At 72.4% G+C, this 57,671-nt stretch carries 48 protein-coding genes (1 of these 48 running past the window's edge); 23 read left to right on the forward strand and 25 right to left on the reverse strand.

What is annotated here, in order from left to right:
• Positions 1–184 precede the first annotated feature (184 nt).
• Both BUE41_RS15000 and BUE41_RS31910 read left to right on the forward strand, forming a co-directional pair.
• Positions 185–1,717, forward strand: coding sequence for a protein FdrA (locus BUE41_RS15000; protein WP_073457886.1), 1,533 nt, complete (start codon positions 185–187; stop codon positions 1,715–1,717).
• A gap of 474 nt (positions 1,718–2,191) precedes the next feature.
• Positions 2,192–3,100, forward strand: a complete 909-nt coding sequence (locus tag BUE41_RS31910) for a serine hydrolase domain-containing protein (RefSeq protein WP_327194769.1) — start codon at positions 2,192–2,194, stop codon at positions 3,098–3,100.
• Here the strand turns inward: BUE41_RS31910 and BUE41_RS15010 are convergent.
• Together BUE41_RS15010 and BUE41_RS15015 are read right to left on the reverse strand one after the other, a co-directional pair.
• Positions 3,090–4,898: a bifunctional homocysteine S-methyltransferase/methylenetetrahydrofolate reductase gene (locus tag BUE41_RS15010; protein WP_073457738.1), complete on the reverse strand. Its 1,809-nt coding sequence runs from the start codon at positions 4,896–4,898 to the stop codon at positions 3,090–3,092. The genes BUE41_RS31910 and BUE41_RS15010 overlap by 11 nt on opposite strands.
• 10 nt (positions 4,899–4,908) lie before the next feature.
• Complete coding sequence (locus tag BUE41_RS15015; RefSeq protein WP_143172171.1) at positions 4,909–6,228, reverse strand: PucR family transcriptional regulator; 1,320 nt, start codon at positions 6,226–6,228, stop codon at positions 4,909–4,911.
• Positions 6,229–6,639: 411 nt separating this feature from the next.
• Between BUE41_RS15015 and BUE41_RS15020 the strand changes: the two genes are divergently transcribed.
• The 10 genes from BUE41_RS15020 to BUE41_RS15060 all read left to right on the forward strand — a co-directional run bounded on the left by BUE41_RS15020 (position 6,640) and on the right by BUE41_RS15060 (position 18,673).
• Positions 6,640–8,094 carry a hypothetical protein gene (locus BUE41_RS15020; protein WP_143172172.1) on the forward strand — a complete coding sequence of 485 codons (1,455 nt, stop codon included), beginning with the start codon at positions 6,640–6,642 and terminating at the stop codon, positions 8,092–8,094.
• A 10-nt stretch (positions 8,095–8,104) separates the two neighbouring features.
• On the forward strand, positions 8,105–9,211 hold the full coding sequence (locus BUE41_RS15025) for a uroporphyrinogen decarboxylase/cobalamine-independent methonine synthase family protein (RefSeq protein WP_073457741.1): 1,107 nt from the start codon (positions 8,105–8,107) through the stop codon (positions 9,209–9,211).
• Entirely contained in the window at positions 9,208–10,419 is a 1,212-nt protein-coding gene (gene metK, locus BUE41_RS15030) for a methionine adenosyltransferase (RefSeq protein ID WP_073457742.1), read from the forward strand. The genes BUE41_RS15025 and metK overlap by 4 nt, the downstream gene beginning before the upstream one ends.
• 11 nt (positions 10,420–10,430) lie before the next feature.
• Positions 10,431–11,351 carry a formyltetrahydrofolate deformylase gene (gene purU / locus BUE41_RS15035; RefSeq protein ID WP_084755079.1) on the forward strand — a complete coding sequence of 307 codons (921 nt, stop codon included), beginning with the start codon at positions 10,431–10,433 and terminating at the stop codon, positions 11,349–11,351.
• Between the two features lie 23 nt (positions 11,352–11,374).
• A complete protein-coding gene (locus BUE41_RS15040) occupies positions 11,375–12,370 on the forward strand; it encodes a carbohydrate kinase family protein (RefSeq protein ID WP_073457743.1) in 996 nt (331 codons plus the stop codon).
• Entirely contained in the window at positions 12,367–13,224 is an 858-nt protein-coding gene (locus tag BUE41_RS15045; RefSeq protein ID WP_073457744.1) for a methylenetetrahydrofolate reductase, read from the forward strand. The genes BUE41_RS15040 and BUE41_RS15045 overlap by 4 nt, the downstream gene beginning before the upstream one ends.
• 131 nt (positions 13,225–13,355) lie before the next feature.
• A complete protein-coding gene (locus BUE41_RS30270; protein ID WP_143172173.1) occupies positions 13,356–13,544 on the forward strand; it encodes a hypothetical protein in 189 nt (62 codons plus the stop codon).
• A gap of 79 nt (positions 13,545–13,623) precedes the next feature.
• Positions 13,624–15,051, forward strand: a complete 1,428-nt coding sequence (locus BUE41_RS15050) for an MBL fold metallo-hydrolase (protein WP_234997281.1) — start codon at positions 13,624–13,626, stop codon at positions 15,049–15,051.
• A gap of 490 nt (positions 15,052–15,541) precedes the next feature.
• On the forward strand, positions 15,542–16,360 hold the full coding sequence (locus tag BUE41_RS15055) for a sulfite exporter TauE/SafE family protein (protein ID WP_073457745.1): 819 nt from the start codon (positions 15,542–15,544) through the stop codon (positions 16,358–16,360).
• A 684-nt stretch (positions 16,361–17,044) separates the two neighbouring features.
• On the forward strand, positions 17,045–18,673 hold the full coding sequence (locus BUE41_RS15060; RefSeq protein ID WP_073457746.1) for an FAD-dependent oxidoreductase: 1,629 nt from the start codon (positions 17,045–17,047) through the stop codon (positions 18,671–18,673).
• A gap of 47 nt (positions 18,674–18,720) precedes the next feature.
• On the opposite strand, the gene BUE41_RS15065 is transcribed toward BUE41_RS15060, so the two are convergent.
• The 14 genes from BUE41_RS15065 to BUE41_RS15130 all read right to left on the reverse strand — a co-directional run bounded on the left by BUE41_RS15065 (position 18,721) and on the right by BUE41_RS15130 (position 35,642).
• Entirely contained in the window at positions 18,721–18,930 is a 210-nt protein-coding gene (locus BUE41_RS15065) for a hypothetical protein (protein WP_073457747.1), read from the reverse strand.
• A 135-nt stretch (positions 18,931–19,065) separates the two neighbouring features.
• Positions 19,066–20,589: a hydrogenase large subunit gene (locus BUE41_RS15070; RefSeq protein ID WP_073457748.1), complete on the reverse strand. Its 1,524-nt coding sequence runs from the start codon at positions 20,587–20,589 to the stop codon at positions 19,066–19,068.
• Positions 20,586–22,112 (reverse strand): proton-conducting transporter transmembrane domain-containing protein, encoded by a 1,527-nt coding sequence (locus BUE41_RS15075; protein WP_073457749.1) that lies wholly within the window; start codon positions 22,110–22,112, stop codon positions 20,586–20,588. Before BUE41_RS15075 ends, BUE41_RS15070 begins: the two co-directional genes overlap by 4 nt.
• Entirely contained in the window at positions 22,112–22,783 is a 672-nt protein-coding gene (locus tag BUE41_RS15080; RefSeq protein WP_073457750.1) for a hypothetical protein, read from the reverse strand. The genes BUE41_RS15075 and BUE41_RS15080 overlap by 1 nt, the downstream gene beginning before the upstream one ends.
• Positions 22,784–22,794: 11 nt before the next feature.
• Complete coding sequence (locus BUE41_RS15085; protein WP_073457751.1) at positions 22,795–23,751, reverse strand: respiratory chain complex I subunit 1 family protein; 957 nt, start codon at positions 23,749–23,751, stop codon at positions 22,795–22,797.
• A complete protein-coding gene (locus BUE41_RS15090; protein ID WP_073457752.1) occupies positions 23,748–25,784 on the reverse strand; it encodes a proton-conducting transporter transmembrane domain-containing protein in 2,037 nt (678 codons plus the stop codon). The genes BUE41_RS15085 and BUE41_RS15090 overlap by 4 nt, the downstream gene beginning before the upstream one ends.
• Positions 25,781–26,266 carry an NADH-quinone oxidoreductase subunit B family protein gene (locus BUE41_RS15095; RefSeq protein ID WP_200803919.1) on the reverse strand — a complete coding sequence of 162 codons (486 nt, stop codon included), beginning with the start codon at positions 26,264–26,266 and terminating at the stop codon, positions 25,781–25,783. The genes BUE41_RS15090 and BUE41_RS15095 overlap by 4 nt, the downstream gene beginning before the upstream one ends.
• Before the next feature lie 184 nt (positions 26,267–26,450).
• Entirely contained in the window at positions 26,451–26,726 is a 276-nt protein-coding gene (locus tag BUE41_RS15100; protein ID WP_073457753.1) for a YggT family protein, read from the reverse strand.
• A gap of 522 nt (positions 26,727–27,248) precedes the next feature.
• On the reverse strand, positions 27,249–28,016 hold the full coding sequence (locus tag BUE41_RS15105) for an SDR family NAD(P)-dependent oxidoreductase (RefSeq protein WP_073457890.1): 768 nt from the start codon (positions 28,014–28,016) through the stop codon (positions 27,249–27,251).
• Positions 28,017–28,060: 44 nt separating this feature from the next.
• Positions 28,061–29,674 carry an AMP-binding protein gene (locus BUE41_RS15110; RefSeq protein ID WP_073457754.1) on the reverse strand — a complete coding sequence of 538 codons (1,614 nt, stop codon included), beginning with the start codon at positions 29,672–29,674 and terminating at the stop codon, positions 28,061–28,063.
• A 78-nt stretch (positions 29,675–29,752) separates the two neighbouring features.
• Complete coding sequence (locus BUE41_RS15115) at positions 29,753–31,921, reverse strand: hydantoinase/oxoprolinase family protein (protein ID WP_073457755.1); 2,169 nt, start codon at positions 31,919–31,921, stop codon at positions 29,753–29,755.
• A gap of 44 nt (positions 31,922–31,965) precedes the next feature.
• Positions 31,966–32,535 (reverse strand): acetone carboxylase subunit gamma, encoded by a 570-nt coding sequence (locus BUE41_RS15120; protein ID WP_073457756.1) that lies wholly within the window; start codon positions 32,533–32,535, stop codon positions 31,966–31,968.
• Positions 32,532–34,751 (reverse strand): hydantoinase B/oxoprolinase family protein, encoded by a 2,220-nt coding sequence (locus tag BUE41_RS15125; protein WP_159444911.1) that lies wholly within the window; start codon positions 34,749–34,751, stop codon positions 32,532–32,534. The genes BUE41_RS15120 and BUE41_RS15125 overlap by 4 nt, the downstream gene beginning before the upstream one ends.
• Positions 34,752–34,826: 75 nt before the next feature.
• Entirely contained in the window at positions 34,827–35,642 is an 816-nt protein-coding gene (locus BUE41_RS15130) for an enoyl-CoA hydratase/isomerase family protein (RefSeq protein ID WP_073457758.1), read from the reverse strand.
• A 123-nt stretch (positions 35,643–35,765) separates the two neighbouring features.
• Here BUE41_RS15130 and BUE41_RS15135 point away from each other — a divergent pair, with 123 nt between their 5' ends.
• The 7 genes from BUE41_RS15135 (at position 35,766) to aat (ending at position 43,402) form a co-directional block, all read left to right on the forward strand.
• Positions 35,766–36,467: a GntR family transcriptional regulator gene (locus BUE41_RS15135; protein ID WP_073457759.1), complete on the forward strand. Its 702-nt coding sequence runs from the start codon at positions 35,766–35,768 to the stop codon at positions 36,465–36,467.
• 103 nt (positions 36,468–36,570) lie between these two features.
• Positions 36,571–37,713, forward strand: coding sequence for an acyl-CoA dehydrogenase family protein (locus tag BUE41_RS15140; RefSeq protein WP_073457760.1), 1,143 nt, complete (start codon positions 36,571–36,573; stop codon positions 37,711–37,713).
• Positions 37,714–37,742: 29 nt separating this feature from the next.
• On the forward strand, positions 37,743–38,954 hold the full coding sequence (locus tag BUE41_RS15145) for an acyl-CoA dehydrogenase family protein (protein WP_073457761.1): 1,212 nt from the start codon (positions 37,743–37,745) through the stop codon (positions 38,952–38,954).
• Positions 38,951–39,748, forward strand: coding sequence for an enoyl-CoA hydratase-related protein (locus tag BUE41_RS15150; protein ID WP_200803921.1), 798 nt, complete (start codon positions 38,951–38,953; stop codon positions 39,746–39,748). The genes BUE41_RS15145 and BUE41_RS15150 overlap by 4 nt, the downstream gene beginning before the upstream one ends.
• Positions 39,749–40,048: 300 nt before the next feature.
• Positions 40,049–42,160, forward strand: a complete 2,112-nt coding sequence (gene glgX / locus BUE41_RS15155) for a glycogen debranching protein GlgX (protein ID WP_073457762.1) — start codon at positions 40,049–40,051, stop codon at positions 42,158–42,160.
• A gap of 69 nt (positions 42,161–42,229) precedes the next feature.
• Positions 42,230–42,676, forward strand: a complete 447-nt coding sequence (locus tag BUE41_RS15160; protein WP_200803923.1) for a hypothetical protein — start codon at positions 42,230–42,232, stop codon at positions 42,674–42,676.
• Between the two features lie 42 nt (positions 42,677–42,718).
• A complete protein-coding gene (gene aat / locus BUE41_RS15165) occupies positions 42,719–43,402 on the forward strand; it encodes a leucyl/phenylalanyl-tRNA--protein transferase (protein WP_073457764.1) in 684 nt (227 codons plus the stop codon).
• A 36-nt stretch (positions 43,403–43,438) separates the two neighbouring features.
• Here the strand turns inward: aat and BUE41_RS15170 are convergent, their stop codons facing one another.
• The 5 genes from BUE41_RS15170 to BUE41_RS15185 form a co-directional block, all read right to left on the reverse strand.
• Entirely contained in the window at positions 43,439–43,948 is a 510-nt protein-coding gene (locus BUE41_RS15170) for a winged helix-turn-helix transcriptional regulator (RefSeq protein WP_073457765.1), read from the reverse strand.
• Positions 43,949–44,017: 69 nt separating this feature from the next.
• Positions 44,018–44,815 (reverse strand): enoyl-CoA hydratase/isomerase family protein, encoded by a 798-nt coding sequence (locus BUE41_RS15175; protein ID WP_073457766.1) that lies wholly within the window; start codon positions 44,813–44,815, stop codon positions 44,018–44,020.
• Between the two features lie 28 nt (positions 44,816–44,843).
• Entirely contained in the window at positions 44,844–46,904 is a 2,061-nt protein-coding gene (locus BUE41_RS15180; protein WP_073457767.1) for an NADPH-dependent 2,4-dienoyl-CoA reductase, read from the reverse strand.
• Positions 46,901–47,050 (reverse strand): hypothetical protein, encoded by a 150-nt coding sequence (locus BUE41_RS30790; protein WP_159444912.1) that lies wholly within the window; start codon positions 47,048–47,050, stop codon positions 46,901–46,903. The genes BUE41_RS15180 and BUE41_RS30790 overlap by 4 nt, the downstream gene beginning before the upstream one ends.
• Positions 47,047–49,365, reverse strand: coding sequence for a molybdopterin-dependent oxidoreductase (locus BUE41_RS15185; RefSeq protein WP_073457768.1), 2,319 nt, complete (start codon positions 49,363–49,365; stop codon positions 47,047–47,049). Before BUE41_RS15185 ends, BUE41_RS30790 begins: the two co-directional genes overlap by 4 nt.
• Positions 49,366–49,974: 609 nt before the next feature.
• On the opposite strand from BUE41_RS15185, the gene BUE41_RS15190 reads away from it, so the two are divergent.
• Positions 49,975–50,679 carry a YoaK family protein gene (locus BUE41_RS15190; protein ID WP_084755087.1) on the forward strand — a complete coding sequence of 235 codons (705 nt, stop codon included), beginning with the start codon at positions 49,975–49,977 and terminating at the stop codon, positions 50,677–50,679.
• 6 nt (positions 50,680–50,685) lie between these two features.
• Here the strand turns inward: BUE41_RS15190 and BUE41_RS15195 are convergent, their stop codons facing one another.
• A complete protein-coding gene (locus tag BUE41_RS15195) occupies positions 50,686–52,491 on the reverse strand; it encodes an acyl-CoA dehydrogenase (protein WP_084755089.1) in 1,806 nt (601 codons plus the stop codon).
• 45 nt (positions 52,492–52,536) lie between these two features.
• Positions 52,537–53,274, reverse strand: coding sequence for a glucose 1-dehydrogenase (locus BUE41_RS15200; RefSeq protein WP_073457770.1), 738 nt, complete (start codon positions 53,272–53,274; stop codon positions 52,537–52,539).
• Between the two features lie 377 nt (positions 53,275–53,651).
• On the opposite strand from BUE41_RS15200, the gene BUE41_RS15205 reads away from it, so the two are divergent.
• Positions 53,652–54,758, forward strand: coding sequence for a zinc-binding dehydrogenase (locus BUE41_RS15205; RefSeq protein WP_143172174.1), 1,107 nt, complete (start codon positions 53,652–53,654; stop codon positions 54,756–54,758).
• A 72-nt stretch (positions 54,759–54,830) separates the two neighbouring features.
• On the opposite strand, the gene BUE41_RS15210 is transcribed toward BUE41_RS15205, so the two are convergent.
• The gene (locus tag BUE41_RS15210) at positions 54,831–55,346 is read right to left on the reverse strand and encodes a helix-turn-helix transcriptional regulator (protein WP_073457772.1); all 516 of its coding nucleotides are present in this window, start codon (positions 55,344–55,346) and stop codon (positions 54,831–54,833) included.
• Between the two features lie 99 nt (positions 55,347–55,445).
• On the opposite strand from BUE41_RS15210, the gene BUE41_RS15215 reads away from it, so the two are divergent.
• Both BUE41_RS15215 and BUE41_RS15220 read left to right on the forward strand, forming a co-directional pair.
• Complete coding sequence (locus BUE41_RS15215; protein ID WP_073457773.1) at positions 55,446–56,078, forward strand: TetR/AcrR family transcriptional regulator; 633 nt, start codon at positions 55,446–55,448, stop codon at positions 56,076–56,078.
• 233 nt (positions 56,079–56,311) lie between these two features.
• A complete protein-coding gene (locus BUE41_RS15220) occupies positions 56,312–57,568 on the forward strand; it encodes a cytochrome P450 (RefSeq protein WP_143172175.1) in 1,257 nt (418 codons plus the stop codon).
• Positions 57,569–57,660: 92 nt separating this feature from the next.
• On the opposite strand, the gene BUE41_RS15225 is transcribed toward BUE41_RS15220, so the two are convergent.
• Positions 57,661–57,671: the 3' portion of an amidohydrolase family protein gene (locus BUE41_RS15225; protein ID WP_073457774.1), read on the reverse strand. 802 nt of this gene lie beyond the right edge of the window; 11 of the gene's 813 nt are visible here — the last part of the coding sequence; its start codon lies beyond the right edge, outside the window; its stop codon occupies positions 57,661–57,663.

Genomic DNA, 57,671 nt, shown 5'->3' on the forward strand with positions numbered 1-57,671 from the left:
ATCGAGGGCGTCAAGCCCATCCACCCGCTCGACGTGCTCGACGCCACCCTCACCGCCCGCCGTGAGGGTGCGCTGGTGATGCAGACCTGGACCGTGTGAGCAGGGCGAACCGGGCCGGGGCCGCTACGGCGGGTCCGGCCTGAGCACGTTCCTCGTCGGTACTCCGGGCCTGGAGGTGGCCTCGTTGATCCACGCGCTGTTCGTCCACCGCGAGACCTACGTCGACTCCGTCGTGCAGCTGTCCGGCACGCGCGCGATGCTCGGCGTCGAGGGCGTGGACTGGGCCAGTGCCGCCATGGCGACCCCGCACAACGTCGCCACCCTGCAGAGCGAGGGGTTCGCCGTCGACGAGCTGGCCGGTGCCGGGGCGAACGACCTGTTCCTCGCCGTGCGGGCCGCGACGCAAGCGATCGTCGACGCGGCCCGGGAGGCGGGGGAGGCCGCGCTCTTCGGGACCGAGCGCGAGCGGGGCCCGGTCGAGGAGACGCCGGCGCGGACGCTCGAGGAGGCGCTGCGCCGGCAGCCGGACACGAACGTCGCGGTGATCTCGGTGCCCGGCGACTACGCCGCCCTGGAAGCCCACAAGGCGCTCACCGCGGGTCTGCACGTGCTGCTGTTCAGCGACAACGTGAGCGTCGACGACGAGATCGCGCTGAAGGACCGCGCGAGCGAGCTCGGCCTGCTCGTGATGGGCCCCGGCGCCGGCACCGCGATGCTCGGCGGTGCCTGCCTCGGGTTCGCCAACGTCGTGCACCCCGGCCGGGTCGCCGTCGTCGCCGCCGCGGGCACCGGCGCGCAGGAGGCCGCCACGCTGCTCGACCGCTGGGGCGTCGGCGTCTCGCAGGTCGTCGGGCTCGGCGGGCGCGACCTGTCCGCCCGCGTCGGCGGCCGCATGGCCCTCGCTGCGATCCGCGGCCTCGCCGCCGACCGGGACACCGACGCCGTCCTGCTCGTCTCCAAGCCCCCCGACGTCGGCGTGGCCCGTGAGGTGCTGGCCGCTGCTGGCGACACCCCGCTCGTCGCGGCGCTCATCGGCGTGCCGCCGGGCTTCGCCGCGCCCGCCGGCGCCACGGTCACCCGCACCCTGGAGGCCGGTGCGCTCGCCACCGTCCGCGCGGTCGGCGGCGCCTGGCCGGACGTCGCCACCGGTCTGACCGAGCAGGTGCAGGAACGGATCGCCGACCTGGCCGACCGGCGCACCCTCGTGCGCGGGCTCTACTCGGGCGGCACGCTCTGCTACGAGTCGCTCGTCCTGCTCTCCGAGGTGCTCGGCGACGTCCACTCCAACACCCCGCTGCGCCCCGAGCTCGGCCTCCCCGGGCCGCGGAACGCGCACATCTGCCTGGACCTGGGTGAGGAGGAGTACACGAGGGGCCGTCCCCACCCCATGATCGATCCGCAGGCGCGGATCGAGCTGCTGCGCGAGGTCGGCGCGGACCCGGAGGTCGCGGCGATCGTCCTCGACGTGGTGCTCGGCCACGGCGCGCACCCCGACCCGGCCGCCGAGCTCGCGCCGGAGTGCGCACGGATCACCGCGGGAGGGGGACCGGTGATCGTCGTGTACGTGCTCGGCACGGACGCCGACCCGCAGAACCGGGAACGTCAGCGCGCCGCCTTCACCGACGCCGGCTGCCTGGTCACCCCGACCGCGGCCAGGGCAGCCCTCGCCGCCGCGGCCGTCGCCCGGCGGGAGCCGGCGCTGGCGGAACGGGAGTGAACAGATCCCGGTCGAGGACGACGTCGCCGTGATCGAAAAGCCTGCTTGATCACGCCGGGCGCGCTGGCGCTGCGGGTCCGGGACGGGTGCGTACGCCGCGGAGGTCACCGCCCGCGCGCTCTACACCGTCGGTCAGCCCGACCGCGGCGTCGGCTACATCTCTCCGCTGCTGGCCCCCGATCTGCGCGGGCTGCCGACCGCCGTCATCTCCGCCGGGGCGGTTCGATCCGCTGCGCGACGACGCCCGCCGCTACGCCGAGCGGCTCAGCGACGCCGGGGGGCCGGTCGTGCTGCGCCTCTACCCGATGACGCACACCGTCGGGCTGCCGCACACCCTGCGGCAGTGGCAGCGCGACCTCGACGGCACGCTCGTCGTCGACCTGTGGGCCGGGCGCGCGGGGGATCGGCCGTGGCAGCCGGACACCCGGGCCGTGCTCATGTCGGTGACCAAGGGGGTCGCGGCAGCTGGGGCTGCTGGACGTCGAGGCTCCGGTCGCGGCGTACTGGCCGGAATTCGCCGCCGCGGGCAAGGCCGGCATCACGGTCGCGCACGTGCTGAGCCACACCGCGGGACTGCCGGCCCTGCCCGGGCACGGCCGGCTGCTCGCCCCGGACGGGCCGGGCTGGACGGACCCCGCGCGGGTCCGGCGGCTGCTGGAGCGGGCGGCCCCGGAGTGGCCGCCGGGCACCCGCGTCGGTTACCACGGCCTGACCTGGGGCCGGCTCGTCGCCGAGATCGTCGAGCGAGCGACGGGCACGACGATCGGGCGGATCGTGCGCGATGACGTCGCCGGTCCGCTCGGTGCCGACCTGGACCTCGGCACTCCGCCGTCGACGCACGCCCTCGTCGCGACCCCGATCCCCGGATCCCGCGGCCCGCTCCCAGTCCACGTGGGTCCCGCGCGGGTGGCGCAGGTGCTGCTCGCCGTCGACGGGGCGGGCCTCCTGTCCCGGGCCGACGCGTTCTCCACCGGCCCACGGCTGACCGCCGAGCTGCCCGCGGTCAACGGCACAGGCACGGCCCGCGCGGTCGCGACGCTCTACGGTGCGCTCGCCGCCGGCACCCATCCCCGGCTGCGGCCGGACACGGTCGCGCGGATGCGCACCGAGCGCGCCCACGGCACCGACCAGGTGGGCGGCGGCCCGGTGCGGTGGGGACTGGGTGTGCAGCTCAACCCGCAGCGGCCGGGCGCGGGCGGGTTGCAGTGGGGCCCGAACCTGGACGCGTTCGGCACCACCGGGGCCGGCGGCCAGATCGGGTTCGCCGACCCGCAGCGCCGGCTCGGGGTGGCGTTCGTGCGCAGCCACCTGTGCGAGACGTCGGCGCTGGGGCAGCGGCTGGTGGCGGCCGTGTACGGCTGCCTGGCGGTGCTCAGCTCGTGACCAGCCGCTCCACCGCCCGCACCGCGTCCCGCGTCGGCGTGATCACCAGCCCCTTGGCCAGCGGCGTCACGGCGGCGACGAGCTCCGCCGCGAGCTCCAGGCCCACCTCCGCCGCCGCGGGGCCCGCCTTCTCCAGCGCGGTCAGCACCCGCTCGGGGATGTGCGTGTCGGGGACCTCGTGGGCCAGGTACTCGGCCTCGGCGAAGTCGGTCAGCGGGCGCACGGCGACCAGCAGCGGGGGCAGGTCGCCGCCGATGGCCTCCAGCAGCCGTTCCAGGTCCGCGGCGTCGTAGACCGGCCGCGTGATGAGGAACTGCGCCCCGGCGGCGATCTTGTCGCGGGCTCGGGCGGCAGCGCGGGCGAGGTCGCGGCTGCCCGGGTTGATCCGGGCCCCGATCTCGAACGCGGTGCGGGACGGCAGCGGGAAACCGTGGATGTCGGTGCCCTCGTTGAGCCGGGCCACCAGCTCGACCAGCCCGATCGAGTCGACGTCCCACACCCCGTCGACGTGCGGGTAGTCGCCGAGCAGCGGCGGGCTGCCGGTCTCGCAGACGATGCGGCGCAGGCCCAGCGCGTGCGCGCCGAGCAGATCCGCCTGCAGAGCCATGATCGTGCGGTCCCACGTGGTGACCGTCGCCGTGACCTCCACGCCGAGCCGCTGGTGCAGGTTCAGTGCCAGGTCCGCCGGGCTGATCCGGGCGCGCAGCCCGTCGCCGGCCCCGATGCAGATCATCGCCGCGCCCGCCCGGGTCAGCTCGGCCGCGAGCCGCGCGGCCTGCTCGACGTCGGCGGCGGTGTCGGTGGTCAGCTCGACGGCGACGAGCCGATCCGGCCCGGCGAAGGCGGGGGCGGTGTCGGCGGCCGCGGGTTCCGGCTCGGTCCGCGGCGCCGCTGCGACGGCGGTGCGTGCCCGGTGCTCGGCCGCCATCTCGACGACCGCGGCGAGCTGGGTCGGGGTGGTGCCGCAGCAGCCACCGACGAGGCTCGTGCCCGCGTCGAGGAGCTGGCGGACGTAGCGGACGAAGTACTCGGAGTCGATGTCGTACTCGAACCGGGCCCGGCCGGTCCGCCGCGGCAGGCCCGCGTTGGGCTGCGCGGTGAGCGGGAGATCGGTGTGCTCGCGCAGCTCCCGCACCACGGCGAGCACCCGCTGCGGGCCGATCGTGCAGTTGGTGCCGATCGCGGCCACGGGCATCCCGGTGAGCGCCTCGGCGACCTCGCGCGGGGTGTGCCCGCTGAGCGTGTGGGCGTCGTGGCTGAACGTGGCCTGCGCGATCACCGGCACGTCGACCGCGGCGACGGCTACCTCGACGGCCTCCAGGAGCTCGTCGAGGTAGCCGAACGTCTCCAGGAAGATCAGGTCGACGCCGGCGTCGGCGAGCACGGACAGCTGCTCGGTGAGCGCGTCGATGCGGGCCTGCGGAGGGGTCCGCCGCCGCTGGTGCACGCTCACCGCGGGGGCCACCGACCCGGCGACGAGGATGCCGTGGCGGGCCTGCGCGGCATCGCGGGCGATCCGCACGGCGGCCCGGTTGATCTGCTCGACCTGGTCGCCGAGGCCGTACTCGGACAGCCGCAGCCGGCTGGCGCCGAACGTGTTGGTCTGGATGACGTCCACCCCGGCGTCCACGTAGCTGTCGTGCACGGCGCGGACCAGCTGCGGATCGGTCAGCGAGAGCGCGGGCAGCGACTGGTCGAGCGAGTTCCCCGCGGCGTGGAGCATCGTGCCGGTGGCCCCGTCGCAGATCAGGGGGCGTTCGGCGAAGCGGGCCCGCAGAGCGGCGGCGCTGGTGCTCATCGGCTGGTGCTCATCGGGCGCTCGTCCCCTCCAGGATCTCCACGGCCATCTCCATCATGAGCCGGTCGCGCTGCAGGTCCAGCCGCAGCCCGGTGATCTCCTCGATGCGGCGCAGCCGGTAGACGACCGTGTTCGGGTGGACGTGCAGCTCCTTCGCCGCGCGGGTGGGGCTGCACAGGCCCTTGAAGTACACCGACAGGGTGGTCAGGTACTCGGTGCCGGCGGTCTCGTCCTCGCGCACCAGCCGGCCGAGCACGTCGTCGGCGAACGCGCGCAGCTCGGTGGGATCGGGGAACCGCAGCAGCAGCCGGTGGATGCCCAGCTCGGCGAACAGTGTGATCCGGCCGGGACCCATCCGCTTCGCGGCGGCGACGGCGCGGCGGGCCTCCGAGTAGGACACCGAGATCTCGGACGCGGCCTTGTAGGCGTTGCCGATGCCCACGGCGGTGACCGACAGGCCGTGTTCGTCCAGCTCCCGCACGCAGCTGGTCGCGATCCGCCGCGCCCGCTCGACGGCGTCCCCGGTCGCGGTGGGCGCGGGCACGATCGCCACCACCTCGTCGCTGCGGGCGGACAGGATCGCGTCGCCGGCGAGCCGGGTGAGCAGCCCCTCCACGGCCGGCTGCGAGGCCGCCCGGTCCCCGGTGCTCAGTGCGACCGCCAGCACGGCGTGCGGGCGGTTCTCGTCGTAGCCGAGGTGCTTGGCCCACTGCGCCGCCTCGCCGTCGTCCTGCCCGCGGTGGCGCAGCAACCCCTCGATGAGCTCGCGGCGGGCCCGTCCGGCGGCCGCGGCGACCACGATCTCCCGACCGAGCATCACCCCGCAGACCAGCGCCGTGTGCTCGGCCGCCAACAGGATCAGGTCCGGGTCGATGCCGGCGGGATCGTCGTCGGGGCGCGCGACGGACACCAGGTAGCCCGCGATCTCGTCGCCGACCGAGACGGGCGCGATGACGACCGACCCGTCGCGTTCGTGCCCGGGTAGCCGCAGCGCCCGCCGGTTGCGCGCCACGGCCGCCAGCACGCCCTTCAGCCCGGTCGTGCCGGCCTGGGCGCGGGTGCGGGCGACGATCTCCTCCGCGCCGGTCTCGCCGGCCGCGGCGAGCACCTCCAGCCCGCGGTCCAGGACGGCCGCCGACGAGCGGGTGTTCGCGGCGAAGAACCGCAGAATCGGTTCCAGCTCGGTCTGCTGCGCGGCCGTGGCGGAAAGGTGGCTGCACATCGCCACGAATCGTCGGAGGCCGACCAGTTCGCGGGTCTCGTGTGCGCGCATACCGTGCTGGATGTACGCCGCGGCGGACCCGTCGACGGGCACTCCGGACGTCGTCATGCGAGCAACCTACGGCCGCCGTCCGGGCCGGGCAACGCCGCCCGCGGTGCTCCTGTGGAACACCACAACGCAGCCGCGCCCGGTGTTGCGGTGAGCGCACAACGATCTCGGGTCGGGGCAGGACGGCGGCGATCACCCAGGTCCCGGGGATCGCGTGCCGCCGTTGTGGGAACCCACAGCCGGGACCCGTCCACCTCTGATGCGCCGACCGAAGACCCGCGGGCCCCGCGGATGCCACCCTGGATCGGGACCGGCGGCACGGACCGCGCCGAGCAGCACCCGGGAAATGGCGCGGAAACCGGCCGAGCCGCGGCGGAAAGACGATTTCCCGCCGCCCACGCACAATGCGAAGGACGTTCACCGATGCTCGTTGACTTCCGGCCGCACACCCGCCTTCGCGGGGACGGGCGCGTGGACCTGGCGACGTCGCTCCTGCCGGTCGTCGAGGCGCTCGCCGAGGCGGACGTGGACCTCGCGAAGGTGCGCGTGGTGTCGGACTGGGTGCAGTACCGGGAGAACTTCCGCGAGGTCGTCGACCTGCGGCCCATCCTGCACTCGGTCCCGGCGGCCGCGGGCGTCCCGGTGAGCCTCGGGGTGCGCGAGGACGACCTCGAGGTGGCCGTCGACGTGCGGCGCAGCCAGGACGCCCCGCTCAAGGAGCTGACCGCTGCGCTGCTGCGGGGCGCGCCGGAACGGATCGTGCTGGAGGACTGGGGCCGCGGCAGCCGGAGCTGCATCTGGGACTTCAACGCCCTGTACTGGTCGGCGCTGGAGCTGTGGGAGAAGGCGACCGGCCGCGGCTACGAACAGGCGCTGCCCGGCGGGGAGAGCGATGCCCGCAACATCGACGCCGCCCGCGAACTGATCCTCGGCCTGTTCTCGGTGTGGGACCGGCTGGCCGAGTCGAACGCGCTGCCCGACGAGCTGTACGTCGTCGAGCTCGGGGTGGGCAACGGGGGACAGGCGAAGGTGTTCCTCGACGTGTTCCGCGAGCTCGACCTCGCCCACGGCCGCGGCTACTACCGGCGGCTGCGCTACCTGATGTGCGACTACTCCCAGCACGTTCTCGACCTGGCGCGCGAGACCGTCGCCGATCACCTCGCGCACGTCAGCTCGTTCGCGCTGGACGCCACCCGCCCGGCCACCGCGCTGGGGTTCCTGCAGTACAAGGTCTTCCTCGTCTACGTCTCGAACGTCTACGACAACCTGCCCACCGACGAGGTCGCACAGCTCGGCGGGCGCACCTACTGCGTCGAGACCCGCGCGTACCTGCCGGCCGCGGCGGCCGAAGGCATCGCCGCCGCGGCCGGAGCCACCCCCGCAGAGCTGCCCGGCCTGGTGCACAAGCTGCTGCGGCTGGGCCCGGCCCTGCTGCCCGAGGCCGCGCCCGCGCACTTCCCGGACGTCGACTCGGCTGTGGACTTCTGGCGGCGGACCTGGTCGGCGCTGCGGCTGGAGGAGCGCTACGTGCCGCTGCCCGGCCTGGACGCCTACACGATCGTGCCCGCGACCGGCCGCGACGGGCTGACCACGCTGAGCGGGGAGCTGCTGCGGCCGCTGCTGGAGTCCGGCGCCGACCTGCGGATGCACGTCAACAACGGCGCGCTGGCCAGCTTCGTCGACAGCCTGATGCTGCTGCACCCGTTCGGCACGCTCGTCTGCCACGACCTGTTCGTCACCGACGTGAACGGGTACCGGACCCACTTCCGCGGCCCGGGCAAGTACGACGGCTCGGTCGTGAACTGGGTGAACGGTCCGCTGCTCGCGCACGTGGGCCGCCGGCACGGGTTCGACGTCACCTACGAGCCGTTCCGGCACCGATCCGGCGGGAACATCGTCACGATGACCGCCCAGACGCGGGACTGAGGGCACGCGCATGGACGACCGAGCCGATCTGGCCGACCTGCCCCTCCTGCCGACCACCGTCGTCGGGTCCTACCCGGTGCCCGAGTGGATGGAGCGGCTCAAGACCGAGTACTTCCGCGGGCGGATGAGCGCGGTCCAGCTGCAGGACGTGCACGAGATGGCGATCAAGGCCGCGCTGCGCGACCAGGAGCTGGCCGGGATCGACATCGTCTCGGACGGGGAACTGCGCCGCGACAACGACCTCGACTACTTCCTGGCCCGCATCCCGGGCATCGAGATCCCGCACACCGCCAAGGACTTCTACTTCGACTACTACGACACCCGTGTGCGCGCCCCGCTCCCGGAACCGGGGGACGCCGCACCGCTGGGCCTGGCCGACGATTTCGCGTTCACCGCCACCCAGACCGACCGGCCGATCAAGTTCTCGTTCACCGGCCCGTTCTCGCTGGCCCGCCGCGTGCGCAACGAGGCCTACCCGGACCGCCGCGACCTGGTGCTCGCGATCGCGCGGATCCTCAACGCCGAGGCGCGGGCGCTGGCTGCGCGCGGGGCGCGGATGCTGCAGATCGACGAGCCGTTCCTCGCCGGCTACCCGCAGGAGGTGGAGACGGCGGTCGAGGCGATCAACATCGTCACCGCCGGCGTCGACGTCACGTGGGGGCTGCACGTCTGCTACGGCAACCGCTACGCCCGTCCCTCCTGGGAGGGCCACTACGACTTCCTCTTCCCCGCCGTGCTCGAAACGACCGTCGACCAGCTGGTGCTGGAGTTCGCCCGCACCGGGTACGGGGACCTGGAGGTGGTGGCGAAGCACGGCTGGGACCGCCGGCTCGGCGTCGGCGTCGTCGACGTCAAGAGCGGGCGGGTCGAGACGCCCGAGGAGGTGGCGGCGCGCATCCGCGGCGCGCTCGACCTGCTCGCCCCCGATCAGCTGGTGATCAACCCCGACTGCGGCCTGCGCAACCTGACCGGTGAGGTGGCGCGGGCGAAGCTCGCCGCGATGGTCGCGGGCACCGCGCAGGTGCGCCGCGAGCTCACCGGACGCCCCATGGACGATCCCGGGCCCGACGATCTGGCCCGGCTCACCCCCGGCCTGCCCGAAGGAGCAGCACGATGACCCAGTCCGAGCCGGACGAGTACCTGTTCACCTCCGAGTCGGTGACCGAGGGGCACCCCGACAAGATCGCCGACGCGATCTCCGACGCGGTGCTGGACGCGGCGCTCGCGAACGACCCGCACTCGCGCGTGGCCTGCGAGACCCTGGTCACCACCGGCATGGTGGTGCTCGCGGGGGAGATCACCACACCGCAGCAGCTGGACTACACCCGCATCGTCCGCGACACCGTCACCCGCATCGGCTACGACGACGGCCGCTACGGCTTCGACGGGCACACCTGCGCCGTCCTCGTCGCGCTCGACAAGCAGTCCCCGGACATCGCGCAGGGCGTCGACGAGGCCGCCGAGCACCGCGGCAAGCTCTCCGACGACGAGCTGGACCGCGCGGGCGCCGGGGACCAGGGCATGATGTTCGGCTACGCCACCGACGAGACACCCGAGCTCATGCCGATGCCGATCGCGCTGGCGCACCGGCTGTCGCGGCGACTGGCGGAGGTGCGCAAGGACGGCACGCTCGACTACCTGCGCCCCGACGGCAAGACCCAGGTCACCGTCCGCTACGTCGACGGCGCGCCGGTCAGGGTCGAGCGCGTGCTGATCTCCACCCAGCACGCCGAGGAGGCGACGAACGAGCAGATCCGCGAGGACCTGTGGAACCAGGTCGTCACCGCGGTGCTGCCGCCCGAGCTGTACGACGCCGCCGCGCTGAAGGCCGAGCTGCTGGTCAACCCGACCGGCCGGTTCGTGATCGGCGGCCCGGTCGGCGACGCCGGGCTCACCGGCCGAAAGATCATCGTCGACACCTACGGCGGGTTCGCCCGCCACGGCGGCGGCGCGTTCTCCGGCAAGGACCCGTCGAAGGTCGACCGCTCCGCGGCCTACGCCGCCCGCCACGTCGCGAAGAACGTCGTCGCGGCGGGGCTGGCCCGCCGGGCCGAGGTGCAGGTGGCGTACGCGATCGGGGTGGCGCGGCCGGTCTCGATGATGATCGACACGTTCGGCACCGAGCGGGTGGACCGGCGACTGATCGAGAAGCTCGTGCACGAGCACTTCGACCTGCGCCCCGCCGCGTTCTGCAGCTACCTCGACCTGCACCGGCCCATCTACTCACCCACCTCGGCGTACGGGCACTTCGGCCGCACCGACGTCGACCTGCCCTGGGAGCGCACCGACCGGGCCGCGGCGCTGCGCGCGGCCGCCGGCCTCTGACCGGGGGGATCATGTCGACCACCGTCGATCGGGCGCTGCCGCGCAGCGCCGGGCTCCGCACCGCAGAACCGTCCGCCCCGCGCGATCTCGGCCGGCTCGTCGTCTCCTGCACGGACGGGCCCGGCATCGTGGCGCGGATCAGCTCGTTCCTGCACCGGCAGGGCGCCAACATCGTGCAGTCCGACCAGTACTCGACCGGCCCGGCGGGCGGGGACTTCTTCCTGCGCACCGAGTTCCACCTGCCCGACCGGGCCGCGGCGCTGCCCGAGCTGCAGCAGGCGTTCGCCCGCGAGGTCGTGCCGCGCATCGGCGGCACGTTCCGCTTCCGCGACGCCGCCGTCCCCACCCGGGTCGCGCTGTTCGTCTCGCGGGAGGACCACTGCTTGCTCGACCTGCTGTGGCGGGCCCGCCGCGGGGAGCTGCCGATCACGGTCGAGCAGGTGGTGTCCAACCACCCCGACTGCGCCGAGGACGTCGCGGGCTTCGGGGTGCCGTTCGCGCACATCCCGGTCACCCGGGAGACCAAGCCGCAGGCCGAGCAGCAGCAGCTGGACCTGCTGGCCGGGCGCGTCGACCTGATCGTGCTGGCCCGGTACATGCAGATCCTCTCGGGTGACTTCCTCGACCGGGTCGGTGTCCCGGTGATCAACATCCACCACTCGTTCCTGCCCGCCTTCCCCGGCGCAGGCCCGTACGAGCGGGCGAAGGAACGCGGCGTGAAGCTCATCGGTGCCACCGCCCACTACGCCACCGAGGACCTCGACGAGGGCCCGATCATCGAGCAGGACGTCGTGCGCGTCTCGCACCGCGCCACGGTCGCCGACCTCACCCGGGCCGGCGCCGACATCGAACGCGTCGTGCTCGCGCGGGCCGTCCGCTGGCACTGCGAGGACCGGGTGCTCGTCGACGGGCGCACCACCGTCGTGTTCTGACCCACCCCGACCGGGAGATCCCCATGCCTGCCCCCATCGCCGTCGCCGGCTCGATCGCGACGGACCACCTCATGCACTACCCGGGCCTGTTCGCCGACCAGCTCGTCGACAGCCACCTCGACCGGCTGTCGCTGAGCTTCCTCGTCGACGACCTCGTCGTCCGCCGCGGCGGCGTCGGCGCCAACATCGCGTTCGCGCTCGGGGTGCTGGGCGACCGCCCGGTGCTGGTCGGCGCCGTGGGGCCCGACTTCGCCGAGTACCGCAGGTGGCTGGAGGGACACGGCGTCGACTGCGCGGGCGTGCACACGTCGGCCACCCAGCAGACCGCGCGCTTCACCTGCACCACCGACGACGCCCAGTGCCAGCTCGCGTCGTTCTACCCGGGCGCGATGAGCGAGGCCCGCACGATCCGGCTCGCGCCGCTGGTGGAGAGCCACGGCATCGGGCTGGTGCTGATCGGCGCCGACGATCCCGAGGCGATGCTCGCGCACACCCAGGAGGCGCGCGACCTGGGGCTGCCGTTCGCCGCTGACCCGTCGCAGCAGCTGCCGCGGCTGGACACCGACCGCTGCCGCATGCTCGTCGGCGGCGCCCGCTACCTGTTCAGCAACGAGTACGAGTGGGAGCTCCTGCAGCGGCGCACCCACTGGACCGAACGCGAGATCGCCGCCCGCGTCGACCTGCGCGTCACCACGCTGGGCAGCAAGGGCTGCCTGATCGTCGACTCGAGCGGCGCCGAGCTCCTCGTCGAGGCGGTGCCGGCCCGCCAGATCGTCGACCCGACCGGCGTCGGGGACGCGTTCCGGGCCGGGTTCCTCTCCGGCGTCACCGGCGGGCTCGGGCTGGAGCGCGCCGCGCAGCTCGGCGCGCTGATCGCGACGCTGGTGCTGGAGACGTCGGGGCCGCAGGAATGGCAGCTCGACCTGCCCGACGCCGCGGCCCGGATCACCGCGGCCTACGGGCCGCGCGCCGGCGCCGAGATCGAGGAGTTCCTCGCCGCCCGGGTGGTGGCCCGATGACGGCGGGCGAGCACCTGCACCGCGACCGCCCCGTTCCCGTCCTCGACGACTTCTCGCTGGAGATCACCGGTCGCGACGCCGACGGGCTCGCCGGCGCCGCGCCGCTGATCCCCGCCGGCACCCGGGTCAACATCACCTACCTCGGCGGGGAGACCGCGCAGCAGCGGCTCGCGGCCGTGCGCGCGGTGCAGGAGCTCGGGTTCGTCCCGGTCGTCCACATCGCCGCCCGCCGGTTGCGGTCGGCGACCGAGCTGGGGGAGTACGTCACCGCGCTCGCCGACACCGGTGCCCAGACCGAGGTCTTCCTCATCGCAGGCGACCCGGCCACGCCCGCCGGTCCGTTCCCGGACAGCCTCTCCGTCCTGGAGAGCGGCGTGCTGCAGGCGGCGGGCGTGCAGCGGGTGGGGATCGCCGGCTACCCGGAGGGCCATCCGGACATCCCGAGTCCGGTGCTGGCCGGCGCGCTGCGCCGCAAGGTCGCGCTGCTCGCCGAGCAGGGCCTGGACACCGTCGTGACGACCCAGTTCTCCTTCGACGTGCAGCCGGTCCTCGACTGGATCGCCGGGCTGCGTCGGGACGGGGTGGACGCCCCGGTGCGGGTGGGCGTTCCGGGTCCGGTCGGGATCAAGCGGTTGCTGGCCTACGCGCGGCGGTTCGGGGTCAAGACGTCGGCGGGGATCACCCGCAAGTACGGGTTCTCGCTGACCAACCTCGTGGGCACCGCGGGTCCCGGCGCGTTCGTCGCGGCGCTGTCGGACGGCCTCGATCCGGCGGTGCACGGCAAGGTGCGCACGCACTTCTACACGTTCGGCGACGTGCGGGCGACCGCGGCGTGGGTGCGTGCCGCCGCATGACGGAGCAAGATCATCACGCTGTCGTCCCCACCAACGCGGACCAGGTCGATCCTGGTGCTCCGTACATGTTCCCGGAAGGGCCCCGCTTTCTACGATCGGTCGAGGGTTCGTGCGGGGGAGAGGTGGTTGCCGTGGCCCTGGATGCAGTGGTCTCGCCGGACGGGACCCGCGATCTCGATCCGCGGGCGGAGCTGGAGGAGCTGCGCAAGGAGGTCGCGCTGCTGCGGGTCGCGCTCGTCCACGCGCGCACATCGGACGAGCCGCTGCCGCCCGCGCTGCGGCCGGCGCTCGCGAGGGCACTGCTGGCGCTGCGCGGCTGACCGCGCTACGCCGGATGCCGGATTCCTTCGGCCTTCTTACCTGCGAGACTCGGCTTCCCCGGAGCGAGGGGAGGCGGACATGACCCAGGCGCAGGCCCCGGATCGGCCGGTGGTGCACGAGACCCGGTCGATGGTCTTCCGGCAGTACTACCTCGGGTGCCTCTCGCAGGCGTCCTACCTGATCGGTGACCGCACCAGCGGGCGAGCGGTCGTCGTCGATCCGCAGCGGGACATCGGCCATTACCTCGCCGACGCCGAGGAGGCCGGGCTGCGGATCGAGCGCGTCGTGGAGACTCACGTCCACGCCGACTTCCTCTCCGGGCACCTGGAGCTGGCCGCGGCGACCGGCGCCGTCATCTCCTACGGTTCCGCGGCCCGGGTCGAGTACCCGGTCGAGCTGCTGGCGCACGGGCAGGTGCTCTCCCTCGGCACGGTCACCCTGGAGGTCCGGCACACCCCGGGGCACACCCCGGAGTCGATCTGCCTGCTGGTCCGGCCCCAGCCCGGCGGCCCGCCGTGGGCGGTGCTGACCGGGGACACGCTGTTCATCGGCGACGTCGGCCGCCCCGACCTGCTCGGCTCTGCGGGCTGGTCGGCCGAGGACCTCGCTCGGGCGCTCTACCGCTCCACCCGCGACGAGCTGCTGACCCTGCCCGACGCCGCCCTCGTCTTCCCCGCGCACGGCGCGGGTTCGGCGTGCGGGAAGAACCTGTCCACCGAGACGTCCAGCACGATCGGGGAGCAGCGGCGCACCAACTACGCGCTCGCGCCCATGTCGGAGGACGCGTTCGTCGCCGCGGTCACCGAGGGCCTGACCGCGCCGCCGCGGTACTTCGAGTACGCCGCCCACCGCAACCGGGAGCTGCGGCCCGTCCTCCACGAGGACGCGCCGCTGCCGCTGCTCACCCTGGCCGAGGTCGACGCGGCCCTCGCCGCCGGCGCGGTGCTCCTCGACACCCGTGACCCGCAGGACTTCGCCGCGGGCCACCTCGTCGGTTCGATCAACGTCGGGCTCGGCGGCCGCTTCGCCGAGCAGGTCGGCCAGCTCGTCGGCCCCGACGTCGACCTGGTCCTCGTCGGTGAGGAGGACACCGCCGTCGAGGCCCGCAACCGGCTCGCCCGCATCGGCTACGACCGCGTGCTCGGCGCGCTCGCCGGTGGCCTCGGCGCCGTCGGCAGCGACCGCCTCACCGCCGCCGGCCGCGTCTCCGCCGCCGAGCTGGCGGACCTCCTCGGCCAGGTCACCGTGGTCGATGTCCGCGGCCCCGGGGAGATCGCCGCGTCCGGCACCGTGCCGGGCGCTCTCCGCATCCCGCTCCCGACGCTCATCACCCGCCTGGACGAGCTCGACCCGGCCGTCCCCACGGTCGTGCTCTGCGCGAGCGGCTTCCGCTCGTCCATCGCGGCGTCGGTGCTGCGCGCCCGCGGCTTCACCCACGTCGACGACCTCCTCGGCGGCTTCACCGCCTGGAACGACGGCCGCCGCCCGGTCGAGCACCCCAGCTGACGCAGCGCGGCGGTTGCGCCGCGGCCCGTCGAAGTGGTCCACTGGACGACGTGCTTGCCCGGTCCTCGCTCTTGCGGCGCACGTTCTGCGTGTGCCTGCTCGCGATGGACCAGCTCTCGGTCGACGACCGCTGCTGTCGCGCCTGCCGGTAGCGGCCCTGTCCTGCGGGACGGGTCCGCGCAGCGCGCCCTGCCGTCCCCACCGAGAGGCCAGCCATGCCGTCCCGCACCGCGTCGACGTCCACGACCACCGCTGCGAAGCCCCAGATCCAGCCGAAGCCCCCGCAGGCCACCGGCTCGCGGCTGCGTCGCCTGCTCCAGCGCACCGGTTCCGCCGTGCGCGCCGCCCACACGAGCGTGGTTCCCTTCTGAGCTCCCCTTCTGAGCTCCCTGAGCATCGCCGCACCCGCCCGTTCGGCCGCGAGACCGATTGCCGCGTGCCGCGAATGACCGTACGTTCCCGGGGTGCGTTCGCGATGTGAGAGACGCTGATGGTCGCCTCGGCGCTCCTCGCCGCCGCACTCGGTGTCGCGATCGGCGCGGTCATCGGCGGCCTCGGCGGCGGCGGTGGCGTGCTCGCCGTCCCCGCGCTCGTCTACCTCCTCCACCAGGACGCCCAGGACGCCACCACCAGCAGCGTCGTGATCGTCGGCATCACCGCCCTCGTCGGGGTGCTCTCCCGCATCCGCGCCCGCCTCGTCGACTGGCGCACGGGCGCCGTCTTCGCGGTCATCGGCATCCCGGTGACCTTCCTCGGCACCGCGCTGAACCACGCCGTCAGCCAGCCCGTGCTGCTCCTGTCCTTCGCCGCCGTCACCCTCCTCGCCGCGATCGCGATGATCGTCGACGTCCGCGCCCCCACCGACCCGGACCCGCCCGCCGGCGCCGAGGGCACCCGCCCGCTCGCCACGGTCCACCCGCCCACCCAGCGCCTCGCCGGCGTCGCCGTGAAGACCGTCCTCGGCGCCGCGGCGGTCGGCTTCCTCACCGGCTTCCTCGGGGTCGGCGGCGGCTTCCTCGTCGTCCCGGTCCTCGTCGTCGGCCTGCGCATGCCGATGAAGCTCGCCGTCGGCACCTCCCTCCTCGTCATCACCCTCAACGCGATCGCCTCCTTCGCCGCCCGCGTCCCGCAGATGGACCTCGACTGGACCGTCGTCGCCCCCTTCACCGCGGCCGCCGTGATCGGCAGCCTCGTCGGCCGCATGGTCGCCGGCCGCCTCTCCGGCACGACGCTCACCCGCGCCTTCGCGGTGCTGCTCGTCGTGGTCGGCGTGGTGGTGGGGATCGAGAGCGTGCTCGACCTGCTCTGAGCGTGCCGCCGGGCCGCCCCGCCCGGTGCGCTCGGGATGTGGGTGTAGGCCCGGCTGGACCCGTGCTCAATCTCCACGAACGGCACTGTCGTGAGCACCACTGCTTGCGGAAGTGCCGTTCGTGGGGTTTCGGGCTGGGCAGGGTCCGGCCAGCACCTCCGCAAGGCCCGCGGCGAGGTGCTGATCTTCTCCGGCTCGATGGCCGAGCACGCGGAGCAGCTGCGCGACCAGGTCCCGACCGTCCGGGAGCTGATCTGCCTCGACGCACCGCACGAGCTGGCGAAGACGACGCTCGGCGACCTCCAGCTCTGCGACGCCCGCCCGCTCCCGAACCGGACGACGATCCGGACTCCCGCGCGATCGTGCTGGCCACCGGCGGGACGACCGGGGCCTCGAAGGCCGCCGAGTGGCCGAACTGTCTCTACTCGGCCGCCGTCCGCACGCTGCAGGCTGCCTGCCGTCGATGGAGGCGCCGGTGCACCTGGCGGTCCAGCGGGGCACCGCGCACGCGTGGAGCAACCGGTCCGACGAACCGGCCACGACCATGGCGACCTTGTGCACCGCGAGCCGGTGGCGGACCTCCGGCGGTGGCGGTGCCGAGGCCTCCCCCTGCTCGGGCGGATCGCCGCAGCCCCGGATCCCGGTTACGATCCAGGAACATAGTTATCAGGATCGGGAGGTCTCATGACTGACGCCGACGTGGTCGTCGTCGGGGCCGGCATGGGCGGCATGGCCGCCGCCGTCACCGCCGCTGAACGTGGGCTGCGCGTGGTGCTGCTGGAGAAGGGCGCCAAGGTGGGCGGCGCGGCCGCGTACTCCGGCGGGCAGGTGTGGGTGGGCAACAACCACGTCGCGGCGCGGGACGGCATCGCCGACTCGGCCGCCGACACGCTCGCCTACGTGACCGCCGCAGCCTCGCGGGACGCGTCGTCGCTGGACCGCCGACTCGCCGAGCAGTGGATCGCCGCAGCGGCCACGGCCGCTCGCTGGTTCGAGGACATCGGCGTGATCACGTGGGAGGTGATCCCCGGGTACCCGGACTACTACTACCCGGACCTGCCGGGTTCCCGGGCCGCCGGGCGCTACCTCACGGGTGCGCCCTTCGACGGCCGCCGGCTGGGCGCCGACCGCGAGCGGCTGCTGGTGAGCCCGCACTTCCCGGTCGGGATCCAGTACGGCGAGATGTTCGCGTGGGGCGGCATGTCGTCGCGCACGGAGTGGGACTGGGACCTCGTCGCGCAGCGGCGCGCCGACGACGTCCTCACCTTCGGGACGGGGGTCGCGGCCGCGTTCTTCCGCGGCGTGCTCGACCGCGGCGTGGACGTGCGGACCGGACACGAGGTGATCGGCCTGGTCGTGCGCGACGGTGCGGTGACGGGAGTGCGCGTGCGCGGCCCCGAAGGGGAGACGACGATCTCCGGCCAGGTCGTCCTGTGCACCGGCGCGCACGACTGGTCGGCCGAGCTCTCGGCGAAGTTCACCGGCATCCCGGACGACGACGGCGGGAGCGTCGCCCCGAACACCGTGACCGGCGACGCGATCGCGCTGGTCGAGCCCGTGGGCGCAACCCCGGCTGCGCTGCCCGCGTGGGCCGCGCCCGTCCTGCCCGGTTACCGGCTGGCCGAGCCGGCGTTCGACGGCGACACCGGCTACCGGGCCTGCTTCGAGCACTGCCTGCCGCACACGTTCCTCGTCAACGCCCGCGGCGAGCGGTTCTGCGACGACGCGTTCCACCCCCGGATCGTCGCCGCGGCGCTGGGCGACGAGCAGGGCGGCAACCTGCCGTTCTTCATGATCTGGGACAGCCGCCACCACCGGAAGTACGGGCTGGGCGCGACGCCGCCGGGTGGGGAGTACCCGGCCGGGCTCGTCGCGTCGGCGCCGACGCTGCGGGAACTGGCCGTGCAGCTCGGCATCCCCGGCGACGCGCTGGAGACGACCGCGGCGCGGTTCAACGAGCACGCCGTCGCGGGGGAGGACCCGCAGTTCGGCCGCGGCACGAACCTGTCGGTGCGGCTGTTCCGCGGTGACGGTCGGCACGCGGCGAACCCGAACGTGGGACCGGTCGACGAGCCGCCGTTCTTCGGCATGCGGATGCGTCTGCTCAACACCGGCATCGCGGCGGCAGGGGTGCGCACCGGAGAGCACGGCCGGGTCCTGGACGGGGCGGGTGCGCCGATCCCGGGGCTGTTCGCGGCGGGGGAGTGCGCAACGCGGGCCGCGGCCGGCGTCGGCTACAACAGCGGCTACTCGCTGAGTCGCGCGATGGCCTTCGGGTTCCTCGCGGCATCGGCGATCGCGGACGCGCGCTGACCGGATCGGGGTCGGCACGCCCAGCCGCGCGTGCCGACCCCGCGGTCTCAGGAGAACAACTCCTCGGACAGCTCGCCGTAGAGCACCTCGGACGGGTCGAGCTCGCGGACCGCGGTCGGGGCCGGGTCGAACCAGACCAGCTCCCTCTGCAGCTCCGGGTTCTCCCCCTCGGTGAACGGGAAGAACCACGCCAGCCTGACCGATGGGTCGTCGACCTCGACGACGGGGACCTTCTCGCCGGGGTAGGACTGGGCCATGTGCCGTGCGCGGTGACGCCCCGGTCGGCGACGAGGTGGTCGACGTCCAGCTGCCGCACGTTCGTGCCGTCGTCCACCATGCCCTGGTAGAAGCCGCGGATGTCACGTCGAGGATCGCCTTGTGGCGGGGGTTGATCAGAGGTCGTTGCCCGCGTACGAGAGGTTGAAGCTCTTGTTGACCAGCGGGAAGTCGGGGACGATCGTGTCCGCCAGCGCGACCGGCAGCGCCGGCCAGTTGAAGAAGCTCGGATCGACGATCTTCACCCGGGTCGGCCTGCCGTCCGCGCCGAGCTCGACGCGGTGCACGATCGTTCCGCGCCAGCCCTCGACGATCCCGACGCCGGACCGCGGCCCGGCCGCGGCCGGCACCTCGGCCTCGCCGGCCGCGGCCGACTTCCCACCGGTGACCAGCGCCGCGATCGTGTCGACGGAGTGGCGGAACTCGGCGGCGCGGACGGTGAACCGGGCCAGCACGTCCCCGCCGGTGGTGTGGGGGACCGGCCGCGGAAGCGGCGCCGGCAGCCATGGGTGGTCGTAGCGGGCGTCGACGGTGAGGCCGCTGGCGCGCGCGATGTAGCCGAGCACGCCGATGTCGCTCGCCTGCGCCGCGGTGAGCACGGCGGTGCCGGTGAACCGGTCGCGGACCACGCTGTGGCCGAGCGCGAGGTCGACGATCTCGGCCACCTCGTCGGCGAGGGCGGCCAGCGCGGTCGGATCGGGCAGGACCCGCAGGCTCGTCGCGCCCGGGCGGATCACGCCGCGCAGCAGCCGGCTGCCGGTGATCTCGTCGTTGATCCGCAGCAGCTGCTCGCGCACCGTGCCGGCGTGGCTGTTGAGGATGCCGTGCGCGACGTCGTTGCAGAGCATGCCGATGTCGGCGACGTGGTTGTACAACCGCTCCAGCTCCAGCAGGACCGCGCGGTTGCGCAGCACGTCGTCGCCGACGGTGATCCCGAGGGCGTCCTCGACGGCGGCGCAGAAGGCGAGCGTGTGCCCGACGGACGTGTCGCCGCTGATCCGCTCGGCGAGCTCGACGCACCGGTCGAGCGGGCTGCCCTGGAACAGCTTCTCGATGCCGCGGTGGACGAACCACAGCCGCGCCTTGAGGTTCAGGATCGTCTCGCCGACCACCGAGAACCGGAAGTGGCCCGGCCCGATCATGCCTGCGTGCACGGGTCCTACCGGGATCTCGTACACGCCGGGGCCCTCCACGGCGCGGAACGGGTACGGTCCGTCGACGTCGCCGAACTCGGGCGGGGCGCCCGCGTCGGACAGCATCGGGTACCAGCCCTTCGGCCAGTGGAAGTGCCGGACCAGGCGGCGGGGCAGCGGGTGGTCGGCCGGGATGATGCCGAACAGGTCGTGCAGTTCCCGCTCGAAGCGTCCGGTCGGGAACGACACCGCCGCCAGACTGGGCAGCCGCGGGTGCTCGGGATCGAGCGGCACGTGCAGCTCGACCCGCCGCTGCGGCTCGGCCGCGGAGGCGGCGCGGGTGAACAGGTACACCGCGCGCAGCCCGCCACCGGCCGGGCGGTCGTCGTGCCCGGCGACGAGGGCGACGCGGTAGCCGCCGGCCAGCAGTCCGGTGGCGTGGGCGGGCAGCTCGTCGGGTCCGATCGTCGTCGCGCCCGGGGTGGGCGGGGCGGGTGTGGCGGTCATGGCGTTCCCCCGGTGAGCGTGCGGGTGGCCGCGTCGAGCAGGCCGGCCAGCGGGCCCGCGGTGATGCCCAGCGCCGCCGCGAGGACCAGTCCGCCGATCAGCGCGGTCCCGGTCGAGGCGGCCAGCTGGGACGCGGTGCGGGTCAGGGTGGTCCCGCCGGACGGCTCGGGCCGGGGTCCGGGCTCGCCGAGCAGCATCCGACTGGTGTGGTTCACCATGGCCGCGGCGATCACGAGCACGAGGACGAGCGCGATCGCCGTGGCCCACGCGAGCGGCGCGGATCCGGCGGCGAACCCGGCCCGGGCGATGCCCAGCTCGCTGGCGAAGATGCTGAACGGCGGCATGCCGATCAGCGCGAGCACCCCGGCGCCGAGGCAGCCGGCGAGCACGGGCTGGTCGGCCGCCAGCCCGCGGACCTCGGCGATGCGGCTCGTGCCGCGGATCTGCAGCAGCCGCCCGGCGCCGACGAACAGCACGCTCTTGACCAGGCCGTGGCCCAGCACGTGCAGCAGCACGGCCGCGATCGCCGCGGGCCCGCCGATCGCCGCGCCGAGCGCGAGCAGCCCCATGTGCTCGATGCTGGAGTAGGCGAGCATCCGCTTATAGTCGCGCTGGGCGATCAGGAGCGACGCCGCCACCGCCAGCGACGCGAGCGCGGACGCGAGGAGCAGGGCCTGCGCGAACTCCGGCCCGACCGCGAGATCGGCGATCACCTTGGTGCGCAGGACCGCGTAGAACGCGACCGAGAGCAGCACCCCCGACATCAGCGCGGAGACCGGAGCGGGGGCCTGGCTGTGCGCGTCGGGCAGCCAGGCGTGCAGCGGCGCGAGCCCGGCCTTGGTGCCGAAGCCGATGATCAGCAGGACGACGGCGAGCCGAGTGACGCCGGGGTCCAGCGTCGGGGCGGTGAGGACCAGCGCCGCCCAGTCGAGCCCGGCGCCGGTGCCGGCGCGGTGCGCGGCGTAGTGCAGGAGCACGAGCCCCAGCAGGGCCAGCGCGATCCCGGCCGAGCAGATCACCACGTACTTCCACGCGGCCTCGACCGCGGCCCTGCTGCGGTGCACACCGACGAGGAACGCGGTGACGATCGTGGTGCCCTCGACCGCCACCCAGAGCACGCCGAGATCGGCGGCGAGCACGGCGGCCGCCATCGACGCGACGAACAGCTGCACCAGCGCGCAGTAGCGGGCCGCGGTGCGCGTCCCCGCCCGTCCGGCAGCCCGCTCGGCCGCCAGGTGAGCGGGCGTGGCGAGCCCGCTGAGCAGGGCGACCGCGGCGATCACGACCAGCATGAACACCGAGAGCGCGTCGGCCCGCAGCAGCCCGCCGGCGGCGACCACGGGCCCGTCGGTGAGGACGAGCGCAGCGAGGACGATCGCGTCGCCCAGCAGCACGGCGGCCGAGCCGACGAGCAGCCACGGCAGCGCCGCCTTCGCGGGCCCGCGCCGGTGACCGGCTGCGAAGTGGGCCACCGCGCAGAGCGCCGGGACGAGGACGGGCAGGAGCGCGAGCAGGGTCGTCATCAGTCGTGCAGCTCCCGCAGCTCGTCGAGATCGGTGTTGCCGAACGCCTCGCGCATCCGCCCGGTCAGCACCTGCAGCACCAGGAGGGCCAGCAGCACGTCGAGCGCCACCCCGACCTCGACGATCAGCCCGATCCCGGCGGTGGTGAGGAACCCGACCGCGGTGATCCCGTTGTCCATCAGCAGGAACCCGACCAGGTGCGACACCGCGCGGCGGCGCGTGACCAGCACGAAGAACCCGATCAGCACGACCGCCATCCCGATCGGGACGGCTTGGGTCGCGGGGGAGGGGGCCAGCTCGACGATCGGCCGGGACACGGCGAACGCGAGCAGAGTGAGCAGGGCGGCGGCCAGCAGCGACGCCGCGACGTTGACGACGGGGCGGACCTCGCGGACCGGTTCGGTGCCCTCCCGGGCGGTCCCGAGCGCACGGCGCAGCACAGCGGGCAGGACCCCGGCCCGCAGCACCGCCACCCCGGCGGCCAGCACGGCCAGCTCCGGCGAGCCCTCGTGCCAGGCCAGAACCGCGATCAGCGCGGCGAGCGCGACGCCCTGCGCCGCGAACAGCCGGATGATCACCGCCAGCTCGCGGCGCCACAGCACCAGGACCGCGCACAGCAGGACGGCGCCGGCGGTGAGGTTGAGCAGCTGCACGTACGCGGTGTCCGACACGACGGCTCCTCTCACGCCAGCACGTAGGAGGCGGTGACGGCGAGCAGGGCGAGCAGGAACGAGCCGGCGAGCAGCTCCGGCACCCGGAACAGGCGCACCTTGGCCAGGAACACCTCGGCGGCGGCGAGCGCGGCGCCCAGGACGCCGACCTTCACCACGAACGCGACGACCCCGACGAGCAGGGCGAGCACGCCGGCCTCGGTGGCGATGCCCCACGGCACGAACAGGTTGGCCAACAGGCCCAGGTAGACGGCCGAGCGCATCGCGGAGCCGAGCTCGATCAACGCGAGGTCCGGCCCGGCGTACTCCAGGACCATCGCCTCGTGGACCATCGTCAGCTCGAGGTGGGTGGCGGGGTTGTCCACCGGCAGCCGCCCGGTCTCGGCGACGATCACCAGCACGAGCGCGGCCGCGGCCAGCAGCGCGGCGGGGGAGAGCACCGCGGACGGCTCGGCCAGGGTGGAGTCGACGATCGCCGACAGGTTCGTCGAGCCCGCGCGCACCGACAGCGCGAAGATCGCGACGAGCGCGGTGGGCTCGACCAGCGCGAGGATCGTCGTCTCCCGGCTCGCGCCCATGCCGCCGAACGCGGTGCCGGTGTCGATCCCGGCGAGTGCGATCGCGACCGTGCCGGTCGCGAGCAGCGCCACCACCACGAACAGGTCGGCCACTCCCGGCAGCGGCGACGCCGCGGTGACGAACGGCGCGATCGCCGCGACCACGAGCGTGATCGCCACCATGGCCACCGGCGCGGCGCGGAAGACCTCGCTCGTGCCCCGCGGGGTGATCGGCTCCTTGCGGAACTGTTTGCGCAGGTCGCGCCACGGTTGCCTGATGCCGGCGCCGACCCGGCCCTCCATGCGGGCGCGCACCTGGCGCATGAGGCCCACCAGCAGCGGGGCCCCGGCGACGATCACCACCGCCTGCAGGAGGCCACCCACCAGCCCGAGCGTCGTCGAGTCGGTCATGCCAGCACCAGCAGCAGCATCAGGGCGCACAGAGTGCACAGTCCGTAGCCGAGGTAGCGGTGCACGCTCCCCGTGGCCAGGGCGCGGCCGGCGCGACCCCAGCGGGTGACGAAGGAGAGCACCGGTTCGTAGAGGTGCCGCTCGATCCGGTCCGGCACGCGGCGGCGGTACTCGACGGCCGCGATGAGGTAGCGCGACTCCTGGTGGTGGGTGACGTCGACGTCCTGCACCGGCTGCAGGACCGTGTCGAACACCCGCTGGAGCGGCTCGGCGAACGACGTGGCTGTGTACTCCGTGCGCGGGGAGAGCGGACCGCCGCCGCAGTCCCACAACCGGGCTTCACGGCGGGCGCGGCGACCCGCGAGCACCCGCGGGATCGCGACGACCAGCACCGCCGCCACGACGAGCGCGACGACGACCAGCACCGGCGACAACAGCCCCGTGACGCCGACCAGCTCGACCGACACCGCGTCGGCGATCGGTGCGGGCGAGCCGACCAGCCCGGCCGCGACGCGGCCCAGCGTCGGCAGCACCAGCGTGGGGGCGACGGCCAGCACGGTGGCGGCGACCGCGGCGAGGCCCATCCCGGCGAGCATCGTCGCGGGGCTCTCGATGGCGTGCGCGGCGGCGTCGCTGCGCGGGCGGGCGAGGAAACCGACCCCGAACGCCTTCACGAACGTCACGACCGCGAGCCCGGCGGTCAGCGCGACGACGGCGACGGCGAGGGGCAGCACGACCACCGTGACGGTGGGCGCGGCGGCCGGGGCGGCGTCGGGCGCGGGCAGGCCGTGGATCAGCGACTGCAGCAGCACCCACTCGCTGACGAACGCGGTGCCCGGCGGCAGCGCGGAGGCCGCGAGCGCGCCGAGGCCGAACGCGGCCGTCGTCAGCGGCATGCCGGTGCGCAGGCCGCCGAGGGAGTCCAGGTCGCGGGTGCCGGTCGCGTGCAGGACGGAACCGGCGGCGAGGAAGAGCAGCGTCTTGAACGCGGCGTGGCCGACGACGTGCATCAGGGCTGCGGTGAGCGCCAGCGCGGCCAGCACCGGGCTGCCGATCGAGGCGAACAACCCGCTCGCGCCGACCCCGACGAGCACCAGCCCCATGTTCTCGGTGGTGGAGTGGGCGAGCAGGCGCTTGAGATCGGTCGAGACGACCGCCTGCAGGATCCCGTACCCCGCCGAGATCGCGCCGAGGACGAGCACGAGCAGCCACCACCAGCGCTCGGCGTCGACGGCGAGCAGGTCGAACCCGACGCGCACGATCCCGTAGACGCCGAGGTTGACCATCGCCGCGGACATCAGCGCGGAGACGTGGCTGGGGGCCTCCGGGTGGGCACGGGGCAGCCAGGCGTGCAGCGGCACGATGCCGGACTTGGACCCGAACCCGGCCAGGCACAGCACGAACGCGGTGCCCGCGACGGCGGGGGACAGGTCCGCGGCGGCGGCGCGGACCGCGGCGAACGCGTCGCCGTCGGCCGGGGCGGACAGGATGAGCAGCCCGATCAGCACGGCGACGAACCCGAGGTGGGTCATGACGGCGTACCAGCGGGCCGCGGACGCGACCTCGGCCCGGCGCCGGTGCTCCGACACGACCAGCACCAGCGAGGTGAGCGCCATCAGCTCCCAGCAGACCAGGAACGTCGTGATGCTGCCGGCTGCGGGCACGAGCAGCAGCGACAGGACGAACAGGGGGAACGTGGCCTGCACCCCGCGGCTGTCGAGGCCGTGGTGGGAGTAGCCGATCCCGTAGATCGCCGCGGCGACGGCGACCGCGCCGCTCACGGCGAGGAACGCGGCGCCGAGCCCGTCGACGGTGAGCGCGATGCCGGACAGCGGGACGATCCAGGGCAGCTCGACCGCGAACCGCTCGCCCAGCAGCGCGGCGGCTCCGGCGACGACGCCCGCCGCCCCGGTGATCGCGGTCAAGGTGCCGACGACGGCTGGGCGTGCGCGCCGGCGCACGACGAGCGCAGCCAGGACGGCCAGGAGCGCGCTGCCGGCCGCGCACCCGAGCGCAACCTCGACCGTGTTCATCGACCGGTCAGCGTCCGCAGGGCGGCCACGATCGCCTCGGGGCGGGGCGGGCAGCCGGGTACCTCGAGATCCACCGGGACGACGGCGGAGACCGGGCCGGTCACCCCGTAGGCGCTGGCGAACACACCGCAGTTGCGCGCGCAGTCACCGACCGCGACGACCATCCGGGGCCGGGGGACGGCCTCGTAGGTGCGGCGCAGCGGCTCGGTCATGTTGCGGGTGACCGCGCCGGTGACGATCAGCGCGTCGGCGTGCCGGGGCGAGGCGACCAAGCGCGCGCCGTAGCGCTCGCCGTCGTGGACGGGGCCGAAGGCCGCGCCGATCTCGATCTCGCACCCGTTGCACGAGCCCGCGTCGACGTGGCGGATCTGGACGGATCCGCCCAGCTGCTCCGCGGCGTCGGGGCGGTCCGTCGAGGGTGGCTCGGGGGCCGGTTCGGCGATTCGTCCCAGCCGCCGGATCCTGCGCCACAGACCCAGCACGACACCGTCCTTCCCCGCACGCCGCCCCGACTCGGACCGTCCGCACCGCACCTGCGGCCGAACATCTTTGGCCGAACATCTTTAGCTGTTCGGCCAGTCCGCAGTTGCTAAGTTTAGAAAGTCCTAGAGCCGTCGCGCGTTCGGGTGGGCGAGCGCACGGCGGGTGCTGGTCAGCCGCCGATGATCAGAGGCTGAACAGGATCGAGCGCACGATGATCGCGACCACGAACACGAGCGTGAACGCCAGGTCGATACCGATCCCGCCGGCCCGCACCGGCGGCAGGACCCGCCGCACCGGAGCGATCACCGGCTCGGTGGCGCGGTGCGTCAGCTCGCGGGTGCGCGTGGCCCAGTCGGGACTCCGCCCGGCCAGCGCCACCCAGTCCAGCACCAGCCGGACCAGCATCACCAGGATGAACAGCGTCACCACGTAACCGAGCAGCGTCCCGATCAGCCCCATGCCGGTCCAACGCACGAGCGCCGCCGGAAGTGTCCGGTTGGCCCGGAGGTGCGTCCCTCGCCCGGCGGCGAGTCGTGGATCCCGTGGCGCCGAGTCGCCCCGAGCGGCAGCGCGAGTTGCCCCGTCCGGGAGGGCGAGTTGCCCGGAGCGGCAGCGCGCGTTGCCCCGCACCGTACGGCGAGTTGCCCGGACGAGGACCGGTGCAGGACGTGGGGCCGGGCCGTGCGTGTCCAACTCCGGTCCCGTCGTACTCGAACCCCGAACTCGACGAGCCCGAAATGCGGACTCGCGTGGTGTCACGGCTCCGGGCCAGGTCGGCGCGTGGCCTGGGGTCGAAACCGCAGGACTCGACGGTGCCGTACGCGAGCCTCGCCTCGCGGATCGCGGGACTCGGTGAGCGAAACGCGTGACTCGCCGGGCAGAGCGCGCGACTCGCGAGGCCGGTCGCTGGGAGCTGCCGGGCGGCCGGGTGGAGGCCCGGGGAGGAGGGAGAGTCCGAGCCAGCGCTCGCCCGCGCGTCGGTCAGCACATGGTCAGGCCGCCGCTGACGCTGATCGCCTGCCCCGTCACGTACGACGCCTGCTCGCTCGCCAGGAACACCGCCATCGCCGCCACCTCGGCCGGCCTGCCCGGCCGCCGCTTCGGTACGGCCCGAACCATGGCCTTCATCAGCTTCCCGGACATGCCTCCATCGGCCAGCATCTCCTGCAGCAGGCCGGTGTCGGTCGGCCCGGGGCAGACGACGTTGACGCAGATGTCGGTATCGGCCACCTCGCGGGCCAGCGCCTTCGAGAACGAGATCACGCCGCCGCGCGCCGCCGCTGAGGCCGCCTCGGCCTTCGATCCGACCTTCCCGCTGTCCGAACCCACCGTGACGATCCGGCCGTAACCCGCCGCGCGCATGTGCGGCAGGACCGCCTTGGCCAGGTGGATGACGCCGTAGAGCTCGATGTCGATCGTGCGGCGTACGACCTCCATGTCGACGTCCTCGAACAGCGTCAGGTGGTTCAGGTGCCCGACTGTGTTGACGAGGGCGTCGATGCGACCCATCGCCGCGTGCGCCGCCTCGACGGTGGCCCGCACTGCGCCGAGGTCGCTCACGTCCAGAGCGCCGTACCCGGCCACGGACCCCGCCGGCAGCTCGTCGGCGAGGCTCTTGGCCGCCTCCTCCCGGCTGTTGTAGGTGAACCAGACCCGGCCGCCGCGTTCGGCGACCTGCCGGCACACGTCGGCGCCGATCCCACCGCTGCCGCCGGTCACCAGCACCGCCCTGCCGTCGAAGTCGCCCACCGTCTTCCCCTCCTGAGCGTTCCGTGCGTCGTTCTCGCTGTCGATCACCGGGTTCGCGCCGTCTCCGCGTCCCACTGCCCGTTCGGGGACCGGTCGAGCCGGTACTTCGCGATCTTCCCGGTAGCGGTCCGCGGGATCTCCGGGATCGAGTCGACGAAGCGGGGGAGCTTGTACTCGGCCAGCCGCTCGCGCAGCCAGGCGATCAGCCCCTCGACGTCCGGTTCGGCGTCGGGCTTCCACTCGACGTACAGCTTGACCTCCTCCTCGGTGAGCGGCGACGGGACTGCCACCACCGCGGACTTCGCGACACTCGGGTGGCGGTCACAGGTGTCCTCGATCTCGATCGCCGAGATGTTCTCACCGCGCCGGCGCACCCAGTCCAGGCCGCGGCCCCGGAACGCCAGCCAGCCGCCCTCGTCGAGCACCCCGAAGTCGTCGAGCCGCAGCCAGCCGTCGCGCGTCGCCTTCGCCGTCGCCTCGGGCTTGCCGTGGTACTCCAGCATCCAGATGTGGTCGCGCTTGGGCCGCATGATGATCCGCCCGACCTCGCCCGTCGGGACGTCGTTGTCCTCCTCGTCGACGACGCGCACCTCGGCGTACGGGAGTGCACGGCCCGCATAGCCCCAGCGACGCTCGCTCGGCGTGCTGAAGACGAACCCGCAGCCGGTCTCCGTGGCGCCGTAGCCCTCCAGGAGGGTGACACCGAACCGCTGCTCGAACTCCCGGCCCAGGTCCGGCGGGACGGGGATGCCGAACGCGCGGGTCGCTGGATTGTCCGCGTCGTCGGCCCGGACGGGCTGCTTGTACAGCGCGACCAGCATCATCCCGATGAAGTTGAAGACCGTGGCGCCGTAGTGCCGGAGCTGGTCGAGGAACCGCGACGCCGAGAAGTTCTCCACCATCGCCACCGACGCCCCTTGCATGAGCGCGGTGGCGGTGGTGAAGATCTGCGCGTTGCAGTGGTGCAGCGGAAGGCACGTGAAGAACACGTCGTCCGGCCCCGCTCCCAGCACGTGCTGGCCGTACCAGCGGGCGGTGTTCGGGTAGGCGCCGTGGGGGAGCACCACACCCTTCGGTGGGCCCGTCGTCCCGCTCGTGTAGATGATGCTCGCGGGCGTGCCCGGGCCGATCCCCGGATCCGGCGGCAGCTGCGCGGATCCGCTCAGCAGCTCGTCGTAAGGTCGCAACCCGTTGGCCGCCGCCAGCTCATGGGCGGTGGTGTCCCCGCGGGCGCCCGTGACGAACTCCGGCGGCGGGTCGCTGAGCTGGGCCCGGATCGTGGCGAACGCGTCGGCCACTTCCGGGCCGAGGACGATCGCCTTGGCCTGCGAGTCCTCGAGCAGGTAGCGGCCGTCCACGGCCCGCGCGGCGGGGTTCAGCGTGACCGCGACCAGGCCCGCCTTCGCGGCCGCGAACAGGCACGCCAAGTACTCGGGTCGGTTGCGCATCCAGATCGCCAACCGGTCGCCCGGCCGTAGCCCTCTCTCCAGCAGGGCGTTCGCGATGCGGTTGCTGGTGCTCGCGAGCTCCGCGTAGGTGTAGGCGCGGTCCTCGAACCGCAGGAACGTCGCGTCACGGTAGGTCGTCTCGCGGTCGACGAGGAGCTTGCGCAGTGTGGTGATGTCGGCGTGGTCGGGCTCGGGCAAGGGCTCGGGCATCTTCGCTCCTCCAACCCCGGTGGAGGGCCGGCGGTCTTGCCGGATCGCCGGCCCTCCACCGCAGCGCGGTAACCGGGATCAGCCCGCGGCGGCGCGGTACTCGATGAACCGGTGCTCGTCGAACCGCGCCTCGGCGCCCGGCGGCACGACGAGCGTCGTCATCGGGTGCTCGATGATCGCGGGCCCGCGCACCACGTTGCCCGCGACGAGCCCGTCCATGTCGTAGACCTGGGTGGTCTGCCACGTGCCGGCGAAGTACGCCTGCCGCTCGCCCTTGCGGGCCGATTCGGCGGGCCGCGGGTCGGCGAGTTCGTAGCGCACGAACCTCGGCTTCGGCTTGTCCGCCACGACGTGCACGAACAGCTCGTTGACGAAGAACCCGGACTCCGGCAGCGCCGCGCCCTTGCCGTAGATCTTCGCGTAGTTCTCCTCGAACTCGGCGATCGCGCGGTCGAGGTCCTCCGGGGTCATGACGGCGCCGAAGGTGAAGGTCACGTCCAGCACCTCCAGCACGCCGACGTAGCGCATCGACGCCCCGTAGAGGACCTCCTTCGTCGCCAGCTGTCCCTCGCTGTTCAGCTCGCGGACGCCCTGGTCGCGCAGCGCGCTGTAGGCGTCGCCCATCGCCTTCGCGATCGACGCCTTCACGTCGCGGTCCGCGCCCGGCGGGATGATGTAGGACGCACCCTGGTGGAACCGCTTCGCGTACTCCGCGCAGGCCACACCGAACGCGGAGAACGCCGCCGCGAACGGGAAGGTGTACACCTTCTGGAACGGCACGTCGATGCCGTACAGGTGCAGAGGACCCGCCCCGCCGAACATGAACATCGTCCACTCGGTCGGGTTCGCCCCGCGTGCCTTGAGCATCGTCAGCAGGTGGTGGTTGAGGTTCGCGTTGAGCACCTCCAGCACACCCTGCGCAGCCTCTTCGACGCCCAGGCCGAGCGGCTCGGCGATGTCCTCGCGCACCGCCCGGATCGCTGCTTCGCGGTCGAGCGTGACGTCGCCGCCCAGGAAGTTGTCCGGGTCGAGGAAGCCGAGCACGACGTTGCAGTCCGACACCGTCACCCGAGGGTGGCGCAGGCACTTGCCCACGTCCGAGCCGGCGGACTCGGGGCCGAGGGTGATGTGCTTGAACTTCGGGTCGACGCGCACCTCGCTGCCGGCACCGGCACCGATCGAGTCCAGCGCCACCATCTGCAGGGCTAGCCGGTGCCCGGCGAAGTCGGGCTCCTTGCGCAGCGAGATGTGGTGGTCCTGGATCATCCCGACGTCGAAGCTGGTGCCACCGATGTCGGCCGTGAGGATGTTGCGCTCGCCGAGGATCTCGCCGATCGTCTTCGCGCCGATCAAACCACCGGTCGGGCCGGACAGGATGGTCTCGTACATGCGCGGGTGACGGATGTTGACGATGCTGCCGTAGCTGGCCATCGTGGCGAGCTCGCCGCGGTAGGCGCGCTCGTTCGCCGCCTGCTCCACCTTGCGGAGCATCTCGCGGACGATCGGCCCACCTGCAGCTTCCATGAGCACGCTCTTCATCCGCTGGACTTCCTTCATCACCGGCGCGATCTCGCTGGAGAGGATCACCGGCACGGTGACGCCCCGCTCCCGCATCACGTCCTGGGCGATCTCGCGGACGCGGCGCTCGTGGGCGGGGTTGAGGTAGGAGAACAGCAGCACGACGGCGATCGCGGCGACGCCCTCGTCGAGGAGCGCGTTGACCGCATCGCGGGTCTCGGCCTCGTTGAGCGGCGCCTTGACCTGGCCGGGCTCGGTGAGCATGAAGTAGCCACCGCTGGCGACCCGCTCGGCGACACCGCGGACGAGTGCGGCGCGCAGCCGGAACATGTCGCCGCCGGTGTGGTGGTGCAGCTTGTGGTGCAGCACCTCCTCCCACTCCAGGCCCAGCCACGAGTGGCCGCGCTCGTGGATGTACATGCTCTCCTGGCCCTTGGTCGTGATGAGCCCGACCGAGAGGCCCTTCCGCTCGAGCAGCGTGTTGAGGAAGAGCGTGCCCGTGTAGATGTTCGCGATCGACTTCGCGTGCAGCTCCTCCAGGGACATGCCCCAGTTGGCTGCCGCGTTCTCGTAGCCGTTCGCGTAGCTGATCGCCTCGTTGACCTTGTTGGTCAGCGCCTTGCCGATGCTGAACGAACCGTCCTGGGACACCGCGAACGCGTCGGTCATCGTCCCGCCGGCGTCGGTCGCCAGGATGATCTGCGAGTGCTCGGACTGTGCGGTCGTCATCGTCTACGCTCCCTGCCGGCCGTCTCGGGATCGGTCGTGGTTGCTCATGCGGTGCCCCACTTCTGCACCGCTTGCAGCGTTCGGTCCTCGAACACCCACTTCCCGTCCTCATCGGCCGGAGCGGACTGGCCGAGGATGTCCTCGTAGACCGACGCCAGATCGGGCAGGAACTCGAAGACCGGCGGGTAGCCGATCGGCACGCACTCGACGCTCAGCAGCGTGAAGCATCCGGGGCAGAGGTACTCCCGGACCTCGGCGATCCCGGGCTCCGGGCAGACCTCCTCGTAGTGGTAGATCTCCATGAACTCCTCGAGCGTGCGGCGGATCCGCACCCGGGCGGAGAGCTTCCAGTTCACCCGGGGGTCGCCGAACGCGTGGCTGCACTCGCCGCAGCGCACCGTGTGCGTCCCGTCCGCCTCGCGCACGACGTAGAGGTACTCGCCGAGCCGCAGGAGCACGTCGTCGCCGAAGGGCGTCGCCTCGGCCAGCGCGGCGTGGTACTCGGCGAACCGGTCAGGGGTCTTCTCCTGCCGCAGGATCTCGCGGACCTCGCCCCAGCTCATGCGGGATGTCTCGAGATCGCGCAGCACATCGCGGGAAGCCCGCTCGCTCATGACTGTGCCTCCTCCTCGGCGTCCAGCTGCCAGAACCGCGCGAACTCCTCGCGGAAGCTCGGGGAGAAGCCGTTGAGCTCCGCGTAGGCATCGGTGAGGAACTGTGGGAGCTCGCCGCTCCTGACCACTTCGCGCTCGGTGCGCCAGAACTCCTCGAACGACACGGAGGATGCCTCGCGGTCGCGGCGGATCTCCGCGCGACGGGCCTCTGCGGCGGCCTCCAGCGACTCGGTCGCCGATCCGGTCTCGTCGACCGGGACCCCGTAGACACGGTCGGCGACGGAGGCGGGGATGAAGCCCTCCTTGACGTCCAGGGCGACGGCGTCGACCGCGCGGTGCAGCGGGTCGCCCCAGCCGCCGGTGGCGTTGCCCGCGACGATGTAGATGTCCCCGGGCTTGACGAAGAGCGCCCCGACCTCCTCCTTGTGCAGCTCGCGGTCGGTGTAGGTGAGCTTGCCGGACTCGATCCACTCCGCGAGCTCGGCCATGCCGCCGGGGTACTCGCCCTGCCGCAGCAGCTCGAGGATGTTCGTCTGGCGGTACACGATGAGGGTCGACGTCGGCGCGGGGTAGCCGCCGCCTGGGATCGAGGCCTGCCCGGTGAAGTAGTTGCCGGTGCTCGCGCCGATCTTGCCGATGATCGCTTCCTGGACCTCGTCGGAGACCGCGAACGCCAGCTGCATGCCCAGCCCACCGCGGAACCGGCCATGCCCGCAGTAGCTGGGCAGGACGTTCTTGGACAGGTAGTAGATGCCGGGCAGGACGTACTCCCACTCCTCGACGGAACCGGTGTCGGAGGAGGGGTTCCACCACGCCGTGCCGAGCGGCTCACCGTCCATGTAGGGCCGCGCCGGAGTCGCCGACGCACCCAGCAGGTCCATCTGGCAGAACCCGAAGCTGAACCCGTTCTTGAGCGTGATCTCACCCTGGATGCCGGTCCAGCACAGATCGGAGTTCCAGGCCTCCTCAACGAACCCCCGGGCGCGCTTGGAAACCTCCAGCCCGCCGCCGAAGCAGTTGAACAGCGCAACGCTCGACGCCCACGGGTTGCCGGCGGAGTGCCGGTCGTTCGGCGGGTTGAACAGGCCGCCCTCGGGCATGTCGTAGGTGACGGCGAGGTTCATCCCCGAGTTCGGCTTGAGCCCGAGGCCGATCGTGTCCATCACGTTCAGCCACAGGTTCGACTCGATGATGCCCTTGTAGCCGCCCTGTGCGTGCCAGTTCGCCGGGGAGATCTTGTCCCAGTTGACGTGCACCTGGCCCTCGCGGGTGTCGATCTGCACCTCGGAGTGGAGGTGCAGCAACCAGTTCTTGGCTGACTGCGGCCACACGCCGTCGACGACGCCCGCATAGGGGACGGTGCGGAAGGCGACGAACCGGCTGCGGCCTGGGACGGTCAGCAGCTTGACGTTGTCAGAGCAGATCCGCCGGGTCTCCTCGATGATCTCCCGGGTGGCATCCTTGAAGTAGTCGAGGCCGAACTTGTCGATCGCCTCGGTGACCGAGTCCACGACCATCCGGCAGCCGGCCACCCGCATCTTCTGGTCGAGGATGTTGAACATCGGCGCTCGGGTGCGGCGCTCGAAGTGCTTGTAGAGCCAGGTGTAGTCCTCGTAGTCCTCGCCCACTTTCGTCGGCGGCAGCAGATATCCGTCGGTGAAGGTGTTGGGCGACCACGGCGGCCACGCGCCGGGCACGGCACCGCCTGCCTCCATGGTGTGGTTCATCCCGGCCGCCCAACCGATGAACTCGTCCTTGTAGAACAGCGGGACGAACGTGTAGACGTCGCCGGGGTGTGGCGTGCCCGTGGTCGCCGGGTCGCACGCGGTGAAGATGTCGCCAGGGCGGATCTGCGGGTTGCGGTCGTAGCCGTTCTCGGCCATGTACCGGATCGCGATGCGGAACGCGCCCTGGTGACCGACCAGACCCGACGACACCGCGACCGCGTGACCCTCCGGAGTCAGCAGCGCGAACAACAGCTCGCCCAGCTCACGTGCTCCGGGAGAGGCGGCGACGTTCTTCGACGTCTCGCGGGCGCCCATGACGGCGCTGTGGACCGCGTCGTAGAAGCGTTCGTAGGTGATCGGATCCTGCTCCTTGCGGGGCAGCGAGCGGAGTCCGTAGTAGTAGCCCGACGAGGTCAGCTCGTCCGTGTACTCGATCTGCTCGAGCAACGTGCGTTGCCCGAGGAGCTTGTCGCCTGCCAATCCTGTCACCTTCCTCGGCGTACGGATGGGCGCCCGGACGTGGGCGCGACGGAGGGACACCGGGGCCGGCACCCCGGGGAACAGTCACGGGACTTCGGTGGTGAAGCGCGGCTCGCGCTTCTCCCGCACGGCTGTGAGTCCTTCGGCGACGTCCGGTCCGGCGAAGCCGAGGAACTCGTAGGCGAGCGAGGCGTCGAAGGTCGGCCCGGCCTGCCGCAGCCAGTTGTTGATCGTCCACTTCGTGTAGGCGATCGCCGATGGGGAACCGGCAGCGAGCTTCGCAGCGACCGCCCGGGCCTTCGTCAGCAGCTCGGTCTCGGGCACGCACAGCGACACCAGCCCGAGCCGCTCAGCCTCCGCACCGCTGAGCGGCTCGCAGGTCATCAGGTAGTACTTGGCTTTGGCCGGACCGATCAGGAGCGGCCAGACGATCGCGGCGTGGTCGCCGGCGGCTACCCCGAGCCGTGTGTGCCCGTCGATGATCCGCAGATCCGGCGTCGCGATCGACACGTCGGCGAGCAGGCCCACCGCGAGTCCAGCGCCCACTGCGACGCCGTGCATCGCGGACACGACGGGTTTCGAGCAGTTGATCAGGTTGTAGACGATGTCGCGGGCCTCGCGCAGCGCCCGGGCGCGCACCGTGTGGTCGGACGCCACGTCGGCGACGAAGTCGAGGTCGCCGCCTGCGGAGAAGGCCCGTCCTTCGCCGCGCACGATCACCACCCGCGTATGCGGGTCGCGATCGACGACCGGCCAGATGTCGGCCAGGTCCCGGTGCCCGTCGTGGCCCACGGAGTTGAGTCGCTCCGGGTTCGACAGCACGATCTCCAGGACGCCGTCGGCAGTGCGCTCGACGCGAACGCTGCCGAACGGCGAATAGCGCTCCAGGTCACCCGACACTGGGCCACCTCCTTAGCGGATATTTGATAAAGTAGCACCACGGTGCGAGGGTGCCAAGAACAGGAGTCGCGGTACCGTGCCGCGCCGAGACGGGCGTAGGAGTAGCCCGACGAAGGGGGCAGCATGGTCCGATCGACTCGGCAGCGGCTCCGCCGGGGCCGTCCGCGGGGGAACCTCAAGGAGGAGGCCGCCCAGTACCTTCGGGACTGCATCTACGCCGGGGAGCTGCGCCCCGGTGACCGCATCGACCAGGACGCCATCGCCGAGCAGCTGGGGATGAGCCGGCTCCCGGTCCGCGAGGCGATCATCAGCCTCGAGGCCGACGGGCTGATCGACAACATCCCGCGGCGGGGCGCCTTCGTCGCGTCCCTGACGCCGCAGGACGTGCTCGACACCTACGAGGTGTACGGCACCCTGGCGGGCCTCGCGGCGAGCCGGGCGGCCACGGCGCTGACCGCGGCCGATCTCAACACGCTGGACGAACTCATCGAGGCGATGGAGTCCAGCACCGACAACGCCGAGCAAGAGGCGCTCAACTACGAGTTCCACCGGGTGATCAACACCGCCGGGGCTTCGCGCAGGCTGCGGTTGGCGCTGCGGGCGCTCGCGGCCGGGATGCCGAGCCGGTTCTTCGAGTTCACTGACGACTGGAACCGGCAGGCGATCATCGAGCACCGTGCGATCGTGGCGGCGTTGCGCAGCCGGGATCCCGAGGCCGCGCGGAAGGCGGCGTCGGACCACCTCCGCTCGGGAGCGGAGCAGGCGGTAGCGATGCTGCGGGCGTCGGGGTTCTGGGCGGAGCGGGACACCACCCCGTCCGGTTAGTCGGTCGGATCGATCACATCCGCCGGTCGGGCGCCCCGCGCCGCGGTGGATCCAGCGACTTGATTCTTTATATCTGATCTCGCGACCTGCGGAGGGAGACACCATGGACCCCGACGACGTCTCACTGATCGTCGGCCAGGTCGGGCGATTCGTGCGCGACGAGGTGCTGCCGCTCGAGGAAACGATCGAGGCCACCGGACGGGTGCCCGACGACCTCCGGCGCAAGGCCGCCGAGATGGGGCTGTTCGGCTTCTCCATACCGGAGCAGTACGGCGGGCTGGGCATGGCCATGTCCGAGGAGGTCCGCCTGGCGTTCGAACTCGGATACGCCAGCCCGGCGTTCCGTTCCATGCTCGGCACCAACAACGGCATCGCGGGCCAGGTCATCCTCCAGTTCGGCAGCGAGGAACAGCGGCAGCGCTACCTGCCCCGCATCGCCTCCGGGGAGTCGGTGGTCTCCTTCGCGCTCACCGAGGCCGAGGCCGGCTCCGATCCGGCGTCGTTGCGCACCACCGCCCGCCGGGTCGGCGATCACTACGTGATCAACGGTGCGAAGCGGTTCATCACGAATGCGCCCGACGCCGACCTGTTCGTCGTCTTCGCCCGGACCGGCGGGAACCGGGGCGAATCGAAGGGCATCTCGGCGTTCGTCGTGGACCGGAGCTCGGACGGGCTGGTCGTCGGCCCGCCCGACGAGAAGATGGGCCAGCGCGGGGCGCTGTCCGCCGAGGTCTTCTTCACCGACGTCGCCGTCCCCGCGGACGGCCTCATCGGCGAGGAGGGGGAGGGGTACCGGGCAGCGATGCGGGTGCTCTCACGCGGCCGGTTGCACATCGCCGCGATCTGCGTCGGGCTCGCCGACCGGCTGCTCGACGAGAGCATCGCCTACGCGCGGTCGCGTGCCCAGTTCGGCCGCCCCATCGGTGAGTTCCAGCTCGTCCAGGGGATGCTCGCCGATTCGAAGGCCGAGTGCTTCGCCGGGCGCAGCATGGTCCTGCAGGCGGCCCAGGCCTACGACGCCGGGCAGGACGACCGCATGCACAACGCCTGCTGCAAGTACTTCTGCAGCGAGATGCTCTCCCGGGTCGCCGACCGGGCCGTGCAGATCCACGGCGGTGCGGGCTACATGCGCGGCGTCGCCGTCGAGCGGCTGTACCGCGACGCACGGCTGTTCCGCATCTACGAGGGAACGAGCCAGATCCAGCAGGTGATCATCGCCCGGGCGCTGCTCTCCGACGCGGCGTGACCCGGGCACCGCTAGCGGAGGGAGCGGGCGTGGACACCGACATCCAGGACCTGCTGAACGGACTGTCCGACTTCGTCGACGCCGTGGTGGTGCCGCTGGAGAACGGCAATGCGCACCTGTTCGACCACGGCCGCAACTTCTACGCGCCGAACGGCGCCTACTCCGAGCCGGTGCGGAAGCTGCTGCGGGAGGTGCGGGAGCGTTCCGCCGAGGCCGGCTACTACACGATGTTCGCGCCGCAGGACATCGGCGGCGGCGGCCTCGGACCGATGGCCCTCTACGAGGTGTGGCGGCATCTGCACGCCAGGTACGGTCCCGGCCGGATCCTGCCGTACGCGTCGGTCGCGCACTGGAGCTACGCACCGAGCGTCCTCTGCTCGTACCTGACGCCGACGGCGAAGGAGCGCATGCTGCCCGCCTACCTGGCCGGTACGACGACGAGCTGCTTCGGGATGTCAGAGCCCGACGCCGGCACGGACGCGTGGGCGATGACCACGACCGCGCGCCGCACCGACGAGGGCTGGGTCATCAACGGGACCAAGCAGTGGATCACCAACGCCCCCGAGGCGGACTGGGTCTTCGTCTGGGCGGTGACCGACGACGAGCTGCGCCGCGCCCGCAAGGGTGGGATCAGCTGCTTCCTCGTGCCGACGTCGGCCCCGGGATTCGCCGTCGACAGCGTGATCAAGCTGTTCGGACAGGCCGGTGGGCACGAGGGGATCATCAGCTTCACAGACGTGCACGTCCCGGAGGACGCACTCGTCGGCGAGCTGCACAAGGGCTTCCCGCTGGCGATGGCCGGCGTGTCGACCGGCAGACTCTACAACGCCGCACGGTGCGTCGGCATGGCGATGTGGGCGCTGGACCGGGCGGCGGCCTACGCCGCCGAGCGCTCGACGTTCGGCCGGCCGATCGCGCAGTACCAGGGCGTGTCGTTCCAGATCGCGGACTGCGCGGTGGAGATCTACGCCGGGGACGCGATGTCTCGCGACTGCGCTGCCCGCCTCGAGGCCGGTGAACCCGCTCACACTGAGGTGGCGATGGCGAAGGTGTTCACGACCGAGATGTGCTCGCGGGTGTACGAGCGCTGCATGCAGGTACACGGAGGCATGGGGCTGACGAACGAGATGCGCCTCTACGACGGCTGGCACACCGCACGCATCGTGCGGATCGCGGACGGGAGTGCCGAGATCCTGCGTCGCAACATCGCGAAGGCGACGATCGGAGGCCACCGGCCGTGACGGAGGAAGCTCACCACATCGGCTACACCGTCGACGGCGCGCTGGCGCGGATCGAGCTGCGCCGCCCCGACGCGCTCAACGCGCTGATCCCCGACATGGGCCGGGAGCTGCTCGCCGCCGTCCGCCGGGCCGCGGCCGACGACGCGGTCCGCGCCGTGCTGCTCACCGGCGCGGGGCGTGCGTTCTGCGCCGGTGCGGACGTCAAGGACGAGCGGGAGCTCACGCCGGAGGGCCACCCCGACCTGACCACGCGACTGCGTGAGATCTACGGCCCGGCCGTGCTGGCCATCCGGGCCGCACCGAAGCCCGTGGTCGCCGCGGTGCAGGGGGCGTGCGCCGGGCTCGGGGTCTCGTTCGCGCTGGCTTGCGACATCACACTGGCCGCCGACGACGCGTACTTCCTGTTCGCGTTCGTGCGGGTCGGGCTCATCCCGGACGGCGGGCTCACCGCGTTCCTCACCGAACGCATCGGCATCGCCCGAGCCACGCGGCTGTGCATGCTGGGGGAGAAGCTCTCTGCCCAGCAGGCCTACGACTGGGGGCTCATCGCCGGCGTTCATCCCGCCGCCGAGCTGCGGTCGGCCGCCGAGGAGGTGGCGCAGCGGCTGGCGGCGGGCCCGACCGTCGCGCTGGGGAGCATGAAGCAGGCGTTCGACGCCGCTGCCCATCGGCACCTCGCCGCGCAGATCGAGCTCGAGGCGACCCTGCAGCAGAAGCAGGCACCCACCCGCGACTACGCCGAGGCTCGCGCCGCGTTCGCGGAGAAGCGCGCGCCGGTGTTCGAGGGCCGCTGAGTTCGCCGGGGCCGGCGGCGCGGCCCCTGCGCTCCGGCTGTCCGCCGTGCCTCGGCGGAGCCGCCGCACCTGCGGCGGAACGCAGCACACAACGGGCGGCGTGCGCGACTCGCCCCGCGGTTCGCGGGACTCGCCGGGCGAACGCGGGACTCGCGGCGTGGTCGCGACCGCGCCCCTCCCGACCGCGCCGCCCTCCCGGCCGCACCGGCTGGCACCGCCCGGTTTCGCCGATGACCTACCGGGCTACCCGTCGAGCATCGCTCTCCTGCTCGACCTCTCCTGCTCGACGAGGAACCACACATGCACATCTGGCCGGGTTCGCAACATCCCCTGGGCGCCACGTTCGACGGCGGCGGCACGAACTTCGCGATCTTCTCCGAGGTCGCCGAGCGGATCGAGCTGTGCCTGTTCGACGAGGACGGCACCGAGTCACGGGTCGATCTCCCCGAGCGCAACGGCCTGGTCTGGCACGGCTACCTGCCCCGGGTCGGGCCCGGCCAGCACTACGGCTACCGCGTCCACGGCCCGTACGACCCGGCGGCCGGCCTGCGCTGCAACCCGGCCAAGCTGCTGCTCGATCCGTACGCCCGCGCGATCGACGGCTCGATCACCTGGGGCGAGGAGCTGTTCGCCTACCGCTTCGGCGACCCCGAGTCCACCAACGACGCCGACTCCGCGCCGAAGATGATGACCTCGGTCGTGGTCAACCCCTACTTCGACTGGGACGGTGACCGGCCGCTGCGGGTTCCGTACAACGAGTCGATCATCTACGAGGCGCACGTCAAGGGCATGACGATGACTCATCCCGGCATCCCCGACGACGTCCGCGGCACCTACGCCGGCCTCGCCCACCCCGTCATGATCGAGCACCTGAAGTCACTCGGGGTCACGGCGGTCGAGCTGATGCCGGTGCACCAGTTCGTCCACGACTCGACGCTCGTCGAGCGCGGGCTGAAGAACTACTGGGGCTACAACAGCATCGGCTTCTTCGCCCCGCACAACGGCTACGCGTCCTTCGGCACCGCCGGCGAGCAGGTGCTGGAGTTCAAGACGATGGTCCGCGCGCTGCACCGGGCGGGCATCGAGGTGATCCTCGACGTCGTCTACAACCACACCGCCGAGGGCAACCACCTCGGGCCCACGCTGTCGTTCCGTGGCATCGACAACCGCGCCTACTACCGCCTCGTCGACGACGACCCGCGCTACTACTACGACACCACCGGCACCGGGAACAGCCTCAACGTCCGCCACCACGAGTCGCTGCGGCTGATCATGGACTCGCTGCGGTACTGGGTCACCGAGATGCACGTCGACGGCTTCCGCTTCGACCTCGCTTCCAGCCTCGCCCGCGAGTTCCACGAGGTCGACCGGCTGGCGGCGTTCTTCGACCTGGTCAACCAGGACCCCGTGGTGAGCCGGGTCAAGCTGATCGCCGAGCCGTGGGACGTCGGCGAGGGCGGCTACCAGGTCGGCGGATTCCCACCGCTGTGGACGGAGTGGAACGGCCGCTACCGCGACACGGTCCGCGACTTCTGGCGCGGCGAACCGGCCAGCCTCGGCGAGTTCGCCGCCCGGTTCACCGGATCGTCCGACCTGTACGAGGCCGACAACCGCCGCCCGATCGCGTCGATCAACTTCGTGACCGCGCACGACGGGTTCACGCTGGAGGACCTCGTCGCGTATAACGAGAAGCACAACGAGGCCAACGGCGAGGACAACAACGACGGCGAGAGCCACAACCGCTCCTGGAACCACGGCGCGGAGGGTCCGACCGACGACCCCGCGGTGCACGCGCTGCGCGAGCGGCAGAAGCGCAACATCCTCACGACGCTCCTGCTCAGCCAGGGCGTGCCGATGATCGCGCACGGCGACGAGCTGGGCCGCACCCAGCAGGGCAACAACAACGTCTACTGCCAGGACAACGAGCTGTCCTGGATCGACTGGAAGCAGGCTCGCGAGCACGACGTGCTCACCGCGTTCACGTCCCGGCTGACGGCGCTGCGCGCGGCGCACCCGATCTTCCGCCGGCAGCGGTTCTTCCAGGGCCGCGCCATCCACGGGTCCAGCGTCGACGACATCGCCTGGCTGCGCCCCGACGGCCGGCACATGCAGGACGACGACTGGCACCGCGACCGCGCCCCGGTCGTCATGATCTACCTCAACGGGCAGGGCATCCCGGACCGCGACCAGGTGGGGGAGCGCATCGTCGACGACTCCTTCCTGCTGCTGCTCAACGCCGGACACCACCAGCAGATGTTCACGCTGCCCGACGAGGCGTTCGGCCGAGCGTGGACGATCGAGGTGGACACGGCGGACCCGCTGCTGGCGAGCAGCCGCCGCCACCCGCAGCCGAACGGCCGGCTGCGCATCCCGCCGCGCTCGATGCTCGTCCTGCGCTGCACCGTCCGCTGAGCCCCGGACGATGAGGCCCGGACGCTGGGCCCAGGAATGGCCGCAGCCGGAACGGGGTACGCGACCGCCGTGACGTCCGAAGCGGTCGACGCCGCCCACTCGCGCCCCGCCGGCGCCTCCGACGAGCTCGTCGAGGCGAACGGCAAGTTCTCCGAGGCCCTGGAGTACCTGGAGCGCGTCCGCGGCCACCTGTACTCCTTCCACCAGCTCATCGGTCGCTGCGACCTGCTGCTCGACGACGTCGTCGACGGCCTGCGCGCGGCGGGCCGCGACGATCTCGCCGACCGGGTCCAGGACGAGGTCCTCGGCCGCAACGTCCTGGCTGGGCGCTGGACCTTCCAGATCGTCGAGGAGTTCGACGAGGGCTACTACGCGGCCTTCCGCGACATGGAGCGCGAGGTTCGCGAGCAGACCCTCGACGGGCGCCGCCACGTGTTCGAGGCCGAGATGGAGCAGCGTCGCCGCACGAAGGGCCGCCGCGGGCACGAGGCGACGCCGGAGGACACCCGCGGCTGACCTCGCCGCGATCATCGTCGGGCCCCGGGCTACGGTCGGGGCGTGCCCGTGGAACCACCTCCTTCGCGCTGGCGGTTCGACGTCGACGACGTCCTGGAGCACGGGAGCGAGGACCTCGTCGCGGTCGGGGCCGACCTGGAACCGGGCACCCTGCTCGCGGCCTACCGGCGCGGGCTGTTCCCGATGCCGCTGGACCCCGGTCTGCCCGAGGGACCGATCTCGTGGTGGTCCCCGGTGCGGCGCGGGGTGCTCCCGCTGGACGCGCTGAAGGTGTCGCGGTCGCTGCGCAAGTCGTGCAAGACGTTCGAGATCCGGGTGAACACCGCGTTCGCCGAGGTCATCGACGCGTGCGCGGATCCGCGCCGCCCGCACGGCTGGATCGACGACCGCATCCGCGCCGCTTACGTGCGCCTGCACGAGCTGGGCTGGGCCCACTCGGTGGAGTCGTGGCGCGCCGGGCGGCTGGAGGGTGGGCTGTACGGGGTCGCGATCGGCGGGCTGTTCGCCGGCGAGTCGATGTTCCACCGGGCCCGCGACGCGTCGAAGGTGGCGCTGGTCGGGCTCGTCGATCTCCTCTCCGACGAGCACGCCGAGCGCCGGCTCATCGACGTCCAGTGGCAGACCCCGCACCTGGCCTCGCTCGGGGTGCAGGAGATCCCGCGCGCCGACTACCTCGCCCGGCTGCCCGCGCTGCTCGACGTCCCGCTGCCGGCGGCGTTCACCTGACGATCGAACGCCGCGTCCGCGGCCGGCCCAGTCCGGTCAGTGCGGTTCGGTGAGCGCGAACCGGCGGCGCACGTCGGGGCGCTGGGCCAGCCGCGGCGGGTAACCGGGGCCCATGCGCATCTCGGTGTCGGTGGCCTGCAGCGGCTCGCCGCAGTGCGCGCACACGACCTCGGCGTGGGTGTCGTGCCCGCAGGCGCGGTGGTGGAAGGTGACCGGGGGACCGGCCTCGTCGGCCAGCCACCGGTCGCCCCACCGGGTCATCGCCGCGATCACGCCGAAGAAGTCGCGCCCCTTCTCGGTGAGGACGTAGTCGTAGCGGACGGGATCGCGCTGGTAGGGGTGCTTCTCCAGCAGGCCTTCGTCCACCAGCCGGCGCAACCGGTCGGCGAGGGTGTTGCGGGCGATGCTCAGCGACTGGTGGATCTCGTCGAACCGCCGGATGCCGAAGAACACTTCGCGGAGCACGAGCGGGGTCCACCAGTCGCCCAGCAGGTCCATGGTTCGCGCGACGGAGCAGGGCCAGTTCGCGAACGACGTCCTCTTCATGGGCGGAGTCTAGTCGTTGCGGAAAAGGACTCAGCAGCTCAGCAAGCTGCGGCCCGATCCGCGGTTCGATCAGCGGCCCGCGAAGTCCGTGTTGGCGGCGATGCTGCGGCTGCCTCCGGAGAGCAGCTTCGCCACCCCGGTCCGCATGTCACGGGTGTCGAACAGCGGACTGCCGTGGTCGAGCACGGCGCGATCGGCGTCGCGGATGCCGTTGTCGAGGTAGCGCCGCAGCAGGGCCTTTCCCGCGGCGAGCGCCTCCGTCGGCCCGTCTGCGTAGCGCCTGGCCAGCTCGGTGGCTCGATCGAGCAGCTCGGCGTCGGCCACCACGTGGTTGACGATGTTCCAATCGGCGAACTGCTGCGCGGTGTACTGCTCGCCGTCGAAGACGATCTGCTTCGCGCGGGCCGAGCCGGCCCGCTCGGCGAGTCGGTGGATGCCGCCGAGCAGCGTCGTCGTGCCGATGTGCCGCTCGACCTGCGCGAACCGGGCCGACTCCGCGGCCACGACGATGTCGGCGCACAGCGCGAGCTCGAGACCGGCCGCCAGACACAGCCCCTGCACGGCCACGACCGTGGGGACCGGCAGGTCCTCCAGGCGCGCGAACACCGGGAGCGTCCGGCTGAACAAGGCGCGGGCGTGGCGGGCGGAGCGCTCGCGGAACACGCGGACGTCCGCGCCGGCCATGAAGTGCGGGCCCTCGGTGCGGACGAGCAGGGCGCGGATCGATCCGGCGGCGATCGCGCCCTCGACCTCGTCGACCGCCTCGGCGACGCCGGCGATCACCTCCTCGGACATCAGGTTCAGCGGCGGGTTGTCGACGACGAGGACGCCGAGCGCCCCCTCGGTCTCGTAGCGGACGGCGGACATGGCGGTCCTCCCTCGGGCGGAGCACTGGTCAGAGTGCGGCGGCGATGCGGGTGCCCTGGTCGATGGCGCGCTTGGCGTCCAGCTCGGCGGCGACGTCCGCGCCGCCCGCGAGGTGCACCGGCAGCCCGGCGGCGCGCAGCTGCTCGAGCAGGTCCCGGACGGGTTCCTGGCCGGCGCAGACGACGATCGTGTCGACGGCGAGCAGCTGGTGGTCGGTGTGGCCGGGACCTCCGCGTCCATGCTGGAACGACAGGTGCAGCCCCTCGTCGTCGATCTTCTCGTAGCGGACCCCGCGCACCAGCCGGACACCTTTGGCGGCGAGCGCGGCGCGGTGGATCCAGCCCGTGGTCCTGCCGAGCCGGCTGCCGATGCGTCCGCCGGTGCGCTGCAGCAGGATCACCGTGCGGGCCGGGGGTTCGGGCGCGGCAGTCGCGAGCGCGCCGGGTGCGGCCTCCGGATCGGCCACACCCCACTCGCGCCGCCACGCGGGCACGTCCAGCGTCGGGGAGGTGGCGTGGGTGAGGAACGCGCTCACGTCGACGCCGACCCCGCCGGCGCCGATGACGGCGACGCGCGCCCCGACCGGCACCTCGCCGCGCAGCACCTGCGGGTAGCCGACGACGCTCGGGTGGTCGATGCCGGGGATGTCCGGCAGCCGCGGGGTCACGCCGGTGGCGAGCACGATCTCGTCGTAGCCGCCCGCGACGAGCTCGGCGGCGGTCACTCGCCGCCCGAGGTGCAGGGCGACGCCGGTGCGCTCGATCCGCCGGGTGTAGTAGCGGATTGTCTCGGCGAACTCCTCCTTGCCGGGGATGCGCCGGGCCAGGTCGAACTGCCCGCCGATGACCTGTTCGGCCTCGAACAGGTCGACGTGGTGCCCGCGGCCGGCGGCGGTGACCGCCGCGGCGAGCCCGGCTGGGCCGGCCCCGACGACGGCGACGCGCTTGCGTCGGCGGGCCGGGGTGGTGGCCAGCTGCATCACCGGGTCGGTCTCGCGGCCCGCGCGCGGGTTGACCAGGCAGCTGGCCGTCGCTTCGCCGAACACGTGGTCCAGGCAGGCCTGGTTGCAGGCGATGCAGGTGCTGATCTCGTCGGTGCGGCCGCTCGCGGCCTTGCGGATCCATTCGGGATCGGCGAGCAGCGGGCGGGCCATCGAGACCATGTCGGCGTCGCCGCGGGCGAGCACCTCCTCGGCGACCTGCGGCATGTTGATCCGGTTCGACGTGATCACCGGCACCGGTGCGCGCGGGCGCAGCCGCGCGGTGAACGAGGTGAACGCCGCCCGCGGCACGGAGGTCGCGATCGTCGGGACGCGCGACTCGTGCCAGCCGATGCCGGTGTTGAGCAGGTTCGCCCCGGCCGCGGCCACCTCTTCCGCCACGCTCACGACCTCGTCCCAGGTCTGCCCGCCCTCGACGAGATCGGCCAGCGAGATCCGGTAGATGATCAGGAAGTCCGGCCCGACCACCGCGCGGGTGCGGCGCACGACCTCGACGGCGAACCGGCGCCGGTTCGCCGGGGTGCCGCCCCAGTCGTCGGTGCGGTGGTTGGTGCGCGGTGCGAGGAACTCGTTGATCAGGTAGCCCTCGGAGCCCATGATCTCGACCCCGTCGTAGCCGGCTTCGCGGGCGAGCGCCGCGCACGTCGCGAAAGCGTCGATGTGCTCCTCCACCTCGTGCTCGGCGAGCGGGCGGGGCGCGAACCGGTTGATCGGTGCGCGGATCGCCGACGGGGCGACGAGGTCGGGCTGCGTGGAGTAGCGGCCGGCGTGCAGGATCTGCAGCGCGATCCGCCCGCCGGCGGCGTGCACGGCGTCGGTGACGATCCGGTGCGCAGGCAGCTGGTCGGGCGAGGTGAGCATCGACCCGTTCTCGGTCAGCACGCCTTGCGGGTGCGGTGCGTAGCCGCCGGTGACCATCAGCCCGACGCCCCCGCGGGCGCGTTCGGCGAAGTAGGCGGCGAGCCGGGGCGCGTCGGCCGGATCGTCCTCCAGCCCGGTGTGCATCGATCCCATGAGCACCCGGTTCGGCAGGGTCAGGAACCCGAGGTCGAGCGGGGTGAACAGGTGCGGGTAGTCGAGGTGCGTCATGCGCTCACCCGCCCACGCAGCTCGTCGCGCAGGGGCCGGCCGTCGGGCGACCTCGGGATCGCCTCGATGGGGTCCATCAGCCGCACCTCCGCGGACGGCGCGACGGCCGCCGCGGCGAACGGCATGACCTGTTCGGCGTCGCTCATGACCGGCTCCCTCGCGTGATCAGCCGGTGGATCTGCTCGTGGTCGTGCTCTGCGCGCTCCCGCTCCTCGGCGGTGACGCGCTCCAGTCGCACGGGCACGTCCTTGTGGTGGGGGGTACCAGCGATCGGGTCGCGATCGGCGGCGTCGGTGAGCAGGTTGATCCGCGGCCCGTGGACGACCCGCCCGCCGCGGCCGTCGGGGACCGCCATGCCGTAGCCGTGCGGCAGCGCCACCTGCCCGCGGCGCAGGGTGTCGTCGACCTCGGCGCGGGCGACGACGCGGCCGGTGCGGGACACCACCGCGACCCAGTCGCCCTCGGCGGCACCGATGGCGGCGAGGTCGTCGGAGCGCACGTGCAGCGCTCCGTCGGGATCGGTGCGCCGCCACGCGGGCGGCCGCAGGATCTGGTTGGCGTTGTGCCGCCGGCGCTGCCCGTTGACCAATGACAGCGGGTGCTCGGGATCGGGGGCGTCGGCGGCGGGGTCCAGCGCGGTGAGCTGGTCGAGCAGCTCGGGCACGGCGAGCCGGATGCGCGGGTGGCGCACCAGGCTCCAGATCTCGTCGTACGTGTGCCGACTGAACGCGACGCCGCTGGGGCTGGTGAGGATCGCGGTGAACAGCGCCTCGCCGAGGGCGGGACCGGACAGGTCGGTGCCCAGCGCGCGCTGCACCTGGACCGGCATCTTCCGGGCGGCGGTGTGGCAGCCCGGCCACAGGATCGCGGCGGAGGCGGCGCCGTCGGGCAGGGTGCGGCCGAGCGTGCGGTAGAGCAGCACCGGGGCGATCGTCGGGTTCTCCGCGAGCAGGGGCGCGGCGTGCTCCAGCAGGTGCGCGCGGTCGGTGCGGGCGACCTCGGTCAGCTCGTCGAGCACGGAGCGATCGGGCAGCAGGCCCAGCTCGGCGAACAGCCGGGCGTAGATCTCCGCCTCCACCAGCGTGCCGGGCAGCGGCTCGAACACGGGCCGGCGCAGGTGGAAGTAGTTGGTGGGCCACTCGAAGTCGAAGAACGTCCACTCCCACTTCTCGGACTGGGCCGCGGCGGGCAGGACGTACTCGGCGAGCGCGGCGGTCTCGGTGTAGGCGACGTCGACGACGACGGACAGCTCGCACTCGCGGATCGCGCGTTCCGTGCGGATGGTGTCGGCGGCGGTGTTGGCCGGGTTGGCGGATTCGACCCACAGCACCCGTACCCGGTTCGGGTGGTCGGTGAGGATCTCCTCGGCGAGCGTGTTCAGCGGGAGCAGCCCGCCGATGTACTCGAACCCGGTGATCTCCGAGCGCTCACCGCGCGACTCGCCCCACAGCGGGATCAGCCACGAGTGCAGCGCGTTCGTGCCGGGCCGGCCGAAGTTGCCGGTCAGCAGGTAGAGCAGCTTCTCCAGGTAGCTGTTGAGCGTGGAGTTGCGGGTCTGCTGGATGCCCAGCTCTACCCGGACGGTCATCGCGCGGGCGGCGAGGACCATGTCGACGGCGCGGTCGACGTCGGCGCGCTCGAGCTCGGTGTGCGCGATCCACGCGTCGACGGGGATCTTCCGCAGCGCGGCCGCCACCTCGTCGAACCCCTCGGTGTGCGCGGCGAGGAAGTCGGCGTCCACCCCGTCGCGTTCGACGATCAGCGCGAGGATCGCGCCGAGCAGGTACGCGTCGGTGCCCGGGCGCAGCGGCAGGTGCAGGTCGGCCGCCTCAGCGGTCTCCGTGCGCCGCGGATCGACGACGATCAGCTTGCGGTCCGGGTCGTTCCTGATCGTGTTGATCGCGTTGCGGGCGCGGTTGAAGCCGTTGGCGAGCCAGGGGTTGCAGCCGATCACGACCAGCAGGTCGCACTCCTCGACACCCTCGGCGGTGTGGCAGGTCTGGCCGCCGAAGAGCTTGCCGTTGACCCAGAAGTCGCCGGTCTTCTCCTGGGAGAGCGCCCCGAAGAAGCGGGTGGCGTTCATCCAGCGCATCAGCGCGTGGCCGTACCCGCCGCCGGAGTGGTTGCCCTGGCCACCGCCGCCGACGTAGGCGAACGAGCCCGGCCGGCCCGCGGCGAGGTCGGCGTCGCGGACCGCGCGCAGGCGCGCGGCGATCTCGCGGATCGCGGTCTCCCAGCTGATCGGTTCGTGGCCGCCGCCGGGCAGGCGGCGCAGGGGAGCGGTGAGCCGGTCGTCGTGGTCGCCGTACCAGGTGAGCTGCTGCGGCTTCTGGCAGAGGTAGCCCTGGGTGCGCGGGTTCTCCGTGTCGCCGCGGACCCGGGTGATCGCCCGGCCGTCGGTCAGCACCTCCAGCCCGCAGTTGACGTAGCAGAGGTTGCACGCGGTCTTGTGCCAGTTCATGACGCGGCTCCGAGCTCGTGGATCGTGTCGATCGCCTGGGCGAGGGTGGTGAGGCACTCGTCGAGCGCCTCACTCGCGGGGTAGAGGCGGACAGTGGTCACGCGCGCCAGACGCGCAGCCGCTCGCGGACCAGGGGTCCGGTGCTGATGAGCGTCGTGGCGAGCACCGTCTCGTCGGCGCCCGGCGCGGCGTCGTCGCGGTCGCCTGCCCCTGTGCATCCACCGCGACAGCGCGGTCCCGCTGCCGGCCGGTTCGAACCGGAACCGCCGGGCCGCGCTCGGCTCGTCGGTTCGGCCCCCCATCGAGCCGCTCGACGCGCTGCAGCTCGTCGCTCACCTCCGGCATCAGCGTGATGTCGCTGATCAGCGGCTACGCGCGCTCGGGCGGGGCGTCCACCCAGTTCCGCACCTCGACGGTCGGCTCGCGTAGCGGGCACCCGTCCACTCCATCAGGCCGCGCCTCCTCACATCCGGCTGTGTGACCAGTAGAGTTGCTCAACAGGACTTAGTCGTCAAGAGGTACTCCTGCGCAACGGGGCGCTGACGAGCCACGACGCGCAGGCCGACCGGGTCTGTCCCGCCGGGCCCCGCCCTGCTTCAATTCGTCGACGTGTCGTCCGGACCACGGTTCGTCATCGCGGAGCCCCGGCACGGGTCGCTGCCGATGCTGTTGCTGGTCCTCACGCTGGTCACCGGCGTGATCGACGCCGTCAGCCTGCTGACGCTCGGGCGGGTGTTCGTCGCCAACATGACCGGCAACGTCGTCGTCACCGGCTTCGCCATCGCAGGCGTCCCCGACTACTCGCTGCCCACCTCCTTGGCTGCGCTCGCGTGCTTCATGATCGGCGCGGCGATCGCCGGTCGGCTCCTCGTCGACAAGATCGCCGACCGTGGTGAGCTGCTGCGCGCGTCGGTGCTGGTGGAGGCGGTGCTGATCGCGATCTGCCTGGTGATCGTGCTGGTCCGGCCGCCGGTCGTGGACTCCCCGCCGACGATCGCGACCGCCGCGGTCGCGGCACTGGCGATGGGCGTGCAGAACACGCTGGCCCGCCGCGTCGGCGTACCCGACCTGACGACCACGCTGATCTCGATGCCGATGGTCGGACTCGCCGCCGACCACCGGCACACGAACCGCCCGGCCGTGATCCGCCGCGCGTCCGCGATCATCTGCCTGATGGCCGGCGCGTTCCTGGGGGCGCTCGCGATCCACGTGGGCGGCGCCGCGCTGGCCCTGGGCGTGATCCTCGTGCTGCTCGGCGGCGTGGCGCTCACCGCCCACGTGCTGATCCGGCGGGGGCCGGACTGGGAGAACTGACCTCGCTCAGAACCAGCCCGGCTCCGCGTCGTACGTGGTGGTGTCCAGCTTCTCCAGCAGGTCCAGCTGCGGTCCCGTGCGCGGCAGCTCGTAGCGGAAGAAGTAGCGCGCCGCCTGCCGCTTGCCGCGGTGGAAGTCGTCGTCGCGGGAGCCGGTGGCGACGAACTGCTCCAGCCAGATCCACGCGACGACGATGTGCCCGGCGGCCTCCAGGTAGAGCGAGGCGTTCGCCAGCCGCACGGCGGGGGAGACGTCGGCGGAGTGGATCGCGCGGGTGACCGCGACGAGCCGGGTGAGTGCCGCGTCGAGCGCCTCGGCCAGCTCGGCGGCCTCTCCGCCCGTGGCGCGGCCCTGGTCGATCCCGCCGCGCAGCAGCGCCTCCAGCGCGGCGAGACCGGCTCCGTCGGCCATGGCGACCTTGCGGCCGAGCAGGTCGAGCGCCTGGATCCCGTGGGTGCCCTCGTGGATCGGGTTGAGCCGGTTGTCCCGGTAGTGCTGCTCGACGTCGAACTCGCGCGTGTAGCCGTAGCCGCCGTGGATCTGGATCGCGAGGTCGTTCGCCGCCAGGCACCACTGCGACGGCCAGCTCTTCGCGATCGGGGTGAGCACCTCCAGCAGCAGGTTCAGCCGGGCCCGCTCCTCCGGCGACTCCGCGGTGCGCTCCTCGTCGAGCAGCTTGCCGCAGAGCAGGATCAGCCCGAGCGCGCCCTCGACGTACGACTTCTGCGCGAGCAGCATCCGGCGGACGTCCGCGTGCTCGATGATCGGCACGGGCGGCGACGCCGGGTCCTTGGCGCCGGGCAGCCGGCCCTGGGTGCGGGTGCGGGCGTAGTCCAGCGACTTGAGGTAGCCGGTGTAGCCCAGCGCGGTCGCGCCCGCGCCGACGCCGACCCGGGCCTCGTTCATCATGTGGAACATGTAGGACAGGCCGCGGTGCGGCTCGCCGACGAGGTAGCCGACCGCGCCCGGCTCGCCGCCCGGGGTGTGCACGCCCTCCCCGAAGTTCAGCAGGGTGTTCGTCGTGCCGCGGTAGCCCATCTTGTGGTTGAGTCCGGCGAGCACGACGTCGTTGCGCTCGCCGAGCGATCCGTCCGCGTTCACCAGGAACTTCGGCACGACGAACAGTGAGATCCCCTTGACTCCCGCCGGTCCGCCGGGGATCTTCGCCAGCACCAGGTGGACGATGTTCTCGCCCAGCTCGTGCTCGCCCGCCGAGATCCACATCTTGTTGCCGAAGAGGCGGTAGGTGCCGTCGGGGCGGGGCTCGGCGCGGGTGGTGATGTCCGCGAGCGACGAGCCCGCCTGCGGCTCCGACAGGCACATCGTGCCGTGGAAGCGGCCCTCCAGCATCGGCCGCACGAACGTGTCGATCTGCTCCTGGCTGCCGTGGGCGAGCAGCAGGTTCGCGTTGGCGACGGTGAGGAACGCGTAGGCCCAGCTGCCGATGTTCGCGGCCTGGAACCACAGGAACGCCGCGGTCTGCACGACCTGCGGCAGCTGCGCGCCGCCCACCTCTTCGTCCATCGCGGCGGACAGCAGATCCGCCTGCGCGACCGCGTCGAGCGCGTCCTTGACGTCGGCGATCATCTCCACCCGGCCGTCGACGAACCGCGGCTCGTTCAGGTCGGCCTTCCGGTTGTGCGGGGCGAACCGCTCGGCGGCGATCTCCGCGCACAGGTCGAGGATGCCGTCGAAGGTCTCCCGGGAGTGCGCGGCGAACCGCTTGCGGCGGGTCAGGCCCTCGGCGTCGAGCCAGTCGTAGAGCAGGAAGTCCAGGTCGCGCCGGGACAGCAGCAGATCGGGCGTGGACACGGTGCGCTCCAGGTGGTCAGGTGCGGGCGGGTCGGGACAGGATGGCTAGATGGACAGCCCGCCGTCGACCGGCAGGACGACCCCGGTGATGTAGCCGGCCTCGTCCGAGGCGAGGAACGCGACCGCGGCCGCCATCTCCGACGGCGCACCGAACCGGCCCATCGGGATGGTGGCGGCGATCTCCCGGCGGCGGTCCTCCGGGATGGAGGCGACCATGCGCGTCTCGGCGTTCGGGGAGATCGCGTTGACGGTGATGTTGAAGCGCGCCAGCTCCTTGGCGGCGGTCTTGGTGAAGCCGATGATCCCGGCCTTGGCGATGGCGTAGTTGGCCTGGCCGAGGTTGCCGTGCAGGCCGGTGTACGAGGTGACGTTGATGATCCGGCCGCCGCCCTGCTCGCGGAACTGCGGCACGGCGGCGCGGGTGAACCGGTACGTCCCGCCGGCGTGGACGTCGATGACCGCGGCGTAGTCCTCGTCGGTGAGCTTCCAGAGCATCCCGTCGCGCAGGATCCCGGCGTTGTTGACCACGACGTCGAGCCGGCCGGTGTCGGTGACGATCCGGTCGATCACGTCCTGCACCTGTTTGGTGCTGGTGACGTCCGCGGCGATCCCGGTGGCGCCCAGCTCGCGCGCGGTCTCGGCGACCGCGTCGGCGTCGAAGTCGACGAGGAAGGTGTTCGCCCCGCTGGTGTGGAACAGCTCGGCCAGTGCCCGGCCCACGCCCCGCGCGGCGCCCGTGACGACGACCGAGCGGCCGGTGAAGTCGAATCGCACGTTCCCCATGAGTCACCCCATCCGCATCGACAGCTGCCAGACGATCCTAAGCAAGCGCTTAGTAAGTTCGCCAGGGTGGGGTGGCGCTCTTCGGCCGTCGGTATAGCCGTCGGCACGGTGGGCGGCACACTCGTCGGCGCGTCGAGAACGACGTTGTGGCGAATTCGAAACGATTCGAACCGCAACAACGTCGTTCTCGACGCGGGTGCGACCGAAACCGTACCGGTACGGAGGCGACCGGCGGCCCGGATTCCTACGCTCCGATCAGGGTCGTCGTCCGACCGTCGGCCGCTGCTCGTCCCAGCTGCGGAAAGGGTGCGAACGCCTCTTCCGGGTGCGGCGAGCCGTGTTCGTGCATTCGGTTGCAGAGAAGGTGTGGGTGACTCGTGGGCACAGGATCGGGCCAGCTCGTGAACGCGGCGTTCTTCGTCCAATCCGGCGGGCCGCTGCTCGTCGAGAAGGTGAGCGCGCACCCGCCGGGACCGCGTGACGTCGTGGTGCGCATGCGCGCCGCCGGCATCTGCCACACCGACGCGACGGTGCTCGCAGCAGGCGCGCTGCCGACGCCGCCGGCGATCCTCGGCCACGAGGGCGCGGGCGTCGTCGAGTGGGTCGGGCCCGAGGTGAGCGAGTTCAGGGTCGGAGACCGGGTCCTCGGGTTGACGATCTCGCGCTGCGGCCGGTGCGCGAACTGCCGGCGCGGCACCCCCTACCTGTGCGAGACGGCTGGTCCGTACGCCGAGCCGCGGGCGGTGCGCAGCGACGGCACCGAACTCGTCACCAAGAACGGCCTGGGCACCTTCGCCGAGACGATGACCGTGCCGCCGGAGCGGCTGATCGCCGTCCGCACGGACCTGCCCGACGAGCAGCTGGCGCTGGTCGGCTGCGCGATCACCACCGGGTACGGGGCCGTCGTCAACTCCGCTGCGGTGCAACCAGGGCAGACCGTCGTCGTCATCGGGTGCGGCGGGGTCGGTCAGGCCGTCGTCCAGGCGGCTCGCATCGCCGGCGCCGAGCGGGTGATCGCGGTCGAGCCGGTGGCCGCGAAGCGGGAGCTCGCCCTGCGGCTCGGCGCGACGGACGTGATCGACCCGACGAGCGGGCAGCCGCTGGCGGAGGCCGTGCGCGCCCTCGGGGTGGCCGGCGCCGACCACGCGTTCGACACGGTCGGGCGGACCGCCACCGTGCGCGACTCCTACACCGCGCTGCGCCGCGGCGGCACCGTGGTGGTGATCGGCATCGGCGACATCCGCACCGACTACGCGCTGCCGGGCACGCTCGTCGTCGAGGCCAAGCAGGTGGCGGGCTGCGTCTTCGGCAACGCCGACGTCGACCGCGACGTGCCGCGCATCCTCGAGCTCGCCGCGGAGGGGCGGCTCGACATCGCGTCCATGATCGACAAGGTGATCGACCTGCAGTCGGCGCCCGCGGCGCTGGACGCGCTGCACCACGGGGACGGCACCGGGCTGCGCACCGTGATCGCGTTCTCGTGATCCGCGCGGGGGTGTCGGCCGCCGGGTGCCGCGCCCGGCGGCCCGCACCCCCGCAACCTCACGCTCCGAGCCTCACAACCCGAACTCGGCGGCGCGCTTGACCAGCTCGATCCGGGAGTTGATCCCGAGCTTGCGGTAGCCGTTGCTCACGTGCGACTCGACGGTCCGTTCGCTGATGAACAGCCGGTCACCCACCTCGCGCGCCGACAGTCCGCCCATCCACAGCGTCATGACCTGGCGCTCGCGCAGGGTCAGCGGCTGGACGTAGCAGGGGCGCGGCTGCTTCGGCGCCACCTGGTTGGCCGAGGTGGGCCGGATGACCAGGGTCTTGGCCGATCGGGTGATCAGCGCGGTCGCCTTCTGGTACAGCGTGGCCAGCAGCGGGTCGTCCGGGCGGGAGGTCGGCCGGAAGTCGCTCAGGACGATCGTCTTGACCTCGGGGTTGCCGGCGTGGTGCGCCGCGGCTTCGAGCGCCTGCCGGATGACGGCGCGCGCGTCGGCGTCGACGTGCGGGTTGGGGGTGATCCACCCGATCCCGCCCTCGACGTGGGAGGTGATCGCAGTCCATCGACCTGCCTCCGTCGTCATCGCCGCCTCCTTACACAATCTTCGTCGAGTGTGTAACGCGAGACGGTACACGATTCCCCTAGAGTGTGTAAGTCGTAGTCGCGAGAAGGGCGGGACACCGTGGTCGAGGCCGTGCGGTTCGAGCTCGACGAGCTCGAACCACCGCAGAACGACCGGGAGGCGCGCACCCGGCGGCTCATCGTCGACGCGGCCCGGCTGACGTTCGAACGGGTCGGCATCCGGCGAGCGACGATGGACGACATCGCCGGGGCCGCGGGGGTGTCCCGCAAGACCGTCTACAACTACTACGAGAACAAGCCGAGGCTGATCGGCGAGGTGATCGCGGCGGAGAGCCTGCGGGTCGCGCTGGCCGCCCAGGCGCAGATCGACCTGTCCCTGCCGGCCGAGGAGCTGCTCGTCGAGGCGAAGATGATCTGGCTCGTGACCGCGCGGGACAACCGGTGGGTGCGCCTGCTGCTCACCCCCGAGGCGCTGGAGATCTCGGCGCAGACCCTCGAGCAGTCCGACCGCGTCCGCTCGGTCATGCGCCGGTTCTGGGAGCCGATCCTGGAGCCGATCGAGGCGGCCGGGCGGTTGCGGGCCGACCTCGACGAGACCGTCGAGTGGTTGTCGCTGCAGCACTTCGTGCTGCTCTCGCGCCCGTCGTTCCTCGCCGGTGACGACGAGCGCGCCCGGCGCCTGCTGCGCACCTTCCTCGTGCCGGCGGTGCTGCGCCCGGCCGACGGTTCCTGACCGCCCGCGGCCGGCGGCCCGCATTCTCGTCGTCGCGCATTACACCGTGCGGTCAGCGGGGTGCCGATCTCCGGTGGGATTTTCGCGAGGCATCCGTACTGGTACCGACGTGCGTGCCGGGTGCCGTCGGTAGCGTACGCAGCGCCGTGCCGAGCGAAATACCACAGGTCGATGTTGATGCGGTGGCCCGCACTTCGTGGAGTGCCGTGGCCGGAATGGAGATCGCGCGGGCGATGACGACTACCGAGAACACCCGGCAGCTTGCGGCGGACGGAGCCCGTTTCCTCGGCGATCCGGCGTTCCGGGTGAATCCCGAGGACTTCTACCGGCGGCTCGTCGAGGAGGCCCCGGTCCTGCCGCTCGGGAACGGGACCTGGCTCATCGGCGGCCACGCCGAGCTGCGCGCCGCGCTGCGCGACACGCGGTTCAGCCGGGCGGCCGGAGCAGCGCACGAGTCGGAGTTCCTCAGCTCCGACCCGCGGCCCGAGGTGCAGCGGATGGGCCGGTGCCTGCGCGGGACGATGCTCTACCTCGACCCGCCGGAGCACGCCCGCGTCCGCAAGTTCCACCGCGACCCGTTCCTGCCCCGCGCGGTGCGGGAATGGCAGGACGAGGCGGACCGGATCGCCGACGAGCTCGCCCGGAACCTGCCCAAGGACGAGGTCTTCGATCTCAAGGAGAAGTTCGCGCTGCCGATTCCGGAGCGGCTGATCTGCACGATCCTCGGTGTCCCGGTCGAGGACCACAAACTGTGGGAGGAATGGACCGGCGCGCTGCTCCGACTGGACCGCACCGGGCACGCCGAGGACGGCGGGTTCGAGGAGGCCCGGGCCGCGATGGTCGCGTTCGGGGAGTACTTCGACGCCCTCATCCGCGAGCGTCGGGAGAATCCGGGGGACGATCTGATCAGCGTGCTCGTCGCCGAGGACGAGACCGGTGACCGGCTCACCGACGACGAGCTGGTCGGCAACCTCATCCTGCTGACCAGTGCCGGGCACGAGACCACGGCGAACACCATCGCGAGCACCGTCGTCCTCCTGCTGCGCGACCGCGCCAACTGGGACCGGCTCCTCGCGGATCCGTCGCTCGCGGACAAGGCGATCGAGGAGGTCCTGCGCATCGAGGGCGCCCAGCGCTTCATGGTCCCGCGCACGACCACCGAGGACGTGGAGATCGGCGGCCACACCATCCCCGCGGGCGACCGGGTCATCTTCGTGACCCATGCGGCCAACCGCGATCCGTCGGCCTTCCCCGACCCGCTGCGCTTCGACATCGACCGCGACCCGAAGTCGCACGTGGCCTTCGGCGGTGGTGCGCACACCTGCCTCGGTGTCCACCTGGCCCGGCTGGAGCTGGTCACCGCGCTGCGGGCACTGCTGCGCCACCACCCGAACCTGGCCCTGGCCGTGCCGGAGGAGCAGCTGGAGACGAGCCCGACGCCGACCGTGCGCGGCTGGGAGTCCCTGCCGTGCATCTCGACCACCGCGTGACGCGCACCCACACGCGGTGAGCGCGGCCCGCGTGCCGCGCTGCCCGGCGGCGGGCGCGGCCCGGCAGGTCCGCGTCCGCCGCTCGGGAGCGATCACGTGGTGA

It is taken from the genome of Pseudonocardia thermophila (assembly GCF_900142365.1).
Lineage (GTDB): Bacteria > Actinomycetota > Actinomycetes > Mycobacteriales > Pseudonocardiaceae > Pseudonocardia > Pseudonocardia thermophila.

What these genes read in the sequence shown, in the direction of transcription:
- BUE41_RS15010 (WP_073457738.1), bottom strand. Translation starts at nt 4,898, where the DNA reads ATGAGCACCAGCGCCGCCGCTCTGCGGGCCCGCTTCGCCGAACGCCCC.
- BUE41_RS15015 (WP_143172171.1), bottom strand. Translation starts at nt 6,228, where the DNA reads ATGACGACGTCCGGAGTGCCCGTCGACGGGTCCGCCGCGGCGTACATC.
- BUE41_RS15025 (WP_073457741.1), top strand. Translation starts at nt 8,105, where the DNA reads ATGGACGACCGAGCCGATCTGGCCGACCTGCCCCTCCTGCCGACCACC.
- metK (WP_073457742.1), top strand. Translation starts at nt 9,208, where the DNA reads ATGACCCAGTCCGAGCCGGACGAGTACCTGTTCACCTCCGAGTCGGTG.
- purU (WP_084755079.1), top strand. Translation starts at nt 10,431, where the DNA reads ATGTCGACCACCGTCGATCGGGCGCTGCCGCGCAGCGCCGGGCTCCGC.
- BUE41_RS15040 (WP_073457743.1), top strand. Translation starts at nt 11,375, where the DNA reads ATGCCTGCCCCCATCGCCGTCGCCGGCTCGATCGCGACGGACCACCTC.
- BUE41_RS15045 (WP_073457744.1), top strand. Translation starts at nt 12,367, where the DNA reads ATGACGGCGGGCGAGCACCTGCACCGCGACCGCCCCGTTCCCGTCCTC.
- BUE41_RS15050 (WP_234997281.1), top strand. Translation starts at nt 13,624, where the DNA reads ATGACCCAGGCGCAGGCCCCGGATCGGCCGGTGGTGCACGAGACCCGG.
- BUE41_RS15055 (WP_073457745.1), top strand. Translation starts at nt 15,542, where the DNA reads ATGGTCGCCTCGGCGCTCCTCGCCGCCGCACTCGGTGTCGCGATCGGC.
- BUE41_RS15060 (WP_073457746.1), top strand. Translation starts at nt 17,045, where the DNA reads ATGACTGACGCCGACGTGGTCGTCGTCGGGGCCGGCATGGGCGGCATG.
- BUE41_RS15065 (WP_073457747.1), bottom strand. Translation starts at nt 18,930, where the DNA reads ATGGCCCAGTCCTACCCCGGCGAGAAGGTCCCCGTCGTCGAGGTCGAC.
- BUE41_RS15070 (WP_073457748.1), bottom strand. Translation starts at nt 20,589, where the DNA reads ATGACCGCCACACCCGCCCCGCCCACCCCGGGCGCGACGACGATCGGA.
- BUE41_RS15075 (WP_073457749.1), bottom strand. Translation starts at nt 22,112, where the DNA reads ATGACGACCCTGCTCGCGCTCCTGCCCGTCCTCGTCCCGGCGCTCTGC.
- BUE41_RS15085 (WP_073457751.1), bottom strand. Translation starts at nt 23,751, where the DNA reads ATGACCGACTCGACGACGCTCGGGCTGGTGGGTGGCCTCCTGCAGGCG.
- BUE41_RS15090 (WP_073457752.1), bottom strand. Translation starts at nt 25,784, where the DNA reads ATGAACACGGTCGAGGTTGCGCTCGGGTGCGCGGCCGGCAGCGCGCTC.
- BUE41_RS15100 (WP_073457753.1), bottom strand. Translation starts at nt 26,726, where the DNA reads ATGGGGCTGATCGGGACGCTGCTCGGTTACGTGGTGACGCTGTTCATC.
- BUE41_RS15110 (WP_073457754.1), bottom strand. Translation starts at nt 29,674, where the DNA reads ATGCCCGAGCCCTTGCCCGAGCCCGACCACGCCGACATCACCACACTG.
- BUE41_RS15115 (WP_073457755.1), bottom strand. Translation starts at nt 31,921, where the DNA reads ATGACGACCGCACAGTCCGAGCACTCGCAGATCATCCTGGCGACCGAC.
- BUE41_RS15120 (WP_073457756.1), bottom strand. Translation starts at nt 32,535, where the DNA reads ATGAGCGAGCGGGCTTCCCGCGATGTGCTGCGCGATCTCGAGACATCC.
- BUE41_RS15135 (WP_073457759.1), top strand. Translation starts at nt 35,766, where the DNA reads ATGGTCCGATCGACTCGGCAGCGGCTCCGCCGGGGCCGTCCGCGGGGG.
- BUE41_RS15140 (WP_073457760.1), top strand. Translation starts at nt 36,571, where the DNA reads ATGGACCCCGACGACGTCTCACTGATCGTCGGCCAGGTCGGGCGATTC.
- glgX (WP_073457762.1), top strand. Translation starts at nt 40,049, where the DNA reads ATGCACATCTGGCCGGGTTCGCAACATCCCCTGGGCGCCACGTTCGAC.
- BUE41_RS15170 (WP_073457765.1), bottom strand. Translation starts at nt 43,948, where the DNA reads ATGAAGAGGACGTCGTTCGCGAACTGGCCCTGCTCCGTCGCGCGAACC.
- BUE41_RS15175 (WP_073457766.1), bottom strand. Translation starts at nt 44,815, where the DNA reads ATGTCCGCCGTCCGCTACGAGACCGAGGGGGCGCTCGGCGTCCTCGTC.
- BUE41_RS15180 (WP_073457767.1), bottom strand. Translation starts at nt 46,904, where the DNA reads ATGACGCACCTCGACTACCCGCACCTGTTCACCCCGCTCGACCTCGGG.
- BUE41_RS30790 (WP_159444912.1), bottom strand. Translation starts at nt 47,050, where the DNA reads ATGAGCGACGCCGAACAGGTCATGCCGTTCGCCGCGGCGGCCGTCGCG.
- BUE41_RS15185 (WP_073457768.1), bottom strand. Translation starts at nt 49,365, where the DNA reads ATGAACTGGCACAAGACCGCGTGCAACCTCTGCTACGTCAACTGCGGG.
- BUE41_RS15200 (WP_073457770.1), bottom strand. Translation starts at nt 53,274, where the DNA reads ATGGGGAACGTGCGATTCGACTTCACCGGCCGCTCGGTCGTCGTCACG.
- BUE41_RS15210 (WP_073457772.1), bottom strand. Translation starts at nt 55,346, where the DNA reads ATGACGACGGAGGCAGGTCGATGGACTGCGATCACCTCCCACGTCGAG.
- BUE41_RS15220 (WP_143172175.1), top strand. Translation starts at nt 56,312, where the DNA reads ATGACGACTACCGAGAACACCCGGCAGCTTGCGGCGGACGGAGCCCGT.